The sequence below is a fragment of the Hydrogenophaga sp. PBL-H3 genome, from assembly GCF_010104355.1.
Taxonomy (GTDB): Bacteria; Pseudomonadota; Gammaproteobacteria; order Burkholderiales; family Burkholderiaceae_C; genus Hydrogenophaga.
This window is the reverse complement of record NZ_CP044972.1, coordinates 4020001-4075400: the sequence shown is the minus strand read 5'-3', so window position 1 is coordinate 4075400 and position 55400 is coordinate 4020001. Positions and strand designations below refer to the sequence as shown.

Sequence of the window (55400 nt, the reverse complement as noted above, 5' to 3'; positions counted from 1 at the left end):
GCAACCTGGCGGGTGGTCTGATCATCGCGGTGCCCGAGATCGGCGCCCACCACGTGGGCTTCAGCTGTGTGGCGCTGGCCCTGATCGGCCGCATCACCGCGCAGGCGGTGCCCGCCACGCCGGCCACAGACCCTGGCCTCACCATCAACTGGAACCCGTTCACCGAGACCTGGCGCAACCTCCAGCTGGCGCGCGGCAACACGGTGGTGTTCCGCTCGGTGCTGGGCATCAGCTGGATGTGGTTCTTCGGCGCGGTGTTCCTCAGCCAGTTCCCCAGCTTTGCCAAGGAGGTGCTGCACGGCAACGAGCAGGTGGCTTCACTCCTGCTGATCGTATTCTCCATTGGTATCGGCACCGGTTCGCTGTTGTGCGAGGTGCTCTCGCGGCGGCATGTGGAGATCGGCCTGGTGCCGCTGGGCGCGATCGGCATGAGCGTGTTCTCGATCGATCTTTACCTCGCCTCCAGGGGCCTGCCGCCGGCCAGCTCGCTGGGGCTGGCCGAATTCATCGCCCAGCCGGCCCACTGGCGCGTGCTGGCCGATCTCACCTTGCTCAGCCTGTTTGCGGGCCTCTACAGCGTGCCCATGTACGCGCTGATCCAGATGCGCAGCCAGCCCACGCACCGCGCCCGCATCATCGCGGCCAACAACATCCTCAACGCGCTGTTCATGATCGCCAGCGCCGTCATCGCGGGAGCCTTGCTCTCGGTGGGCTTCACCATCCCGCAGATGTTCCTGCTGGTGGGCCTGGCCAACGCGGTGGTGGCGTTCTACATCTTCATGCTGGTGCCTGAATACCTGATCCGTTTCGTGGCCTGGGTGGCATCGCGGCTGGTGTACCGCTTCAAGGTGCGGGGTGACGAACACATTCCCACGCAGGGCGCGGCGGTGCTGGTGTGCAACCACGTGAGCTTTGTCGACGCGGTGCTGCTCATGGCCGCCAGCCCGCGCCCGATCCGGTTTCTGATGGACCACCGCATCTTCAAGGTGCCGCTGCTGGGCTGGCTGTTCAAGCTGGCCAAGGCGATTCCGATCGCGCCGCAAAAGGAGGACGCGCAGGCTTACGATGCCGCGTTCGAGGCGGCTGTGGCGGTGTTGCGCGACGGCGAGCTGCTCGCGATCTTTCCCGAAGGTGGCATCACGCGCGACGGGCAGCTGCAAGCTTTCAAAGGTGGCGTGATGAAGATTCTGGAGCTGGCCGCAAGCGAGGGCATGCAGCCCAGCGTGATCCCCCTGGGCCTGAGCAACCTGTGGGGCTCGTACTTCAGCCGGGTGGAGGTGCGCAACGGTGAAGCGGTGGCGATGGTTCGACCGTTTCGTCGCGGGTTCTTCAGCCGTGTGGGGCTTCGGGTGGGCGAGCCGCTGGCGGCCTCGACTGTCGCACCGGAAGGCTTGCGCAATCGGGTCGCCGCCCTGATCGACTGAGGGCCTGGAGCGCCATCCCTCACGTCTCCAGGATGGAGCGCAGGGCGAGTGCGTCGATGGGTTTGTGCAGGATGGGGAAGCCGAGTTCGGAGGCTTCCTGGATGCGCTGAGGGGAGGTATCGCCGGTGAGGATGTAGGTGGGGATGGAGCGTGGGAGGCATGCGTGCACGGCGCGGATGGCATCGACGGCGGTGACGTTGCCGCCCAGGCGGTAGTCGGAGATGAGGAGATCGATGTCGGGGGCGTGGGAGATGGCCATGACGACGGCCTCGTCGGGGGAGGTGGCGCAGAAGACGCGGTGGCCCCAGACGCCGAGCACGCTGCGCATGGCGGCGAGGACCTGCTCGTCATCGTCGATGACGAGCACGCCCAGGCGGTCTCCGGAGGGCTGGAAGGAGGGCTCTGATGTGGGCAGGTCGGTGTGCTCGGGAGGCTCGCAGCGAGGCACGCGGATGCTGAACATGGAGCCGCGCCCGGGGGTGGAGCGCAGGTCCAGGGGGGGCGTGCAGCAGGAGGGCGGAGCGCTTGACGATGGACAGGCCCAGGCCCAGGCCGTGTGCTTCGTGGCGCGCGGCGGGGGTCTGGCCGATCTGGAAGAACTCCTCGAAGATGGCCTCGCGCTGTTCCTGGGGGATGCCGATGCCGCTGTCCCAGACCTGGAACTCGACCTCGGGGCCGCGCAGGCGGCAGCCGATGAGCACGCGCCCGCGGGAGGTGTAGCGCACGGCGTTGGAGACCAGGTTGACGAGGATGCGGCGCAGCACGGTGGGGTCGGTGTCGACCCACAGGCGCGAGCTGCAGACGTGCAGCTGCAGGCCTTTCTCGGTGGCGAGCTGGTGGAAGTCCTGATCGAGGTCTTCGAGCAGGCGCTGAGCGCTGGTGGGTGCGCGCTCGACCTGCACGGCGTTGGCGTCCAGGCGGGAGACGTCCAGGAGCATGTTGAGGAGTTGGCCCAGGCCGTCCAGGGAGGCCTGCATGCGCCGGCAGATCTCGGCGAGGTCGGAGGTGCGCACGCTCCTGGCCTGGGACATGGAGCGCAGGGCGGTGAGGAAGAGGCTGAGGGCGTGGATGGGCTGGCGCAGGTCGTGGCTGGCGGCGGCCAGGAAGACGGATTTGGCGCGGTCGGCGGCCTCGGCCTTGTCTTTCTCCGAGCGCAGGCCTTCGATGAGTTCGTGGATGCGTGCCTGGGCCTCGCGGCGGTCGCGGATGTCGCGCACGACGGCCATGCGCAGGCGTTCGCCGTTGCGCATCATGGAGCGCCCGATGATCTCCACCGGGATGCGCTCGCCGTGCACGTTGAAGACTTCGCTCTCGTAGGAGGCGTCCGCGCCGGAGGCAATGACCGAGGCCGCCCGCGCACGGTACTCGGGGGGTATCAGCTCCAGCACCGAACGGCCCAGCAGCATGTGCAATGGCGTTTCAAACAGCCGGCTGGCAGCCGGGTTCGCATCGGTGATCAATCCATCGCGGTGGAAGACCACGCCCTCTTCGCTGGCGTTCATGAAACGGGACAGACGGTCCTCGGATTCGCGCAGGGCGAACTCCGCCCTGTACCGCTCCGTGATGTCGGTGATCAGGTAAAAGAAACCTTTGTCCGTGCCCGCGTCATTCACACCCCTTGCCGATGTGACCGTCACCTCAAGCCGCAGGGCGTCACCTGCCACTGAGGTGAGTTCACAGGGGAATGTGACTGGCACGTGTTCCTCGCGCGCACGGCGCAGGAAGGGCACCACCGCCGCTCGCAGGTCCGCGCCAATCAGGTCAAGAGCCGGCGTCCCGATGATCGTCTGCTCGTCGAACCCGAACAACTCTGCAAACCGCTGATTGGCAAACTCGCAGCGGTTCTGAGGAGGCGGGCCGAAGTGAGCGACCATCACGGGCAGGTGTTTGAAGATCAGCCGGATGCGCTCGGCCAGCGTCTGCGCCTCGACGCGAGCCAGCTCGATGGCCGTGGTGTCCGCGAAGTAGCAGGCGTGATGACCGGACTCCGGCATCCAGTAGCCCTTGCAAGTCAACCATGTGGGTCGGAACGACGCGCCTGCGCTGGATCGTTCACTCAAATGGAGCGTGGCTTCAAAGTCTTCCTGACGATTCAGGCGGGCGAGCAGCTCAAGGCGAGACGGGTCCGACAACAGCTCCGTCCATTTTTCGGGGCACTCTGCGGACTGATGCAGCTCCCTGAATGCCAGCGGCGCGTGCAGCAACGCGGCTCCAGGCCCCAAGGCCGCTCCGAGACCGGGGAGCAGTTCCCATGGAATCAAGGAGGGATTTCGCATGGGCGTCGGGCTGTCCTGGGGTGGCTGGGCAAGGGTGGCTCATCGTAGCCTTTGGATTGAAATAAATCCATCGGGCGGGTGTGCGCTTTGCCCCGGATGTTGTGTTCGTGAAGTCCGAAACAACCGCGCCGGGAAAATACTGCCCGTGCATTATTGAGGCCCGAATTGCCTGCCCAGAGACTCGAAGCTCACTCCACCCATTCCGGAAGACGCGAGCATGACAGAGAGCTTTGCAATGACCTTGCAGCCCGGCGCCCAAGCCGGCCAGCGTGACCATCAGGCTCACGCGATGTCGCCCCAGACGGCTGATTCGCAGAACACCGTTGCCCGGGGTGGTGGCGGGCAAATCCACAAACCTTTGCCACTGGCAGCGGTGCTGCGCCATGTCTCGCTCATGGAAGAACCTGGTCGCGTCGCGTCGCGTGAGCCTGTCTCCGCCAGCGCGCCGGCTTTGAGCCGCGTCAACCACCTTCTCCACACGGTGCTTGAGACCTGCCTGCAACTCGATGCCGCGCGTCAGCAGCTCCAGAGCGCCATTTCCACCCAGCGCGAGTTGGAAGTCGTGCTGGAGATGCTGGCGGCCCGGGTTGAATTGGGACATGCCAGTCAGATGGATCACCGCAAGGTCACGAGCCGCCTGACCGCTGCACGCGAAACAGTGATCCGGATCGTGGGCGAATGGAACCGGATCGGCCGGCGTTTCACCCACCTCACCCGGTTGCTTCCCGTCCAGCTGGAGACTGGCTTCGAGACCCTTGGGCCTGTCCTCGCCGATGAAATGGATCGCCTTGCGCGCGCATGTTTGTCCACGCATGCCGATGTGCACTTCAGCCTGAGCCAGCGAGCTCAGGCATGGACCGCGCGGCGATCTGATCCCGCGTGTGAAGGGAGCTTTGGGCCGGAGGACTTTGGTGTCTGGCTGTCGAATCTGGAGAGCGCCAGAGCGCAGGCGGTGGCCGATTTCGCGAGTGCGCGGGAAGCGTATCTGCAAGCGGTCTTGAATTTCGACCGTGAGCATGCCTGTCTGGTCAGGGCGCGCTCACTGCGGCGCACCGCCGAAACAGGCTTTCGCTTGAACACCCGCAGCGCGCCCGATTTCGCAGATGCCATTCTGGAGGAGAGTGGGCGCAACCTTGCGGTGCTTGTGTGCCAGTCGCAGCGGCAGGCAGCCGGATACCACCTGTACGCGCTCGCGGGTCTGTTGCCCAGGCAGTTCGGATTGATCGAGCCAGCGGCGGGGTTCTGAGACCTCGTTGATCCCATCAAGACAAAGGGCCTTGCTGCGCAGCAGCAAGGCCCTTGATGCGCACGGATGGCGCAATACGCTCAATGCACCGTGACCAGCGGCGTGTTCACATCGGCAGGTGATCTGAACCACAGACCGGCAAAGGCGCTGTAACGCACCATCGAACTCTGACGCACGCGCCGGTCGATCTTCTTTTCGATCACGGGCATCTTGGCGAGCATGTCCACCACGCTGGCGTCCCAGCGAACCACCTTGACGAATGCCGCATAGACCTCCAGGCCAGCGGGGTTCAGACCGACCGATCGCACCATGATGCGGATCTGGTCGGGGCCGAGTCCCAACATCTGAAAGCAGTCCTTGATCATGTCCTGGTAATCATCCGAGATTGAGGAGGGTGTGACTTCGGAGTCGATCTCGTCGGTCGCTGGCAGCTTGACCTCGGTCTTCAAGCCCAGGTGTTTGATGACCTCTTGCGTCAGTGCATGAATCCCCATGATGTGCCTCGCGTGTCTGGTGTTGGTTTGGTGTCCGAAGATGCGTTCACCATGGGATGAAGTATCTGCTTCGGATACCCCTACCCCCAATAATGCATGAGCACTATTTTGCGAATAATGGGTCGATTTCCCCTTGGTATGCAAGACTTCCGGCTTCCTCCGGAAGCGCGGGGGTACGGGGGGATGTACCTGGGGGTTCAGAGGTTGTTGTCGAGGTCGGGCGCTTCTGCCAGTCCCGATTGCATGGCGTAGGCCGCAATCTCCGCGCCGTTGTGCAGGCCCAGCTTGAGCATCACGTTCTGACGGTGCTTGCGCGCGGTGAGCACACTGATGTGCAAGGCATCGGCAATCTCCTGATTGCTGCCGCCCTTGGCGATCATGCGAACGATCTGTTGTTCGCGCTGCGTCAAGGATTGCGAGAGTCCAAATCCGCCGGGGCGCGCGTTGGTGGTGCTGTCCAGGCCCTTCGACACCTGCTGGCTCACGTATTGACGACCTGAGAGCACCGCCTGAATGGCGTCAAGCAGTTCAGACCCCTGCTCGTGCTTGAGAACAAAGCCATCCGCCCCCGCGGCAAACGCATTGGCCACCGAGCCAGGGTAGACGTTGCCGGTGACGATCAACACCTTGGTCTTGGGCGCAACCTTCTTCACCTTGCGAGCCACTTCGATGCCCGAACTGTCACTCAAGGCAAGATCCAGCAGGAGCAGATCGGGCTTGTGAAAGGCCACAAGCATCTCGACTTCGCTGCCCAGCGCGGTCTCGGCCACGAGATCAAATCCGCCTGTGGCCGACAACAACATGTTGATGCCTTGGCGGACCAGCGCATGATCTTCTGCAACGACAACTTTGACCATAGTGGGCATCAGTTAGAGGAAGAAACACCACGCCGTGTGTTCACGGCGCGGGCCTGGGCTGCTTCAGAAGGGAATGTCGTCGTCCATGTCGTCGAAACCGCTGGACTGGCGCGCTGGCGCTGCGGCAGGTGCCTGGCGCGCGGCCGGTGCCGGCGCGCGGGGCGCGGCGGGCGGGCGGGAGTAGCCGCCACCGCTGCCACTGTCCTCGGCTCCACCCATGCCTTCACGGCCGCCGAGCAGCTGCAGTTCGGTGGCGACAATGTCGACGGTGTTTTTCTCGACGCCCGCCTGGTCGGTGTACTTGCCGTACTTGAGGCGGCCTTCCACGTAGATCGGGCGTCCTTTCTTGACGTATTCACCAGCGATCTCGGCCAGCCGGTCGTAGAAGGTGACGCGGTGCCATTGGGTGTCTTCGATCATCTCGCCGCTGTTCTTGTCCTTGCGGCGGCTGGAGGTGGCCACGCTCACGTTGGCCACGGCCTGGCCCGAGGGGAGGTAGCGGATCTCGGGGTCGCGGCCGCAGTTGCCGACGAGGATGACTTTGTTGACGGATGCCATGGTTGATGTCCTGTAGAGAGTGGGGCGGTCCGCGCGGGCCGGCCCGAAAAACGGTCAGTCATTGTGCCGCAACTGACCGCCAGCGTTCGGGGCAAAGCGAAGCGATACCCCCCCAGGGCCTACACTCGCGCCCCATGAAAGGCGAACCGGATTTCCTGCAGAACCTGCGCGACGAAATGGGTGGCGGCAGGCAGTGGCTGGACCGGGCCGTGGTAATTGCCTACGCCGTGCTGGCCGGCCTGGCGGTGGTGGGATTCACGCTGCTGGCAGACGCTGCCATTGATTTGTACGGTCGCATGCGAAGTGCTTGGTGGTGGGCGCCACTGGTCTGGACGCCGGCCCTGACCGCGTTGATCGTCTGGACCATCCGGCGCTGGGCACCCGGCTCGGTGGGATCGGGTGTGCCCCAGGTGCTCACGGCGCTGGCGCCCGAAACCCCGCTGAGTGAGCGCTCGCGCTTCGTCTCGCTCAAGCTGAGTGTGGTCAAGGTGTTCGGGGTGTCGGGGGGACTTCTGGCCGGCCTGTCGGTTGGTCGGCAAGGGCCTTCGGTGCAGGTGGCCGCGGGTGTCATGCTGCACGCCCGGCGATGGCTGTCGCCCGCCTCGGGCATCAGCGACCGGGAATTGCTGGTGGCCGGAGGTGCCGCCGGCATTGCTGCGGCCTTCAACACACCGCTGGGCGGGATCGTGTTTGCCATCGAAGAACTCTCGCGCCGCCTGCAGGACCGCAGCAGCGGCCTGATGCTGGCGGCCATCGTGGTGGCCGGCCTGGTGGCGGTCTCGGCCTTTGGCAACCTGTCCTATTTCGGACGCGTGCGGGCGGACGCCGTCTCGTGGTGGGGTTTGCTGGCGCCGGGTGCGCTGGTGGCATTGGCCTGTGGTTTGCTGGGTGGTCTGCTCTCGCGCTTGATGCTGGCCTCGTTCACGGGGCTGCCCGATCGGTTCTGCGCCTACCGGCGCAAGCGTCCGGTCGCATTTGCCGCGGCCTGCGGTCTGGTGGTGGCGGTGATTGCGGTGGTCAGCGATGGGGCGGCCGTGGGCGTGGGCCACGCGCACACGAAGGCGCTTCTGGACCAGGTTGCAGACCCCGGCGCCGCGCATCAGCCGCTGGTGTTCACGGGCTTGAAGTTCGTGGCGTCTTGGCTGTCGGCCTGGGCCGGTGTGCCGGGCGGCGTTTTCGGGCCGAGCCTGTCGCTGGGCGCCGGCGTGGGGGCCGACGTGGCCTGGCTGCTCAACTCACCCCACGGCGCTGCACTGATCGCGCTGGGCATGTGCGGGTTTCTGGCCGCCGTGACGCAGACGCCCATCACGGCGATGATCATTGTGATGGAGATGACCGACGGCCACAGCATGGTGCTCAGCCTCATGGCCTGCGCGCTGCTGGCCAGCATGGTGTCGCGCATGATCAGCCGCCCGCTCTACAGCACCATGTCGTTGCTGATGATGAGGTCGTTGCGCGATCGCACCGACCCGGGTCCAAAACCCGAACCGCTGGGGCGTTAGGAACGCCGGGCTGGCCGCATCGGCCAGGCCAGCGCCATCCACAGCAACATCAGGCTGGCGCTCACCAAAAAGATTCCGGTGCTGCCCCAGGCCCTGATGACCAGACCGCCGAGGCTGCCGCCAGCAAAGATGCCCAGCGACATCAGCGTGTTGTAGACGCCCAGCGCCGCCCCGCGCTGGCGTGGCTCGGCCAGGCGCGACACCAGGCTGGGCTGGCTGGCCTCTTGCGTGTTGAAGCCCACGAAATACACACACAGCAGCGCGCCCACCGCCCACAACGAGGGTGACTGCAGGTTGAGCCAGAACCCGATCTGGGCCAGCACGATCAGCGCGATGGAACCCAGGTAGACCTGACGGAAGTAGCCCATGCGCTCCAGCCGGAACAGCAATCCACCCATGACCAGCAAGGACGCCAGCACCGCAGGCAGGTACACCTTCCACTGCTCGGCGCTGGCCAGACCCGCCTCCAGCAGCAAGGCCGGCACCGACATCCACATGGCGATCTGCACCGCGTGCAGCACGAACACGCCCAGGTCCACGCGCAGCAGCTCTTTGTCGCCCAGCACCTCGCGCAGGCCGCCCCGGTTCTGCGCGTGTTGCACCGGTGGCTCGGGGGGGACCACCCAGGCCACCACCGCCATGCCAATGGCGGCCAGCAGCGCTGTGAGCGCAAACAGGCCCGCCAGGCCAATGAGGGGCACCAGCAGCGGCGCCAGCACCAGCGACAGCGCGAACATGAGCGCGATGCTGATGCCGACCAGGGCCATGGATTTGGTGCGCACCTCGTCGCGCGTGAGGTCGGCCAGCAAGGCGGTGACGGCGGCCGAGATGGCGCCGGAGCCCTGCAGCGCACGGCCGATCACCAGCCAGACCATGCTGGGCGCCCAGGCGGCGATCAGGCTGCCGACCACGAACAGCGCCAAACCGGCCTGGATCACCGGTTTGCGGCCCAGCCGGTCGGAGGCGATGCCAAACGGCACCTGCAGCAGGGCCTGGGTGAGGCCGTAAATTCCCATGGCCAGGCCGACCAGCGCAGGATCGTCGCCACCGGGATAGGTGTGGGCCTGCAGCACGAACACCGGCAGCACGAGGAACAGGCCCAGCATGCGCAGGGCATAGATCGACGCCAGAGCACCGCTGGTGCGCCGCTCGGTCGGCGTCATGCGCGCGGCCGCCTGTGAAGCGGGGGTATCGGAAGGGGCTGTGCTGAGGGAGGACAAGGCGGCGCCGGGCAAAGCTCATATTGTGCTTGATGGGCCTGCGCGCGCCGGGCAACCCGGCGCGAAAACCCGGGGCGGCTTATCATGCCGGGTTGCCCTGAACACACCCACCGCGCCTTGAACCAGAACCTGCCCCCGGCCCTGAACCTGCCGAGTTTGCCCGGCGCCCATATTCCGGAGACTGTGCCGGTGGAGCCCGACGAACAAGCGCTGTTGAACCGCATCAGTGGTGCGCATCTGCGCCACGCCAGCCCGTTTTTGTCGGTGCGCGGCGCCCGCACGCACAACCTCAAGAACATCGACCTCGACATCCCCAAGCACTCGCTGGTGGTCATCACCGGGTTGTCGGGTTCGGGAAAATCGAGCCTGGCGTTTGACACCTTGTACGCCGAAGGCCAGCGCCGCTACGTGGAAAGCCTCTCGGCCTATGCGCGGCAGTTCCTGCAGCTCATGGACAAGCCCGACGTGGACCTGATCGAAGGCCTGTCGCCGGCGATCGCCATCGAGCAAAAGGCGACGTCCCACAACCCGCGCTCCACCGTGGGCACGGTGACCGAGATCCACGATTACCTGCGCCTGCTGTTCGCCCGGGCCGGCACACCGCACTGCCCCGACCACGACCTGCCGCTGGCCGCGCAAAGCGTGGCGCAGATGGTGGACGCGGTGCTGTCCCTGCCCGAGGGCACGCGCCTGATGATCCTGGCCCCCGTGGCGCGAGAGAAGAAGGGCGAGTTCACCGAGCTGTTTGCCGACATGCAGACACAGGGCTATGTGCGCTTTCGCATCAACCAGACCGTGCTGGACTTCGACGCCCTGCCGGCACTGAAGAAAACCGAGAAGCACAACATCGACGTCGTGATCGACCGCATCAAGGTGCGAACCGATGGTGAAGAAGAAGGCGTGAACCCGCTTCGGCAGCGGCTGGCGGAGAGTTTTGAGGCCGCTTTGCGACTGGCCGACGGCCGGGCGCTGGCGGTGGACATGGACAACGGCGCGGAAACTGCCTTCTCGGCCAAGTTCGCCTGCCCGCTGTGCAGCTACACGGTGGGTGAACTGGAGCCGCGCCTGTTCTCGTTCAACTCGCCCATGGGCGCCTGCCCCACCTGCGACGGCCTGGGCCACACCGAGTTCTTCGACCCGGCGCGTGTTGTCGCGTTTCCCACGCTGAGCCTGGCCAGCGGCGCCATCAAGGGCTGGGACCGGCGCAACGGCTACTACTTCGCCATGATCGAGAGCCTGGCCGCGCACTACAAGTTCGACGCCGAAGGCGCGTGGGACGCGATCAGCGCGCAGGTACAGCAGGCCCTGCTCTACGGCTCGGGCGAAGAAGACATCAAGTTCAGCTACGCGCTCGAATCGGGCGAACGCGCGGGCAAGAAGATCAGCAAGAAGCACCCCTTCGAGGGCATCATCCGCAACTTCGAACGCCGCTACCGCGAGACCGACAGCGCGGCCGTGCGCGAAGAGCTGGCCCGATACCGCGCGGTGCAGCCTTGCCCTGACTGTGGCGGTGCGCGCCTGCGCCGCGAAGCGCGCCATGTGTTCGTGGGCGAAGGCGAGCACAAACAGCCCATCTACAAGATCAGCCACGTCACGCTCGGCGATGCGCTGGCTTATTTCCAGAAGCTGGAGTTGCGCGGCACCAAGGGTGACATCGCCGCGCGCGTGATCAATGAAATCCGCCAGCGCCTGAAGTTCCTGAACGACGTGGGTCTGAACTACCTGAGCCTGGACCGCAGCGCCGACACGCTCTCCGGTGGGGAGGCCCAGCGCATCCGCCTGGCCAGCCAGATCGGCAGTGGCCTGACCGGCGTGATGTACGTGCTCGACGAGCCCAGCATCGGCCTGCACCAGCGCGACAACGACCGCCTGATCGCCACGCTGCAGCACCTGCGCGATCTGGGCAACACCGTGCTGGTGGTCGAGCACGACGAAGACATGATCCGCACCGCCGACCACGTGATCGACATGGGCCCAGGTGCTGGCGTGCACGGGGGAAGTGTGATGGCGCAGGGCACCTGCGCGGCCGTCATGGCCACGCCGGGTTCGCTCACCGGCCAGTACCTCAGCGGTGCGCGCAGCATTGCGGTGCCGGCGCGGCGCACGCCGTGGTTGCCGGTGGTCAAGAGCGCTGCTGCGGCCAAGACAGCCGCCTTCAAGCCGCGCTTCGCCCCCAGCCCCGCCGCCGAACGCCGCGCCGCGCGCGAGGCTGCGCACCAGGCCACGCTGGGCGAACTGCAGGAGATCCGCGTGGTCAACGCCACCGGCCACAACCTCAAGGGCGTGAGCGTGGCGTTTCCGGTGGGGCTGCTCACCTGCGTCACCGGTGTCTCCGGCTCCGGCAAATCCACCCTGGTCAACGACACGCTCTACGCCGCCGTGGCGCGCACGCTCTACCGCTCGCACGACGAACCCGCCGAGCACGAGGCCATTGAAGGCATCGAACATTTCGACAAGGTCATCAACGTCGACCAAAGCCCCATCGGCCGCACGCCGCGCAGCAACCCGGCCACCTACACCGGTCTCTTCACCGGCATCCGCGAACTCATGGCCGAGGTGCCCACTGCGCGTGAGCGCGGCTACGGCCCGGGCCGCTTCAGCTTCAACGTGGCCGGCGGCCGCTGCGAAGCCTGCCAGGGCGACGGCGTGGTGAAGGTCGAGATGCACTTCTTGCCTGATGTGTACGTGCCCTGCGAAGTCTGCAGCGGTCAGCGCTACAACCGCGAAACGCTGGACGTGCAATACAAGGGACGGAACATCGCGCAGATCCTGGACATGACCGTGGAGCAGGCGCACACCTTCTTCACCGCCGTGCCCACGCTGCACCGCAAGCTGCAGACGCTGATGGACGTGGGCCTGACCTACATCCAGCTCGGCCAGAGCGCGACCACGCTCTCGGGCGGCGAGGCGCAACGCGTCAAGCTCGCGCTGGAGCTCAGCAAGCGCGACACCGGCCGCACGCTCTACATCCTGGACGAACCCACCACCGGCCTGCACTTCGCCGACATCGAACTGCTGCTTCAGGTGCTGCACCAGCTGCGCGACGCGGGCAACACCATCGTCGTGATCGAGCACAACCTCGACGTCATCAAGACCGCCGACTGGGTGATCGACATGGGGCCGGAAGGTGGTTCAGGTGGCGGCACGGTGGTGGCGCAAGGCACGCCCGAGACCATTGCGGCGCACGCGGGCAGCCACACCGGGCACTACCTCCAGCGCCTGCTGACGCTGCCTCAAGCCGCGTGAAGCGTCAGTCGTTGCGGTAGGCCAGGCCCACCGAGGCACCCAGGGTGGTGGTGCGGGTGGCGAGCGGGCTGCGCGCCACGGCACCTTGCAGCTGTGACACGTTCAAGCCGCCATAGGCCACCCAGCGCTTGTTGAGCGCGGAGGTGATGCGCCAACCCAGCGAGACGGTGTCAAAGCCCGCGCCCAGGTCGTGGGCCTGCAGGCCCGTGGCCGCAGCTGCGGCGGGCGCGATGCCGTAGTGCGTTTGCCGGAAGGTGCGGTTGGCCCAGCCTGTGCCGATGGAGAGGTCCCAGTGCGTCTGTGGCGAGATGGGGTGGCGGTAATTCAAGCCCGAATCCAGGCGCAGGCCGCCGCCGCGGCCGAGCAGGTCTTGCGATGCGCGCAGCGATGCGCTCCAGCGCGGGCTGAGCGTGACGCCAGCGGTGAAGCGCCCGCGCAGCGTGTCACGGACCCGGGGCAGACCGTCGTACACCGGGTCACCGCGCCAGGAGCGGCCCTCGTCAATGGCCAACGACGTGCTCAGGGAAACCAGGTCGCTGCGCGTGAGCACGGTGCTCACGCCGCTGTCCACCGACTCGCGGCCTTGCGCCAGCAAGGCGCTGGCGCCCGAGGTGGCGAAGCGGAAGCGCCCGAGCTGGAAAGCCCAGATCGGGCGCAGGCTCAGGCGTTGGTCGCTGGTGCCGAAGGGGTCGCGCCCGCTGGAGAGCGAGGCACCGAGCAGGTAGTCCCGGCTGGCTTCGAGGGCCACCGGCTCGGCAGCGCCCGCCGCACCCGACAGCGCCCAGGCCAGCGTGGCCACCGCCTGGATGCCGACCCGGGAGCCTCGCATGGGCGAATGCTCAGAAGCGGCTCAGGTCTTCGATGGCATCGACCACCATGCTGGTGCCCACGGCAATCAGCAGGATGTCGGCCGCCACGCGCACGTATTTGTAGCCCGACGGTGGCACGCCCAGGCGGATCGACACGTCGGCAGGCACCGGGTAATAGACCACGTCGGACGGCAGGCGGTAGCCCTTGCGCCACTTCTTGGCCTGTCCGGGCGGCAGGCAGCCGTTGTTTTTCTTGGCCAGGCCGGGCGGGCAGTTGCCGGCGCGGAATTGCGGCTCGTAGTAATCGCGGGCCGCCACGCGCTGGTTGTCCTGGAAGTAGCCACCGATGTTGATCTGCACGGCGACGTTGCTGGAGGAGCGGTCGCCCGATCCTTGCTGGGTGTAGCGCGGCTGGTCGTCGCGATCGCGTTTACCGCCGCCCTTGCCGCCCTGTTTCTCCCATTTGTCGTGTTTGCCGCCGCCGGCGTGGTCGGGCTTTTCGGCCAGCGCGGGGGAGGCGGCAATGGCCATCACCAGGCTCAGGCCAGCGAAGGCCCATACGGATCTGGACGGATTTTTCATGGTGCAGGTCTCTTGTGTTGTGAGGTCTGGAACAGTCTACTTCGTTGCCTTGCCGCACGACCAGTTACATCTGCTCGGCCGTCGCGGCGCTGGCGCCGGTCATCGACCCGCCGACCGGGTGGCAGACTCGAACCCTCCGCCACTCGCTTTTTTTACCGGGTACTTCCTTGTCTCAAGAAACCGAACTCAAGCTCGACGTGCATCCGCACGACCTGCCCGGCCTGTTGGCGCACCCGCTGCTCAAGGCCGTGGTGCCCCGGCGCGAGCGCCTGTACAACACCTATTTCGACACCTCCACCCTCGCGTTGCGCGCGCAGCGCATGGCCGTGCGCGAGCGCCGTGTGGGCCGCCAGACGCTGCTGACGGTGAAGACCGCCGGGCAGTCGGTGGGGGGCTTGTCGCAGCGCGGTGAGTGGGAGGCGCCCAGCCGACCGGGCGCTTTCGATTTCGCCAGCCTCGTCGAGGACGCAGCCCTGGCCGAACAACTGGCCAGCGTGGCCTGGCAACTGGTGCCGGTGTTTCGCACCGACTTCACCCGGCGCAGCTGGGTGCTGCAGCACGGGCCCGCGCGGGTCGAGGTGGCGTTGGACCAGGGGTTCATCGCCACCGGCAATGCGCAAGGCAACCACCGCCAGCCCATCCTCGAGCTGGAGCTCGAACTGCTTGACGGCCCGGTGGACGCCCTGCTCGATCTTGCCCACACGCTGGCGCTGGGTCCCCGCGGGCAGGCATCGAGCGCATTGCGTTTGCTGCCAGCCAACCGCAGCAAGGCCGAGCGCGGCTACGCGTTGTTCATGGGGGAGCGGCTGCAGCCGGTGAGAGCGTCGGCGCTGCAGTTGCAGGCGGGCATGCACCCGGTGCAGGCTTTCCGCGCGGCGGCCTTGAGCTGTCTCACTCACTTGCAGGCCAACGAGGCCGGGGTGCTGCATCCCGGCCTGGAGGGCACGCTGCCCGATCCCGAATTCGTGCACCAGGCGCGGGTTGCGCTGCGGCGCCTGCGCACCGGCTTGCGCATCTTTCGCGCACACCTGCCCCGGCGTTTCGCCGCGCACTGGGCCGGTGAATGGAAGGCGCTGACCAACCAGCTGGGCGACGCGCGCAACTGGGACGTGTTCGCCACCGAGTGGTTGCCCGAACTGATGGCCAACGACCCAGGTTCGACCGGGATGGCCGACACCTCGGCGCAGGCGCTGCTGGACTGGGTGCAGGACCAACGGCGAGCGGCCTGGCGTCGCGCGGCCGATGCGCTGGGCAGCCGCGAACACGCGCTGCGCCTGTTGGCTTTCACCCGCGCGGTGCTGTGCCTGCAGCCGGCGGACCGGTCAGCGGGTGACGCCGACACTGGCCATGGGCTGGCGGATTGGGCGCAAGCCACCTTGCGCGAGCGCCATGCCACCTTGCGGGTGCAAGCTCGCGCGGCGCGGCGCATGGGCCCCGAGGGCCGGCACGCCTTGCGCATTGCCTTGAAGAAGTTGCGCTACGCACAGGAGTTTCTGGCCAGCGTGCTGCCCCCGAAGCGCGTGGCGCGCAGCACGGCGGTGCTGGCTGAAGCCCAGGCCTTGCTGGGCCAGCTCAACGACCTCGCCGTTGCACACACCCTGCTCGCCTCGGCGCCGCCGGGACCGGTGTCGGCGCGGGTGGTGGGTTGGCAGCAGGCCCTGCAAGCCCGGCTGGAGGCCGGTCTGAGCGGGTTGCCCGCCATGGAGCGCTCGCTGGAAGAGACCCCCACGCCCTGGGGCTGAGGGGCCGGGCTCTCAGGCGCCGGCGCTGGGCCGAGCGGCCACCTTGTCGCGCCAGGCCTGCAACGCATGCAGGCCCGCATCGGCGGGCTTGAAGCGCATCAGCTTGCCGAATTCCACCGTGCAGAACGCGGTGATGTCGGCGATGGTGAAGCGGTCACCGGCCACCCAGGGCTGGCGCTGCAGCTCGCCGTCGAGCCAGACCGCCGTGTCTGTGGCCTTGGCCAGTTGCGATTGACCGAAGTCGGGAAACTGAGGCTGCTCCAGCGGGGCCAAGCCCGGGTGCGTGTGGCGGATGGCGTTGGCCAGCGGCAGCATCAGGTACCACTCCATGCGCCGGTCGGCCATCTCGATGAAGGCGCGCTCCTGCGCGTCGCGCCCCATCAGGTTGGGCTCGGGGTGCATGCCCTCCAGCCAGGTGCAGATGGCGCGGGTTTCGGTGAGCACGCGGCCGTCGTCGAGCTCCAGCGCGGGCACGCGGGCCAGCGGGCTCTTGGCGAGGTAGGCGGCCTGTTTGTGCTCTTGCGCATTCAGGTCGATGTTGACGAGCTCCAGGCCGGTGATGTTCTTCTCGACGAGGAACATCTGCACCCGCCGGGGATTGGGTGCGCGGGGCGCCACAAACAGCTTCATGGGGCATGGCCCTTCAGGCTCTGGCCCATTTCCACCATGCGGCGGGCTTCTTCGGCGAAGCGCTGGGCACCGGCGTCCCCGTCGCGCGTGAGGTCCACCTTGGACGCCGGGCGCTCGATGCCGCGCTGCACCGCCGGGCGTGCGCGGATCGCATCGCGCCATCGCACCAGGTGCGGCAGGTCGTCCACATCCACGCCCGACCACCGGTGCGTGCGCACCCAGGCCCAGTTGGCGATGTCCGCGATGGAGTAGTCGCCGGCCAGGAATTCATGGTCTTTCAGGCGCTCGTCGAGCACGCGGAACAGGCGCTTGCTCTCGCCCTGGTAGCGGTCAATCACCGACGGGATCTTCTCGGGGAAGTAGCGAAAGAACACGTTGGCCTGGCCCATCATCGGCCCGATGCCACCCATCTGGAACATCAGCCACTGCATCACCAGCGAGCGGCCGCGCACATCGGTGGGCATCAACTGGCCGGTCTTCTCGGCCAGGTAGACCAGGCAGGCGCCGGACTCGAACACCGCAAAGCCGTCGAGTTCGTGGTCGACGATGGCCGGTATGCGACCGTTGGGGTTGATCGTCAGGAAGGCCGGTGTCTTCTGCTCGTTCTTCGAGAGGTCGAGCACCTTCAACGTGTAGGGCAGCCCGAGTTCTTCGAGCGCGATGGACACCTTGTGTCCGTTGGGCGTGGCCGCCGTGTACAGGTCGATCATGCGGACCTCGGTGAGCTGGCAGCCGCCTGCAGTTCGTCGCGGGTCTGGAGCGCCACGCGCCTGGCCGCTGCGGCGAAGTCGTCACCGGCAGAGGCATACAGGATGGCGCGCGACGAGTTCACGATGATCGGCCCGGTGGTCGTGTCGCCCTGCACCCGCAGACCCGCGCGCACGGTGGCCACGGCGTCACCGCCCTGTGCGCCCACGCCGGGAATCAGCAGCGGCAGGGTGGGTGCAATGGACCGCACGCGCTCGATTTCGGTCGGGTAGGTGGCGCCTACCACCAGGCCCAGCTGGCCGTTGAGGTTCCAGGGGCCCTGGGCCAGCCGCGCGACGTGTTCGTAGAGCAGGGGCTCACCGTCGATGGACGCCAGGCGCTGGTTCTGCAGGTCGTCGCCGCCCGGGTTGGAGGTGCGGCACAGCAAAAACGCACCCTTGCCGTGGTACTGCAGGTAGGGCTGCACCGAGTCGAAGCCCATGAAGGGCGAGAGCGTCACAGCGTCGGCGCCGTAGCGCTCGAAGGCCTCGATGGCGTACTGCTGCGCCGTGCTGCCGATGTCACCGCGCTTGGCGTCCAGGATCGTCGGAACGTGCGGCGCGGTGCGGCGCATGTGCTCCATGAGGCGCTCGAGCTGGTCTTCGGCACGGTGGGCGGCGAAGTAGGCGATCTGGGGCTTGAAGGCGATGGCCGTGTCGGCCGTGGCGTCGACGATGGCCGCGCAGAAATCAAAGATGCGGCTGGCGTCGCCCTGGAGCTTCGAGGGGAAGCGCGCGGGGTCCGGGTCGAGGCCCACGCAGAGCAGGGAGCGGTTCTGGCGCTCGGCGCCGCGCAGCATGTCGAGAAAAGTCATGAGGGGATTTTAGGTGCGCGCCTGGTGTGCTGGCCGCATGGCGTACCGGGGAGGGTTCCCACTAAGATCGCCACCCATGCAAGCCCTCTCGCGCCAACAACTCGTCCTACTGGTTCTTTTGACCCTGGTGTGGGGCATCAACTGGCCCATCATGAAACTCGGCGTGACCGGTTTTCCGGCGCTCACCTTCCGCACCATCAGCATGTGGATCGGCTTGCCGGTGCTGGGCCTGGTGCTGGTGTGGCGGCGCGTGCCGTTTCGCATCGGGCGCGAACACTGGCGCGAACTGGCCGTGCTCACGGTCTTCAACATGCTGGTCTGGCACACGCTGGCGGTGCTGGCCATCCAGACCTTGTCCAGCGGCCGTGCAGCCATTCTGGGCTACACCATGCCGGTGTTTTCGGCCATCGTCGGAGCCTGGTGGTTCGGGCAGCGGCTGGGTGCGCGTGCCTGGGGCGGCGTGTGTGCCGCGGCGCTGGGCGTGATGCTGTTGCTGTGGCACGAACTCACCCAGCTCACCGGCAAACCGCTGGGCGTGGCCATGATGCTCATCGCCGCGGCCGCCTGGGCACTGGGCACGCAGATGCTGCGCCGGACCACCTTGCCCCAGCCCACACTGGCCATCTCGTTCTGGATGACGCTCGTCACCACGCTGTGGATGACGGCCGCCGCCGTGTTGTTCGAGAGAGCGGCCTGGGTGGCGCCCACGCCTGCGATCTGGGGCGCGATCGTCTACAACGCGCTGGGTGTGTTCGCCTTTGCGCAGGTGGCCTGGCTCATGATGGCGCGCGACCTGCCGCCAGTGGCGTCCACGCTGTCGGTGATGTTCATTCCGGTGCTGGGCGTGTTCAGCGGCGCCTGGTGGCTGAACGAGGTGTTGCACTGGCAGGACTGGGCTGCCGTGGCATTGATCATGTTGGCCATTGCAAGTGTGCTGTTGCCCCCACGCGCCGCCGCTGCGCGGGTCGCTGCCCCCCGAGGGGGCTGATCCGGCTTGGGGCGGCCCTGCGCCGGACCCGTTGCCCCCACGCGCCACCGCTGCGCGGGTCGCTGCCCCTCGAGGGGGCTGATCCGGCTTGGGGCGGCCCCGATCAGCCTGGCAACTGCGCCATCGCCAGACACAGGTCGGCCCAGGCCTTGCCCTTGTCGGTGGGCGTGCGCAGCAAATAGGCCGGGTGGTAGGTCACGATCACGGGCACGCCTTCGTAGTGGTGCATCTGCCCGCGAAGGCGGCCGATGGGCTCGTTTGTCTTGAGCAGGGCCTGCACGGCGAAGCGGCCCATGGCCACGATCACCTTGGGTTTCACCAGCGCCACCTGGCGCGCCAGGTACGGCTCGCACCGGGCGACTTCGTCGGGCTGCGGGTTGCGGTTGGCGGGCGGGCGGCACTTGAGCACGTTGGCAATGAAGGCGCCCTGTGCGCCAGTGCCGGTGCGGCTGCGGCCCACGGCCTTGAGCATGTTGTCGAGCAACTGGCCGGCGGCACCCACGAAGGGTTCGCCCCGCAGGTCTTCGTTCTCGCCCGGGGCTTCGCCCACCACCATCCAGTCGGCGTGTTCGTCGCCCACGCCAAACACGGTGTTGGTGCGGCCCTGGCACAAACCGCAGGCCTGGCACCCGGCCACGGCTTCGCGCAGGGCGGGCCAGTCCAGCGTGGCCACAGGGCTGACCGGTCTTGCAGCTTCTGGCGGGGTTGTTCGTGCGACGGCGGGTTGGGCGACGGGCGCAGGCGCGGCCGGTGGAGTGGCCAACGCCGCGATGGATGGAGCGGCCGGGGTTGCCGTGCTCTGCAGGGTCACCGCTTGCGTTTTGGGCGCCCACACCCGCACGCCCATTTCGGCCAGCATGGCGCGCTGGCGCGCATCGAGTTCGGGCACGAACGAGGTGTCGGGCGCTTCGCTCACCGGAGGGCCTCCACCGCAGCCGACGCGACCAGATTGAGGCTCATCACCACCGCGTCTTCGCGCTGGAAGTGACCCGCCGGGTAATAGCCCTTGCGCAAGCCCACCTGCGCAAAGCCGTAGCGTTCGTACAGTGCGCGCGCGGGTGCATTGCTCTTGCGCACTTCCAGCCACAGCCATTGCGCGCCTTGCCCGCGCGAACACAGGACCAGCGCGTCGAGCATGAAGCGCGCCCAGCCCTGACGCTGGTGTGTGGTTGCCACGGTGATGTTGAGCAGGTGCACTTCATCCACACCGGGCATGGCCACCATATAGCCCAGCAAGACACGGCCATCGGCGCGCGGTGGACTCACCATGTCGCCCGGCAGGGGCTGGGACAGCAGCAGGATGGCCGGGTAGCCTGCCTTGAGCGAGTCGTGAAAGTGCCGGCGCGACCAGGGGTGGGCGTAGGCCTGCGATTCCACGGCGTGCACCGCGTCCAGGTCGGATTCGAGCATCGGTTCGAACGCGATCTGCCGCTCGGGGCAGGATGCCGTGCGAGATCTCACCAGTGGCTGGGTGGGGGCGGGCCAGAGACCGCTGGCCCAGGCGGGCAGCACGGCTTTCACCGCCGCGTCGGCATGGGTCGGTGAGGTCATGCGCGGGCCTCCGTGGCCAGGCGGATGCGTTCGCGCTCCGCCGTGGTCTGGGCCACCTTGTCCCGCACATACAGGGGCAATGCGTCTTGCGCAGCAACGGTGTGGCCTGCGGCGATCAGACCTGGCGCCAGGCGCAGCAGCGCAGTGGCCGAGGGCAGGGCTGGCAGGCGCTGGCCCGCCAGTGTGGCCAGCGCGGCCGAGTCGAACACGTTGCCGGTGAGCAGCCGCTCGCCCGGGGCCAGGTCTTGCAGGTAGGCCTGCAGGTCGGCCGGGGTGCACAGGCGGGGTGGTGCCAGCGGCACCAGGCCTGCAGGGCCGGCGGCGTGGCAGGCGTACGGCGCCACGTAGATCTCGCCCATGCGGGCATCGAGCAGCGCCACGATCGCCCCCGGCACCGCCTTCCCCGAGTCCACCAGTGCTTGCCGGGCTTCCTCGGCCAGGGCCAGCAGCGTGTCCACCGGCAGCACTGGCAAGCCTGCCGTGCGGGTGAGGCCTTGCACGCCGTAGGCCAGGCCCTGAGCCACCGAGCAGGCGGTGCGCAAGCCGGTGAACGAGCCCGGTCCGCGCCCGAACACCACCGCTGTCAGCGTGTCCAGCGACCAGCCCGCATCGTTCAGCACGCTGCGCACCATGGGCAGCAGCGAGCCCGAGGCCTGGGCGCCGCCGGGGCCGCTGCGCTGCCACAGCGGCGCACCGGGCTCACCCGAACCCAGAGCCACAGAGAGCGCGTCGGTGCTGGTTTCAATGGCCAACAGGCGCAGGGAGGGCGGGGGTGCAATGGGCATCGCAGGATTATCGGCCAGGGTGCCGACCGTCTGGCCGGTGGTCCCCCGGCCCACAGGCGCTCGCCGGGGCCGGGGGTCGCGTTTCATAATGAAATGCATGTCTCTATCCCGCTCCCTGTTCGCCCTGTTGATCCCGGCCCTGCTGACGCTGCCGGCCTGCGCCCAGTTGCCGGGCGACTACGGTGCCCTGCCGCCCACCGTGGTGGCCGCCCTCAAGCGCGCGCAGGTGCCGCCCGGTGCGCTGTCGGCGCTGGTGGTGTCGGTCGACAGCAAGGCCGAAGAGCGCTTGCGTTTTCGCGCCAGCGTGCCGGTGAACCCGGCCTCGGTGATGAAGCTGGTGACCACCTACGCCGCCATCGACCTGCTGGGCGCCGACTACACCTGGAACACCCGCTTCTACACCGACGGCACGATTGACCAGGGTGTGCTGCGCGGCAACCTGTATGTGCGTGGTGACGGCGATCCGAAGTTCGTGCTCGAACGCATCCAGGGCGCTTTCTTTGCGCTGCAGGACAAGGGTGTGCGCGTGGTGCTGGGCGACATCGTGCTCGACCACAGCGCGTTCGAGATCGCCGCTGCCGATCCGGGTGCCTTCGACGGCGAATCCCTGCGTCCGTACAACGCCACGCCCGATGCGCTGCTGGTCAATTTCAAGTCGGTCGTGCTGACCTTCCAGCCTGACGGCGCCAACGGCGTGGCGCGCGTGATCAGCGAGCCGCCCATGGCGGGGCTTGCGATCGACGCCACGGTGCCGCTGGCGCGCGTGGGCACCGGTTGCGGTGACTGGCGCGGCGGACTGCAGGCGCGTTTTGACGACGCCAACAGCATCCGCTTCGAGGGCCGCTACCCGCAGAGTTGTGGTGAGCTCAAATGGCCCGTGGCGTACCAGGACCCGACCAGCTACGCGGCGCGTGCCATGGAGGGTCTGTGGCGCGCCAGCGGCGGCGCCATCACCGGCCATGCCCGAACGGGTGTCACCCCCCTGGGCGCGGCGCTGTTGCACGAAGCCCCGTCGTTGCCGCTCTCGGACATCATCACCGACGTGAACCAGTGGAGCAACAACGTGATGGCCCAGCAGGTGTTCCTCACGCTCGGTCGACTCACACCCACGCCGGCGCCTCAGCCGGTGATGTCCCAGGGCTCCGTGACCGACCGACTCGTGCCCATGCGCCCGGCGCGTTTCGAGCGTTCGCGCGAGGTGCTCGAAAACTGGTGGAGGCGCACCTTCGGCATCCGCAGCGCGGTGCCGGTGATGGACAACGGCTCGGGGCTGTCGCGCGAAGAACGCATCACGCCCGAGGCCCTGGCCAACCTGCTGCGCCACGCCAGCCGCCACCCGCAGGGCGAGCGCTTCGCCAGTTCCCTGTCGATCGCCGGCGTGAACGGCACCGCCGCCCGCATGGCCCGCGCGCCTGGCAGTGCTGCACGCGGTAACGCGCTGCTCAAAACCGGCACGCTCAGGGACGTGACGGGCATTGCCGGCTATGTGAACGCGGTCAATGGCGCGCGTTACGTGGTGGTGGGCTTCGTGAACCACCCCAACGCGCCCGCCGCCCGGCCGGCGCTGGAGGCACTGGTGGAGTGGACCGCGTCACTCCCCGACTGAATGCCGCGTCACCGAAGCTGCATGCCGGCCCGGTCCGTATCATTGAGCCCATGCAACTCGGCGAATTCATCGGCTTTTGCGCCGCTTTCCTCACCACGGCCAGCTTCATCCCGCAAGCCTGGCTCACCTTCAAGTCCCGCGACGTGAGCGGCATTTCCCTGGGCATGTACAGCGCTTTCACGCTCGGCGTGGCGCTCTGGCTGGTCTACGGCCTGACCCTGGGGGCATGGCCGGTGGTGGTGGCCAACACGATCACGCTGGCGCTGGCCCTGTCGATCCTGGTGATGAAGTTGCGCTACGGGCGCAAACGGCGCCACTGAGGTTTCCCGTCCTCAGGCGGCGGCACGCGTCAGGCGGTCGCGCACGCCGTCCCAGGCCGCGTCGGCGGGTGGCGTTTCCACCCAAATCAGGCGCGCACCCGTGGCATCCAGCTCGCGCAGCACGGCAAACAGTTCCTGAGCGCTGCGAGCGGCATCCAGGGGCATGCGGCGCACGGTCACGCCACGCGCGGCCTTGACCGGTGTGCGGGCGTACACCGCGATGTGCCTCGCATCCGATCCCAGCAAGTCCAGCGCGGTCTGCAAGGGTTGGGCGTCCATCAGCCGCACCTTGGCGCGCGGTGCGTAGTGCGATTCGAGCGTGCCCGAGGCGCGCGGCGCGGTCTCGTCGCGCTCGCGCAGCGGTTGCTGGCACACCGCCTCGATCTGCGCGGTGGTGACCATGCCGGGGCGCAGCAGCACCGGGTGCGCGCGCGTGGCGTCGACGATGGTGGACTCGATACCCACCGGGCAGGCACCCCCGTCGAGGATGAGCAGATCGTCATCCGCCAGCGCGGTGAATTCTTCAAAAACGTGGGCGGCGGTGGTCGGGCTCACGCGGCCGAATCGGTTGGCGCTGGGCGCGGCCACGCCGCTCACGCCGCGCGCGGCGGCGGCCGTGAGCAGCGCTTGTGCCACCGGGTGGGCCGGGCAGCGCAGGCCCACCGAGTCCTGACCGCCCGCCGCCACGGCGGCCACACCTTGTCGGCGCGGCAGGATGAGCGTGAGCGGGCCAGGCCAGAAGGCGTTCATGAGCGCAACCGCAAAGGCGGGCACGTCGCGCGCATAGTGGTCAACCCCGGTGCGCCAGCCTTGTGCGCCGGTGCCGGGGGCCAGATGCACGATCAGCGGATGGTCGGCCGGGCGGCCTTTGGCCTCGAAGATGCGGTGCACCGCGGTGGCGTTGTCGGCGTCTGCCGCCAGGCCATACACGGTCTCGGTCGGCATGCCCACCAGCGAGCCCGCAGCCAGGCGCTCTGCCGCGTGTTCCACGGCAGATGCGTCGTCGGCACTCAGCAGCAAGGGCATGGGTGGGTCAGGCGTCCAGCGGCGGCAAGCCCAGCAGGCGCAAGACTTCGGCCGCGGTCTCGCGCACCTGCGCGACGGTGGGCGCGGTGATGTTGAGGTGACCCATCTTGCGGCCGGGGCGGGCGCTGAGCTTGCCGTAGAGATGCAGGTGGGTGCCGGGCAGGGCCAGCACCTGCGCCCAGGGTGGCGACGCACCGCGTTCACTGACGGTGGCGCGCAGGGCGTTGGGCGCAAACCAGAGGTCGCCCAGCAGGTTGACCATGATGGCCGGGCTGTGCTGGCGCGGCGTGGGCAGCGGCAGGCCGGCCAGCGTGCGCACCTGCGCTTCAAACTGAGAAATGTCGCAGGCGTTCTGCGTGTAGTGGCCGCTGTTGTGCGGGCGCGGCGCCATTTCGTTGACGATCAGGTCCACGCCACCGTCGGCCGTGTCGACCAGGAAGTACTCCACGCACAGCACGCCCACGTAGTTGAGGTGCTGGGCCAGTGCTGTCGTGCTGGCTTGCGCGCGTGCGGCCAGGGTGGCGTCCAGAGCGCCCTCGTACACCTCGGTGATGGCCAGGATGCCGTCGTGGTGCGTGTTCTTCTGCACCGGAAAGCTCACGGTGTGGCCGTCGGCACCGCGCGCCACGATCACCGAGCATTCGCCGCGCAGCGGCATGCGCTTTTCCAGCACGCACGGCACTTTTTTCAGGCTGTCCCAGGCCGCGGCGAGTTCTTCGCGGGTGCTCACGCGCACCTGCCCCTTGCCGTCGTAGCCCAGGCGCGAAGTCTTCAATATCCCTGGCAGAAGATCCGCCGGCACGGCGGCCAGGAGTTCGTCGGTGGTGATGGCGGCGTAGGGCGCGGGGAACACGCCACTGACCGGCGCGCACTGCACAAAGTGCGCCTTCTCCTTGATGCGGTCTTGCGCCACCGCCACGCAGGCGGCCGAGGGCGCCACCGGGCGGTGCGCGCCGAGCGTGACCAGCGCGGGTGCCGGCACGTTTTCAAACTCGGTGGTGATGGCCTCGCATCGCTGCATCAGCTGAGCCAGGCCCTGCTCGTCGTCATAGGGCGTCTGGATGTGGAAATGGCTGATGAGGCCGGCCGGGCTGGCGGGATCCGGGTCGAGCACGGCGGTGAAGTAGCCCATGGCCTGGGCGGCCTGCACGAACATGCGCCCGAGCTGGCCGCCGCCCATGACGCCGAGCGTGATCTGCTGGCCGGTGGGCGAGGTGCTGCCGGGAAGAATGGTCTTGAGGCTCATGGGGGTGGTGTCACAGAGGAAGGGTCATGCCGCGAGCGGCGGCGGTCTGCTGGGCGCGAAAGGCTTCGAGCTTCTCGCGCAGCGCAGGGTCTTCGTTGGCGAGCATGGCCACGGCAAACAGCGCTGCGTTGGCCGCGCCCGCCGCGCCGATGGCGAAGGTGGCCACCGGCACGCCCTTGGGCATCTGCACGATGCTGTGCAGCGAGTCCACACCGCTGAGGTGTTTGCTGGCCACCGGAACGCCGAGCACGGGCACCACTGTCTTGGCGGCCAGCATGCCCGGCAGGTGCGCCGCGCCGCCGGCGCCGGCAATGATGCATTTCATGCCTCGGCCGGCCGCGCTCTCGGCGTAGGTGAACATGTCATCGGGCATGCGGTGTGCCGAGACCACGCGGGCGTCGAAGGAAATGCCGAAATCCTGCAGGATCTGCACGGCGTGCTGCATGGTGTCCCAGTCGCTGCTGGAGCCCATGACCACGCCCACCTGGATGGGGTTCATGTTGTGCCTTTGGCCGATGCGCCCTGAAGGGGCGGTGCCCGGTGGCGCGCATGAACAGGCATGGCGCTCTCCGGTAAAGTGTCGATTTTACGGTTCACCCTCATGGCGCCAGCCGCCTCGCACCGCTTCCCCTTCAGACCCTCCCCATGATCAACGTCACCATCGCCAATTTTGAAGCCGAGGTCATCGAAGCTTCGCACCACACGCCCGTGCTGGTCGACTTCTGGGCCCCCTGGTGCGGCCCGTGCAAGGTGATCGGCCCGCTGCTGGAGAAAGTCGAGGCCGCCTACGCCGGGCGCTTCAAGCTGGTCAAGATCGACTCCGACCAGGAGCAGCAACTCGCCGCCGCCTTCGGTATCCGCAGCATCCCCACCTGCGTGTTGCTCATGAACGGCCAGCCGGTCGACGGTTTCATGGGCGCACTGCCCGAAGGCCAGATCAAGGAATTCCTCGACAAGCACCTGCCCGCCGCCAACGAGCTGGAAGCGGTGGCTGATGAAGAGGCGGCGCAGGACGCCATCGCCGAAGGCGACCTGGAAGGTGCGCTGGAGAAGCTGCAGGAGGCCGTGAAAACCGACCCGAACAACGACGATGCGCGCTTCGATCTGATCAAGCTCCTGCTGGAGCTGGGCCTGGACGACGACGCCAAGGTGGCGTTTGCGCCCGTGATCGCCAAGGCCGCTGGCGTGCGCCGGCTCGATTCGCTGCAGCGCTGGATGGCCGCGCGCGACGCGCAGGCCGAGGTGGCCGACCCGCAGGCCCGCGCTGCCGAGTTGCAGGCCGCCATTGCCACCAACAAACGCGACTTTGCATCGCGCTTTGCACTCGCCCAGTTGCTCATGGCGCACAGCCAGTGGGTGCCCGCCATGGACGAACTGCTGGAGATTTTGATGCGCGACAAGGCCTGGAGCGAAGACCTGGCACGCAAGACCTTCATTGCGATCCTCGACATCATCGAGCCACCCAAAGCGAAGGTGGCCGAAGGCCAAGTCCCGCCGCAAGACCCGACGGTGGCGACGTACCGGCGCCGCCTTTCTTCAGTTGTCTTGAGCTGAGGCAACCCCGTTCGTCCCAGGCTCCCCTCTCTCCGTTCGCCCTGAGCCTGTCGAAGGGCTCACCCGCGCACGGTGGCGTGGAAGGGCTTCGACAAGCTCAGCCCGAATAGGGGTTAGCCCAGCCCGAATGGGCGCGGGTTCAGCCCATCAAGCGGGTCAAGGCTTCCTGGTATTTCGCGGCCGTCTTCTCGATCACCTCTTTGGGCAGGCGCGGCGCTGGCGGTGTCTTGTCCCAGGGCTTGCCGCCCACCTGCGCGGTTTCCAGCCAGTCGCGCAGGAACTGCTTGTCGTAGCTCGGCGGGTTCTGGCCCACCACATAACTCTCGGCCGGCCAGTAGCGCGAGCTGTCGGGTGTGAGCACCTCGTCCATGAGCACCAGTTTCCCGGCCTTGTCCAGGCCGAACTCGAACTTGGTGTCGGCAATGATGATGCCCTTCTGGAGCGCCATCTCGGCCGCGGCTTTGTAGAGCGCGATCGACACGTCGCGGATCTGCGCGGCGAGTTCGGGGCCGATCATGGCCACGGTTTGTTCAAACGTGATGTTCTCGTCGTGCTCGCCCATCTCGGCCTTGGCCGCAGGCGTGTAGATCGGCTCGGGCAGTTTTGAGGCGTTTTGCAAACCGGCGGGCAGTTTCACGCCACACACCGCCTGGTTGTCCTGGTATTCCTTCCAGCCGCTGCCGGCGAGGTACCCGCGCACCACGGCTTCGACCGGGATGGGTTTGAGGCGCTGCACCAGCATCGACCGGCCGATGACCTGCGGCGCCTCGGCTGCAGACACCACGCTCTCGGGCGCGTCACCCGTGAGGTGGATCGGGCAGATGTTCAGGCCCTTGGGGCCGAGCTTGTCGAACCAGAACAGCGAGAGCTTGGTGAGCAGCTCGCCCTTGCCGGGAATCGGCTCGCCCATGATCACGTCGAAGGCGCTGATGCGGTCGCTGGCCACCATCAGGATGCGGTCGTCGCCCACGGCGTAGTTGTCGCGCACCTTGCCGCGCGCCAGCAGGGGCAGGGAGGTGAGGGCCGAGGTGTGCAGGGCAGAGGTCATGATCGGATCGGGGGAAAAGCAGGACAAGAAAAAAGCCCGTTGAACAGCCAACGGGCTTTGAACCATTCCGGGGGATTATCGCAAGTTGAGAACCCCGTGGGTGGCGCCTTATTTCGCGGCCAGTCCCAGGCGCTCGATCAGCGTCTTGTCCTTGGCGTAGGTCGTGGCTGCCCATTGCCGGTACTCGTCACCGTTGCGGTACCACATGGCCTGGTTGAGCTGGGCCAGCACCTCCTGGTGCTTGGGTTCGTCCATGGCCTTCTTGAATGCGTCGTGCAGCGTCTTCATGATGGCCGGGTCCATGCCCTTGGGGCCCACCAGGCCGTAGGGCGAGGTCGACACCACGTTGTAACCCAGGTCCTGCGCGGTGGGCACGTCGGGCCAGCGTTTGGTGCGCTGTTCGCCAAAGGTCACCAGCAAGCGCATCTCGCCGCTGTCGACGAACTTGTCCCAGCCGGTGGCGTCGCTCTGGGCCATCACGTGGCCACCCAACAGGGCGGACTGCAGGTCGGCGTTGCCCTTGAACGGCACGTGGATGAACTGCACCTTGGCGTTGTCAGCAACCTCTTCCATGAGCAGGTGCGGGCTGCTGCCGGTGCCGGTGGAGCCGTAGTTGATCGTGCCGGGCTGCTTGCGCGCGGCCTCCACATAGTCCTTGAAGGTCTTGTAGGGCGAGTCGGCCTTCACCGTGAGGCCGAAGGTGTAACCCGAGACGCCGATGATGTAGCTGAAGTCGGTCAGCGGGTTCCAGTTGGTCTTCTGCATGTGCGGCATGCGCAGCATGCCCAGCGGGAACTGGGCGATGGTGTAACCGTCGGGCTTGGCGGTTTGCGCCATGGTGCTCGGGCCAAGAGTGCCGCCGGCACCAGGCTTGTTCTCGATCACGATGGGTTGCCCCAGGTGCTTGGAGGCGAGTTCGGCCAGGGTGCGCAGGTGGCGGTCGGTGGAGCCACCGGCTGGCCACGGGATGATGAGCGTGACCGGGCGGCTGGGGTAGGCCTGGGCTTGTGCGTTGGCCACGCTCCAGGGCGCGACGCCGGCCGCGGCTGTGGCGGTGACCGCGGCGAGCAGCAGCGCGCGGCGGCTGGACAGGGGTGTGGACGGTGTGTTGTTCATGCTTGTCTCCTTCGGGGAAATGCCTGTTGGGCGGTGGTTGCGGCGCATTGCGCCGCGCGGGTGCTCAAGGGGGAGGGGGGGTGGCGTCGCGTGCGGCCTGCTGTTCCTGCAGTTCGCGCCACATCACCTTGCCGCTGCCCGAGCGGGGCAGCGCCTCCACGAATTCCACGACGCGCGGGCTTTTGTAGGCGGCCATGTGGCCGTGCGCCCAGTCGATCACGTCCTGCTCGCTCACCTGTCCGCGGTGTTCGGGTCGCAGCACCACGAGGGCCTTGACGCTCTCGCCGCGGCGCGCATCGCGCACGCCGATCACGCAGGCCTCCTGGATGGCGGGGTGGTGGTACATGAGCGCTTCCACCTCGGCGGGCCAGACCTTGTAGCCGCTCGCGTTGATCATGCGTTTCAAGCGGTCGGTCATGAAGAAGTAGCCGTCTTCGTCCACGTGGCCGAGGTCGCCGGTGCGCAGGAAGCGTTGACCGTCGATGGTGACGAACACGTCTTGCGTGGCCTGCGGGTTGCGCCAGTAGCCCTGCATGATTTGCGGGCCGTGCACCACGATCTCACCGGTTTCGCCAACGGGCAGCCTGGCCAGGGTGTCGGGGTCGACCACGCGCGCGTCCACGTCGAACACCGGCAGGCCCAGGCACTGGCGCTTGGGTCGGTGGGTGGGGTTGATGTGGGTGGCGGCCATGGTTTCTGACATGCCGTAACCCTCGATGTAATCCTGGCCGGTGAGGGCTTTGAGACGCGCGGCCAGCGCCTCGGGCATGGCCGCACCGCCGCCGCGCACGCAGCACAGGCTGGACAGGTCGAAACGCTCCAACTGCGGGTGCGCAAGGAAGTCGATCACCATGGTGGAGATCGCCTGCCACATGGTGACGCGGTAGCGCTGCATGCAGATGGCGGCGGTTTCGCGGTCCCAGCGCGCGAGCACCACGATGGTCGCGCCCACGTACAGCGGTCCGTTCAAGCTGCCCGTGAGGCCGGTGACATGAAAGAACGGCAGCACCGAGAGGCAGACCGCGTCGGTCGAGGTGCCGAACCAGCGCACGCCGCCCACCAGCGTGCTCATCACGCTGCGGTGGGTGTGCATGCAGCCCTTGGGCAGGCCGGTGGTGCCCGAGGTGTAGGGCATGGCGCAGAGGTCGTCGGGGCCGGTGGTGAGCGGCCCGGGGTTCCGTTCAGCTGTGATCGCGTCGGACCAGGCCACCAGACCGGGTTCGGTCAACGGCTGGCGCGGCGCAGCCACGAAGTCGGGCACCGGCAGGTCGGTGGGCGTGCGCAGGTGGTCGCTGTAGGTGGCCACGATCCCGTGGCGCAGCCCCTCACCTTCGGGTGTCAGCAAGGGGAGCACCTGCGGCAGCAGGTCTTGCGCCACGAAGGCCACCTGCGCGCCGCTGTCGCTGACGCAGTGGCGAAGCTCCTCCGTGCGGTTCATCGGGTTCACCGGCACCACCACCGCACCCGCTCGCAGGATGGCGTAAAACGCCAGCGCCCACTGAGGGCTGTTCTGCATGCACAGCAGCACGCGGTCGCCCGGCTGCACGCCGCAGACCTGCTGCAGGTGGCCGGCGATGTGCTCGGTCTCGCGCAGGAAGGCAGCAAAGGTCAGCACCGAGTCGTAGAACACGATGAAGGGTTTGTCGGGGTAGCGTCGGGCCGACACCTCCAGGTTGTAGAAGACGTGCGTCTGCGGCAGCGTGAGGTGCTGCGGCAGGCCTGGTGGCCAGTGGGCCGGGTGGGGGGACGTCATGCGGGCGGTGTGTTGCGGGCTTCATCATTCCGCCAAGCGGAAAACAGATGACGCGCCAGCAATATACGGCTGTGGTCATGGCTGTGTAAATGCCGATCAGGGAAAGCGAGCATGGGAGATCTTCCAAAATCGCTCCAAAATTCCGACCTGCGGAATATCGGTTGCAGTAAGCGCGCTGCATATTCCGGTCTGCAGAAAAAGGAGCGCAACCATGGGGCGCCATCGCCACACGCCATCCACCCCGCTCACCGAAGCGGACCCGGCCGACGACCGCCGTTTCGTCACCGCGCTGGCACGCGGCCTGACCGTGCTGCGCTGCTTCAGCCCGGCCGACCGCTGGCTGGCGCACCAGGAACTGGCGCGGCGCACCGGCCTGCCGCAGGCCACCGTCTCGCGCCTGACCTTCACGCTCACCAGCCTGGGTTACCTGCGCCACCGCGCGGCCACCGGGGAGTACGCGCTGAGCCCGGCGGTGCTGTCGCTGGGCTTCAGTGTGTTGTCCAACTTCGAGGTCGGGCGCATCGCGCGGCCGTTCATGGAAACGCTGGCCGAGCACACCCAGGCCGCCATTTCGCTGGGGGTGCGGCACGACACCTCGGTGGTCTATGTGGCGCACTGCCGCAGCACGGCGCGCCTCATCCTCGGGCTGGACGTGGGCACGCGCCTGCCGTTTGCCGAGACCGCCATGGGCCGCGCGATCTGGTGTGCGGCCTCGCCGGGCATGCAGGCGGTGGTGGCGCGGCGCCTGCAGGCGCAAGACCCCGAGCGCTGGCCCGAGCGCGAGGCCGGGCTCAAGCGCGCTGAAATCGATTGGGCCGAACGCGGCTACGCGGTGTCCGAGTCGGAGTGGGAGAGCGAGATCGCGGCCATCGGCGTGGGCCTGGACCTGGGCGATGGCCGCGAGCCGCTGGCGCTCACCGTGGGCGGCCCGGCCTCGCGGCTGCAAGGGGCTTTGCTGCACGACGACTTTGGCTCCGCGCTGGTGAAAACGGGGCGCGAGATCGTGGCCGCGATCCAGGCGGCGGGTTGGGAGGATTGAATGAAAAACGCCACCGCGAGGGTGGCGTTTTGAAGGCGGGTCGAGCCGAGACCTGTCAGTGCACGACCTGGGCGAGTTCGCCCTTGGCGTATTTGGCGGCCACCACCTGCAGGCTCTCGCCCTTGATCTTGCCGGCCTGGCCTTCGCAGCCGAACTCGATATAGCGCTGCTTGCAGATCGCCTTGGCGGCTTCGCGCGCGGGCTTGAGCCATTCGCGGGCGTCGAACTTCTCGGGGTTCTCCGCCAGGAACTTGCGCACCGCGGCCGTCATGGCCAGGCGGATGTCGGTGTCGATGTTGATCTTGCGCACGCCGAATTTGATCGCTTTCTGGATCTCTTCGACCGGCACGCCGTAGGTTTCCTTGATCTTGCCGCCGTACTGGTTGATCACCGCCAGCAGGTCTTGCGGCACGGAGCTGGAGCCGTGCATCACCAGGTGGGTGTTGGGCAGGCGGCGGTTGATTTCCTGGATGCGGTCGATCGCCAGGATGTCGCCGGTGGGCTTGCGGGTGAACTTGTAGGCGCCGTGGCTGGTGCCGATGGCAATCGCCAGGGCGTCGAGCTGGGTGCGCTTCACAAAGTCGGCCGCCTGCTCGGGGTCGGTCAGCAGCTGCTCGCGCGTCATCACCGCGTCGGTGCCGTGGCCGTCTTCCTTGTCACCCTGCATGGTCTCCAGGCTGCCCAGGCAACCCAGTTCACCTTCAACAGTGACGCCCAGCTTGTGGGCCATGTCGACCACCTTGCGGGTCACGTCCACGTTGTACTCGTAGCTGGCAATCGTCTTGCCGTCGCCTTCCAGGCTGCCGTCCATCATCACCGAGCTGAAACCCAGGTCGATCGCGCCGCGGCACACGTCCGGGTTCTGGCCGTGGTCCTGGTGCATCACCAGCGGGATGTGGGGGTAGGACTCCACGGCCGCCTGGATCAGGTGCTTGATGAAGGGCTCGCCCGCGTATTTGCGTGCACCGGCGCTGGCCTGCAGGATCACCGGTGCGCCGGCTTCGTGCGCCGCAGCCATGACGGCCTGCACCTGTTCGAGGTTGTTGACGTTGAACGCTGGAATGCCGTAGCCGTGAATGGCGGCGTGGTCGAGCAGTTCGCGCATGGAAACGAGCGCCATGAGAATCCCTTAAATCAGTTGGTAACCGGTCGGTAACTGTGGATTTTAGTCCGCACACCCGGGTCGGTGCCTTCATGTGGGCGTAATGAAGGCGCACCACAGTGCAGGGCAGAAAGGGTGTGCCCATGACCTCCATCGACAACGCGTTGTTCCTCTGGATCAACGCAACCCCTGCCACGCCGCCCGGCCTGATTGCCCTGGCCCGCTGGTGTTCCGAGGTCTTGCCCACCGTGGCCTTGCTGGCGCTGGCGCCCCTCGCGCTGGCGGGGCAGCAGGCGCGCAGACAGGTGATGGGCGCCGCGCTGGCCATGGCGCTGGCCTGGCTGGCGGTGCGTGGTCTCAAAGGGGTGTTCGACATGCCGCGCCCGTTCACCCTGGGGCTGGGTCACCAGTGGATACCGCACGCCGTCACGCCTGCGTTTCCCAGTTATCACGCCACCGTGTCGGCGGCCTGGTCGGCCGGCCTGCTGTTCCATGCCCGCCGCCATCTCCGGGTCTGGATCCTGTTGGCGGGGTGCGTGACCCTGGCCATCGCCTGGAGCCGCGTCTTCCTGGGCGTTCACTTCGTCTCCGACGTGGCCATGGGCCTGGCGCTCGGTGTGTCTTGCGCGCTGGTCGCCCGGCAATGCATGGCGGGCGCTGCGGGCTGGCTCGGCGCCTTCAGGTCGCGCCAGGTCGGTTCAGGAATCCGCTGAAGCGTTCCAGCACGGGCGCCAGACCGCGCAGCGGCGGGGCCATCGCGCCGATCAGCGTGACGTGGTTGACGCGGTCGAACAGCTCCAGTTCCACCGGGGTTCCGCGCTGCTGCAGCGCCTGCGCCATGGCCAGTGTGTTGCGCTGCGGGTTGACCAGCGAGTCGCTTTTGGCGGCCAGGAGCAGCACGCGGTGCTTCAGGCCTGTGCCCGCCGGTGCATGGAAGAGCGGCTGCGAGTTGGCGGGCGTGTCGGGCCAGTTGAAGGCGCGCTGCACCTCGGGAATGCCGATCGGCAGGAAGTCGTAGGGGCCGGCCAACCCGGCCCAGCCGGCGAGCTCGGCCGGCTGCATGGCCACCTCGGCCAGCCAGCGCGCGTCGAGCGCGAGCATGGCCGCGTTGTAAGCGCCCGCGCTGTGGCCGCTCACGAACAGGCGCGAGCGCGAGGCACCCAGGCGCTGCGCGTTGTCGCGCGCCCAGCGCACCGCCTGCGCGCAGTCCTGCAGGAACACCGGGTAGCGCACCTCGGGGCTCAGGCGGTAGTCGGCGATCACGGTGACGATGCCGCGCGAAGCCAACGCCTCGCCCACGAATTTGTAGTCGGCGCGCTCGCCGCTGCTCCAGCTGCCGCCGTAGAAAAACACGGCCATCGGCGCGTCGGGCGTTTTGTCCACCGGCAGGTACACGTCCATGCGCTGGCGCTCGGCATTGCCGTAGGCCTCGTCGCGCAACACCGTGTGGGTGTCTGAAGGCACCGTGGCGTTGATCAGCCGCAGCGGCGAACAGGCCTGCAGCAAAGGCGCCAGGCCCAGCAGGGTGAGCCAGCGGCGGCGGGCTGGTGGCGATGGAGGAACGGGTTGCGGAAAAGTCATCCCAAGGGTACGCAGCCGTTGCGCTCGCAGATTCAACTGGCGCGGCAGATTTTCAGGGTGTTCGTGCCGCCGGGCTGGCCCATGGGCTCGCCCACGGTGATGGCGTACACGTCGCCGCTGTGCACGATGCCGCGCTTCTTGAGGTGGGCCTCGGCGTCGGCCAGCGCGGTGTCGCGGTCGGCGCTGGTGTCCATCAGCAGCGGGCGCACGTTGCGGTAGAGCGTCATGCGGCGCTGGGTCGAGAGGTTGGAGGTGACGGCGTAGATCGGCATGCGCACGTTGTGGCGGCTCATCCACAGGGCGGTCGAGCCGGAGTCGGTCAGCGCCACGATGGCCTTGGCGCCGAGGTGGTGCGCGGTGAACAGCGCGCCCATGGCGATCGACTGGTCGATGCGCTTGAAGGTCTTGCCCTGGAAGTCGGCGCCGAGCTCGCTGTACTCGGCCTTTTCGGCTTCCTGGCAGATGTTGGCCATTTCCTTCACCGTCTCCAGCGGGTACTTGCCAGCGGCCGTCTCGGCGCTCAGCATCACGGCGTCGGTGCCGTCGAGCACCGCGTTGGCCACGTCGCTCACCTCGGCGCGCGTGGGCACCGGGTTGACGATCATCGACTCCATCATCTGGGTGGCGGTGATCACCACCTTGTCCATCTCGCGCGCCATTTTGATCATGTGTTTCTGCAGGCCGGGCACCGCTGCGTTGCCCACCTCCACCGCCAGGTCACCGCGCGCCACCATGATGCCGTCGGACACCTTCAGGATGTTGGCCAGCTCGGGGATGGCCTCGGCGCGCTCGATCTTGGCGATCAGCGCGGGCTTGTGGCCAGTGGCCGCACCGGCCACGTTGCACAGCTGGCGGGCCAGCTCCATGTCGGTCGCATTCTTCGGAAAACTCACCGCCACGTAGTCGGCCATCAGACCCATGGCGGTCTTGATGTCGTCCATGTCCTTGGCGGTCAGCGCCGGCGCGGTGAGGCCGCCGCCCTGCTTGTTGATGCCCTTGTTGTTGGAGAGCTCGCCGCCCAGCTTCACCGTGGTGTGCACGGCCGGGCCCACCACCTTGTCGATGGTCAGCACGATCAGGCCGTCGTTGAGCAGCAGGGTGTCGCCGGCCTTCACGTCGCGCGGCAGTTCCTTGTAGTCCAGGCCCACGCCTTCCAGGTTGCCCAGCTCGGTGCGCGAGGCGTCGAGCACGAATTTTTCACCGGGAACCAGTTCCACCTTGCCCTCGACGAACTTGCCCACGCGGATCTTGGGACCCTGCAGGTCGGCCATGATGCCGACCTCGCGCCCGGCGCGCTGGGCGGCGGCGCGCACCAGCGTGGCGCGGTCGATGTGGTCCTGCGCGGTGCCGTGGGAGAAGTTGAGACGGACCACGTTCACGCCCGCACGGATCATGGCTTCGAGCAAAGCCGGGTCGCTGGAAGCAGGGCCGAGGGTGGCAACGATCTTGGTGGCGCGCACGGGCATGGGATGTGTCTCCTGTCGGTGAATGGCCGGGCTTGAAGGTGCCCGGGTGTAATTTGGTTTCAATTATCTGTGAAACCGGTTACATGCCCGCGACATCCGCGCGTGCTCACAGCCGGCCGGTACCGGGCGGCACCTGGCCGCTGTAGTCCAGGCGCACGAACGTTTCATCAACCACCTGCAAATGCACGCTCGTGCGCCGGAACGACCACTGGCGGTCGATGGTCAGCGACGAGGTGGCGCCACGGCTTTTGGTGCTCATCTCCAGCCCGTAGCGCGAGCGCAGCGAGGTGGTGAGGCGCTGGCCCAACGCGCGTGCCCCGTCCGCCGAACCCGCGTCGGCCAGCAGCGTGATGCGCTGCAGCTGGCCTGCCTTGAACACGAACGACACCTTGAAGCGTGCTCCGGTGAGCTCAAAGGCCGGGATTTCCAGCAGCGCGCCGTCGCGTTGTGACAGCGGATCGATGGGCGTGACCTGCGCCTCAGGCACCAGCGCCCGCACCTCGGCCGGCGTGGCGCCCACGGGCACGCCCTGCCAGAGCGCTTGCGCCGATGCGCCGGCGGACAACAGCAGCCAGAGGGCGCCCATCAGGATGTTTTTCATAGGCCGGTGAGATTCATGGCGGGCGGCAAAGTTGTCTGCCGAGTAGACCAAAGACGGGATCGGTTTGCAGGATTGAATGGGTATCGAAAAATAGTACCTGAAAGAAGATTCTTGTGAACCAGATCAGAATCCCGCGCCCTGTTGGCAGCGAGCGCCCCCACCATCGCGCCACCTCCAACAACCGCAAAGGTTTTTCATGGCCTCGAACCGATTCCCCCTCATCGTGATGCGCGACACCCGCGCCTGGCAACTCCAGGTCTGGGCCTCGTTTGGTGTTGCGGTGTTTCTTTGCGCGACCGGGCTGGCGTATCTGCCGGGTCAGGCGCTGGACCGGGCGTTCATGGTGATGGGTTATGTGTTCTGCCTGTCCACCGTGTTCGTGCTCTCCAAGGCCGTGCGCGACAGCCACCAGGCCGCGCTGTCGGGCGAGGCCGAGACGCCGATGTGGCGCCTGGTGGTGTGGGGCGGCTTTGCCGTGGCCATGGGCCTGACCGGTTGGGGCCTGTTGCGCATGGAGATCAACGACACCTACCGCGCCTACCTGGGTGTGAGCTGGTTGTACCTCGTGACCTCGGCCTTCACGCTGGCCAAGACCCTGCGCGACCGCTTTGAAGCCGACCTGACCGAGGCCCGCGTGCGCGGCGAGATGGCGGGCCGCCAGCAGGCGCTGGGCGAGCGTGCCGCCGCTGTCGAATGAAGCATTTCCTCATCACTTTTTCAAGGAGCTTGAACATGAAATCGGTCCAATTTTCCTGGCGCTCGATCACCGCGGTGGCTGCGCTGTCGCTCGCCCTGTCGGCCAGTCCGGCCCGCGCGCAGAGCGAGGTGTCGGTGGCGCTGTCGGCCTTGCCGGTGGCCTCGGTGGTGGGGGCTGCGTCGGTTGGCGCTGCGGCGGTGAGCGTGGTGCCGGTGGCGTTGTCCGTGGCCGGCGCCACGCTGGTGGTCAGGGCGGTGGAGATCACGGCCAGCGGCACGGTCTATGTGGTGGAGCGGGTGTCGGACGGCGCGCGTGCCAGCGTGCAGGTCTCGGGCCGTGCGGCTTCAGCGGTCTCCATGGGGGTGGGCACGGTGGTGGTGGTCAGCGTGATCGGCACCGGTGTGCTGCTCTCGGCCGCTGGCGAGGTGCTGGCCTTCATCCCCAACGAGCTGGGCCGTGCGCTGTTGCACAACGAACGCATCACGTACTGAGGAGCCGAGCATGACACACCCTTTTCTGAGACTCTGGCTGGCGGTGCTCGCCGCCGTCTGGGCGCTGCTGGTGCCACCCGCCGCACACGCCGGCCGCTCCTGCGAAGCCACACCCCTGACGGCGCGCGCCATCGAGCAGGGCATGAACCTGGCGCTGCGCACCTCGCAGGCGCTGGACGCCGAGCATGCCCGCAGCGGCGCTCGGGTGGTGGTGCTGGCCCGCGCCGGGCAAGACCTGAGCAAATACCAGCTGCGCTATTCGCACCTGGGCTGGGCCTACAAAACAGCCGAGGGTCCCTGGCGCGTGCTGCACAAACTCAACAGCTGCGGCTCCGCCGAGGGCGCGCTGTACCGCCAGGGACTGGGCGAGTTCTTTCTCGATGATCTCTGGCGCTTTGAAGCGGCCTGGATGGTGCCCACGCCCGCGCTGCAGGCGCCGCTGCATGCCCTGCTCACCGACCCGTCACGCAGCACCGCCCTGAACACCCGGGCCTACAACATGCTGAGCTACCCCTGGGCCACGCGCTACCAGCAGTCCAATCAGTGGGCACTGGAAACACTGGCCGCTGCCGCCGAGCCGGGTGTGGGCAGCCGCGAGCAGGCCCAGGCCTGGCTGCGCTTCAAGGGCTACCAGCCCACCACGCTGCAACTGGGCGCGCTCACCCGGCTGGGTGCACGTGTGAGCTCGGCCCACATCGCGTTTGACGACCACCCCAACGAAAAACGTTTTGCCGACCGCATCGAGACGGTGACGGTGGACTCGGTCTTCGTGTGGCTGGAGCGGGCCGGGCTGGGAGGGTCGATGCAGCGGCTGTCACCCTGACCCTGGACCCGATCGCTTCAGTCCGACACAAGACCGGGCACTCGCCAGCCCTTGCTGGCGCAGTCATTGATCATGAATCCTGCCGCGATCGGGCACAGCGACCGGGCCAGATTGGTGGCTGTGCGAACCACCTTGAGGGTTTCCTTGACCGGCGTTTCCGGCAGGAGCCGTTCGAACGACAGTGCGTAGTAGGTCGCGTTCGACAGGGCCTGGATCGATGGCAGCACCTTGAGTGCGAGCCAGTGGTCGGGGTCGGTGTCCGGCGGCGTGGCCAAGGACTCGAAGGTGCTGGCGGTCTGCCAGATGGCGATGCCCATCAGCATCGTGCCGCCGGCCACTGCCTCGAGCATTCCGAAGAAGGTCTTGAACTGTGCCCACAGCGGACTGCTGCTGCCCGCATAGTGGAAGTCCACTGCGTCCTTGCTGCGGTGCAAGATCAGCCCCAGAAACAGGAAGACCACCGCCAGGGTGTAGGGCTGTTTCTGGTCCGCAGGCGCTCTTCTGAGCATCTCGATGGCCCAACCGAAGCTGACCAGCCACGATGCGCAGTCCAGCGCCACCCGCACGCGGATGCGCGTCGCGCCTGCGGGCGGTCCCCAGTTCTCGTTTGCCCACAGCCCGAAATAGCCAAACTTCATCAACCCGGACAGCAGCGTGCTGTAGCCGTACACCAAGGTGTCGATCCGGGGCGCCGCTCCGAGCCCCTGTTCGTCCCCGTCGAGCAGGGTGGCCAGCGTGGTGGCGTTCAAGATCCGCTGCGATATTGCCTCGGGTATGAGGGGTGTGCCCGTGGTGAGTTCACTGCCGATGTGGCCGGCGATCGCGGCCACCAGCGTCATGGCGTCCAGCACGGTGAGGTCCTGGCCCGGGTTGATCCAGTCGCGGTAGAGGGCGCTGAGCACCGGGAGGTAGAGCGGCTGGTCTGCCTGGTTCATCAGCTCGTCCACTGCCGTGCCCATGCCAGGCACCACTTTCTCTGAAAAGGCCTCGGTTGTGTCCAGCAGGGCAGTGCCCAGCAGCGCCAGCACCTCCTTGCCAAGTTCGCCAGGACTGGCGTTGGAGAAGTCTCGCCCGATGGCCCAGGCGGCCAGTGAGTCAGCGTCCTGCTTCAGGCTTGTACCAGCGGCTTCCACCGCTTTCACGAGTGTGTCGAACAGGGGAAAGCTTCCGTCTGCCACCGACGCCGCGCCGCTGAACTGCAGCAGTTGGGTGTTGCCCCACAGCATGTCCGGCCCGTTCGCCGCTGGCTTGACCGGGGAGACGCCGTCGATGTCGCTGGCACCGGGACGGTCGATGCAGTGGCTGCTTTCAGGTGTCGTCGGCGCTGGCGTCTGCAGACATTGGCGGACATGCACAAACATGTCGCCCATGGCCAGCGGAGCCTCATTTCTGATCCAGTCAACAGCGGTCTTCCGGTGAAGACCGACGAGGTGTTTCAGCGTTTTTTGCGTGCGCAGGATGATGGGCCAGTCGAACACCTGACCCAGCCAATTCACCAGATCGTCCAGCGAGATGCCCAGCGATTTCTGCAGCGCCCAGTCGATCAGTTCGACAGCCTGCGAAGCAATGGACAACGTGGCTTTCCACACCAGGTCACCGATGGTCAGAACCAGGTTGGCCAGTCCGTTGGATAGCCACTCCAGTTCCGTGACCACCGTGCTCACCGTGTCGTTCACCAGTGTCCACAGGTAGCTCAGCATGTCGCCCACCGGCGGTAGCCAGCCGGCAGGCGCCAAGGCTTCAGGGGTAGAGAAATCGGCGTGCTCAACGGTGACGCGCCTTCCACACCACTTCAGCCGTGTGCGCGCGAGGATGGTCGCGCCGGCGGCGGGGGTGGTGGTGGCAGCGAGGGTGGCTTCATATGCGCGCAACAGCGGCGCCAGCGCTGTGCTGGCTTCATCACAATGCTCCAGCGGCAAATGGGCGAAGGGCTTGGTGCCGTCGGACGCGCGGGCATCGCGTATGTCCGCGCCGCCGGTGATGCGGGCCAGCCTGGCGGTGACCTTGGTCATGGGGTTGAGCGACTGGCTGGTATGTGCCTGCGTGTTGCTCCAGCGGTGGCTTGCCGCCCGGCTGAGCACGGAGCCGGGTGGGATGTCGGGCACCGGGCCGCTGTCGAGCAGGCTCACGTCGATCATGGCCGCACCCAGGGCGCTGAGCGGTTGCACCAGGTTCACCGCGCCCGCGCCATCGGCCGCGACCACATGGGCCAGCATGGGAGTCAGGTGGGTCGCCACGCCGTTGATCAGTGCGAAGCAGGGCGTCTTGGGACGCAGTGCAACGATTGAACCCACCGCAGGGGCACCGCGCTCATCACGCACCAGGATACGCGTGCTGTAGCTGCTGACCGCATGCCAGCCTTCCAGCAGGTTGTCGTCGGTCAGGGGGAAGCGCGTCCACTGTTCGGACAGGCTGTCCTGCGTGAACAACTCCAGTCCACCGCCTGCGTACGCCACCAACACGTGCAGCGACGTTGGTTCGTCTCGCCCCACGCCGCAGCGGCAGGCGCAGAAAGCGCCCACATCGTCGATCAGGGGGACGGATGCAGCCGCCGGGTCGCGCAGCGAGGTGCCGTTGGTCAGCACGAGTTGAGCCGGCTTGTCTCCGGGGCCATCGGGGCGCATCCGCTCCAGGCGCCCGATCTGGTTCCCTGCGGGGTCCAGCGGCACCACCCGGACAGCGCCACTGGCCGGGAGCAGACCCGCAACGCTGCAGGGCAGGCCGGTTGCCCGGCGGCCGTCCAGCACCTCGAACATGGTGATGGTGGCATTGCCGTAACCGTCACCTTCCTGGGTGAACAGGAATGACGCGCCTCCCAGATCGGTGTCGAGCACGGTCTGGATATGACACAGGCCAGGGGGCCAGGACAGGGTCGAATCGACGGCGCGCACCGGCCATGACAGGGGCCGCCCGTGGGGTGCGCTGTGCGGCAGCATCAAACTCACCGAGTACCAGCCTTGTGATTCCTGGAACGTGGCCATGATCGCGCCATCTTCCAGCGTTGGCGTTTCGATGCGTGTGCCCACCGCCGCAGCCAGAACGAAGCGGCTCGGTCCACCCAAGGGATTGCCGCCGGGCTGGGGAAGCGGATCAAGACCGGTGCAAACCTGTCCGCTGCTGTCGGTCGACACGCGAAACATTTCCCACGACAACGGTGTAGTGCAGGACCCGGTGATCAGTCGTCGCACCGCCAAAGGCATCACGCCCAGCCGCACCACTGCGAGTGGATGGCTGTGGGGAAAGTCCAGCGGCTTCGCCGAGGGGAACAACAACCGCCACGCCTCGGGGCTCGCTTCGGCGGAGATAGCGGGCCAGTAGAACAGCGCACGCACGCCGTCGGGCTGCTCAGTGACCAACGCGAGGTCGATCGTGCCGTCGTTGCGACCCTGTCCAACGTTGCCGATGACGTCGAAGTCGATCACGGTGGCGGGCTTGCTGCCGTCCAGCGACACGGTGATCGGCAGCCAGCGGACGAAACCCTCCTCGGTGGACAGCCAGACGGTCAGGTGCTGCTCCGCACCCAGGGTGAAGGCGATCACGCTGTGGTCGCTGGCGGCCACCATCTCGACGCGCGAACACGCCTCTCGCGAGGTGTGGCCGGGCAGGTACTGGGGCATGAGCTGGGTGTCGAGCTGAAGGTTCATTGGATTCCATGGTTCGCGACCACTCATCTGCGCGAGATAGGCCTGCTCCCTGTGGGCGGGACGGTAGGCACATGGAATGACGAACCCGTGACCCCTGCCAATGCATTAGGGGTGCATGTGGGGTCTTTCGATCAGGTGTTCATGGTGCCTGGCGAAGCTCTGCCCGCACCAGCGGCCACAGAGCCCACAGCCCCAGCGCCGGGCCGATCGCCAGCCAGGGCAGCAGTGCGCCCAGCGCGACCGTCTCGGCCAGTGACACAAACAGCAGGATGCTCACGATGGAGATCGCGAAGCCGATGCTGTTGGTCAGCGTGAGCACGCTGCCCACGGCCTGGGGTGGAGCGTTGCGCGCGGTGAGGGTGGAGAACTGCGGCGAGTCGCCCGAGACGGTGATGCCCCAGAGCACCAGCCACGCAAAGAACCCTGCGGTGGGTGCGTCGATCATCCATGGCGCGGCCAGGCAACACAGACCGCTGGTGGCCAGCTGAGAGCCGGCCACGCGCGCGCTGCCCCAGCGCTGCGCCACCCAGCCCCCGCCAGCGCAGCCGATCACGCCGGCCCCGAGCACAAAAAAGGCCGCCCACGACAGCGCGGCGCCCTGCAGCCGCGTGGCCAGCACCAGCGGCACCATCACCCACATGGTGTAGAGCTCCCACATGTGGCCGAAGTAGCCGAGCACCGAGCTGCGCACGCGCGCATCGGTCCACAGCGTGGCCAGTGCGCGCCACTGCAACACCGTCACGCGGGCCTGCGCGCCCGGTGGGTCGGTTGTGCCGAAAAACAGCAGCAGGCCGCCGGCCGCGGCCAGCGCGGCCACGCCGAGCATGAGCGTGGGCCAGGGCAGGGTGCCGCTGAGTGCGCGCAGCGCATGCGCGCTGGCCGAGCCCAGCACCAGCGCGCCGATCAGCAAGCCGAGCGCGCCGCCCAGGCCGCGCGTGTACCACTGCGCCGCGATCTTCATGCCCACCGGGTAGATGCCCGCGAGGAAGAAACCGGTGGCAAAGCGCCAGGCCAGCAGTGCCGTGTGGTCGCGCACCATCCACCAGGCGCCCACGGTGCAGGCCGCGCCCGCCAGCGCGCACACCAGGAACACGCGGCGTGGCGCAAAACGGTCGGCAATGGCCAGCAGTGCAAACACCAGCGTGCCGGCGATGAAGCCGAACTGCAGCGCCGAGGTGAGCGTGCCCACCGCGCTGGTGGGCCAGCCCAGTTCGCGCTGCAGATCGGGCATGACCGCGTTGACCGCGAACCACAGCGAGGTGCCCATGAACTGGGCGAGCACCAGGATGGGCAGGATGTGGCGCGGAACGGGGTGCTGGGACATGGCACCACTCTAGGGGCAAAGGTGCGGGCGTGCTGTCACGGTGCAGACGCCAGCTGCGCCGGCCGGTCGCGCCGAATCGGCGGCAGTGCTCAGTGCCCGGCGAGCACGCCAGCCAGTGTGGCGGTGTCCACATTGCCGCCGCACAAGGTGGTGCCCACCACTTGTCCACGAAGCGAAGCACGCTCCTGCCACGCGGCGGCAAAGCTGGCCGCCCCCGCGCCTTCGGCCACGTTGTGCGTGTCGGCGAACAGCGCCCTCATGGCCTCGGCCACGGCGGTGTCGGTGACCTGCACGATGTGGTCGAGGTGCGGCGCGAGCACATCGAGCGCGGCCTGGTCGGCCACGCGGCAGGCCATGCCGTCGGCGAGCATGGTCGTCACGGGGGCAGCCACCACGCGGCCGGCGGCCAGCGAGTCGGCGTAGGTGGTGGCGTGCGCGCTGACCACACCCACAACGCGCACCTTGTGACCCAGCGCGAGCTTGGCCGCGATGGCAGAACACGCGCCCGAGCCCTGACCCACCGGCACATACACCACGTCCAGTTGGGGCACGGCGCGAAAGAACTCCCACCAGGCGGTGCTCACGCCACGCAGCAGGTCGGCGTGAAAACTCGGCACCATGTGCGCGCCGCGCTCGGCGGCCAGGGCCATGGCGTGTTCGCGGCTTTCCTGGAAGTCGTCGCCGTGTTCGATCAGGCTCGCACCCAGGGCGCGCATGGCGGCGTTTTTCTCCACCGAATTGCCACGCGGCACGACGATGGTGCAGGCCACACCGTGCATGCGCGCCGCCCAGCCGATGCTCTGGCCGTGGTTGCCGCGCGTGGCGCTCATCACCTCGCGGGGCAGTTCGCCACGCTGCTGGAGCTGGTCGAAGTAGGTGAGGCCGCCGCGGATCTTGAACGCGCCCACCGGCGTGTGGTTCTCGTGTTTCACCCAGCAGTCGGTGCCCAGGCGCGCGCTCAGCGTGGCCCAGCGGTACTGAGGTGTGGCCTGGAACGAGCGGTACACCACTTCGGCGGCGGCTTCGATGTCGGCAAGGCAGGGCAGGGAGGTGTTCATGGGGGTGACATCAGGGTGAGGCGGCCGCGGGCCGGGGTGTCGAGTTCGGCAGTGAGGCCGGCGGGGCCTTCGTGGCCGTCCATCACGCTCATGTCGTCCAGGCCCAGCGCCTGCAGCGCCGCGCGCAGGCCGGCCGCCCCGGCGTGCCGCAGACGCAACTGGCGCAGGGCGATGCCGCTTGCCGGCATGTGTTGCGTCGGGTGCGCCGAGCCCCACTGGATGAGGGTGGGCAGCACACCGTTGAACAGCCGCTGGCCATCGTCGCGCACGCTGATGCGCCACTGCAGCAGGCCGTGCGGTGTTTCGCGCGAGGCGCTCACTACAGGCCCGCGCTGGATGCCGATGGCCTGCAGGGCGAGCAACGCGGCGTCGATGTCGGGCACGCTGGCGACCCAGTGCACGAGCTGAGGCCCGTCCTGCGCCAGCCGGGCTTGCAGGGCAGGGCTGTCGAGGTCGAACCAGCGCTTGAGCCCGGCCGCCCGCGCGGGGGTGGCCTTCGGGTCGATGGCGATGATCTCCAGGTACGGCGCCTGGTGGCTGCCGTCGTCGAGCTTGAGCAATCGGTTGTGCGTGCCGAACAAGGGGTGCTCGCCGCCCGGGCCGGGCGCGGTGCCCAACGTGGCTTCGCACCAGGCCACGCCTTCTTCGAGTGTGCGAGCGGCCACCACAAGGTGGTCGATGCGCGGCGTCACACCGTGACCCGACCGCTGATGCAGGTGACCGACGCGCCGCCGACCCAGATCGTGCCGTCGGCGTCGCGCTCGATGTGCACCCGCCCGGCGCGCCCCATGGCCGTGCCTTGCGCGGCCACGTAGCGCTCGGGTGCCAGGCCCGCGCCGATCAGCCACTGCGCCACCGCCGCGTTCAGGCTGCCGGTCACCGGGTCTTCGCTCACGGTGTCCTGGGTGTGGAAGAAGGCGCGCACTTCAAACGCGGTGTCCGCGCCGGCGGGCTGCGGCGCGACCACGCCGATATCCAGGCCGGCGAGCACAGTGGCGTTCGGCTTCAGGGCCAGCACCTGGGCTGCGGTGCGCAGCATCACACCGCGCCAGGGTGGGCCGTTTTCACACCAGGCGTGCGCCACGATGTCGCTGCGCGGGATGCCCAGGCCGCGCGCGATCAGCGTCACGTCGGCCTCTTCGAGCGGACCGCTGCGGCGCAAGGGTGGTGCCGCGAAAGCGAGCCGGGCACCGTCGCGCTTGATCGGCACCAGACCCACACCACATTCCTGCACCACGTGTTCACCGCGCGGCTGCCCCCCGGCTTGCAACCACGCGTGGCAGGTGCCCAGCGTGGGGTGGCCGGCAAACGGCAGCTCGCGCCCCGGGCAGAAGATGCGCACGCGGTAATCGGCTTCTGCGTTCGTGGGGGGCAGCACAAAGGTGCACTCCGAGAGGTTGGTCCAGTCGGTGAACCGCTGCATGGCCTCGGTGGACAGGCCGTTGCCATCGAGCACCACCGCCAGCGGATTGCCGAGGTAGGGCGTGTCGGTGAACACGTCAACTTGTTGAAACGGGCGTTGGGTCATGGGGCGTCTTCAGATTCAGGACAAGGGCAGGTCGAGCACGCCACGGCTGGCGGGCAATGCCAGCCAGCCGGCGTACCAGCGCTCCAGGTGTGGCCAGGCCGGGCGCGGCTGCGGCAGACCCCACCAGCGGTGCACCTCACAGGCGATCGGGATGTCGGCCATGCCGAGCGCGTCGCCGGCCATGAAGGCGTGGCGCGACAGGTGCTCGTCGAGCAGCGCAAACAGCGGTTCGGTGGCGGCCACCGATTGCGCGATCACGCTGGCGTTGCGCTGGTCGGGCGCCACGCGTATCCACTGCTTGAAGCCGGGGCTGCCCGCCGGGTTGAGCGTGGTCTGCTGCCAGTCCATCCAGCGTTCGGCGTTGAAGCGTTGCTGCAGGTCCGAGGGGTAGAGCTTGTTTGCGCGTGCACACAAGTAACGCACGATCGCGTTCGATTCCCAGAGCGTGAAGTCGCCGTCCTGCAGCAGCGGCACCAGGCCGTTGGGGTTGAGCGCGCGGTAGCCGGGCGTGTCCACCACGCCATAGGCCAGGCCCGCGTCGCTGCGTGGCAGTTCTATGTCGAGCACCTGCGCGCACAGCACCACCTTGCGCACGTTGATCGAGCTCAGGCGGCCCCACAGCTGCAGCATGGGGTCAGGCCTGCTGCTGTACGCGGATGGCCTGGGCCAGCGCGGCGATGCCGATGCGGATCTGCTCCACGCTGGCGGTGACAAAACTCAGGCGCAGCGTGCGGGCGTCGGGAACGCTGGCGTAGAAGGCGGCGCCGGGCACGAAGGCCACGCCCTTGTCCACCGCGCGCGGCAGCAGGTCGATCGCGCTCATGCCCTCGGGCAGGCGCACCCAGAGAAACATGCCGCCGTCGGGCGAATTCCACTGCACGTCCAGCCCGGCCATCTCGGCCGTGAGGCTCTCCAGCATCGCGCCGCACTGGCTCTTGTAGAGCGCGCGGATGGTGGGCACGTGGCGGTCCAGGAAACCGTCCTTGATCACCTCGGACACCATGCGCTGGTTGAAGCCGGGGCTGTGCAGGTCGGCCGCCTGCTTGGCCTGCAGCAGCTTGGGGTACACGGCCTTGGGCGCGACGATGAACCCCAGCCGCAGGCCTGGTGCGAGCACCTTGGAGAACGAGCCGAGGTAGATGCAGCCTTCGGGGTTGCGCGCGGTGAGTGGCAGCGGGGGCGGCGCGTCGAACCAGAGGTCGCCATACGGGTTGTCTTCCACGATCGGCAGGCCGAGCGCGGCGGCGCGTTCCACCAGCGCGGCGCGGCGCGCCTCGCTCATGCTGCGCCCGGTGGGGTTCTGGAAATTGGGCAACACGTAGAGGAAACGCGCGCGGTCCGCGCCGCTGCCTGTGCGGCGCTCAAAGTCGTCCACATCGATGCCTTCGGCGTCGCTGGCCACGGCTTCGATCCGCGGCTCCATCGGCGTGAAGGCCTGCAGCGCGCCGAGGTAGGTGGGCGTTTCCACCAGCACGCGGCTGTCGGTGTCGATCAGCACCTTGGCCACCAGGTCCAGACCCTGCTGGCTGCCGGTGGTGATGAGCACCTGCGCCGGGTCCACCGCCCAGGGCAGTTGCGCGGCCACCGCCTCGCGCAGCGGCGCATAGCCTTCGCTGGCGGCGTACTGCAGCGCGGCCTGGCCGTCTTCGCGCAGCACCTTGGCGCAGGCCTCGGCAAAGGCGCTCACCGGGAAGGTCTTGGGCGAGGGCAGGCCACCGGCGAAACTGATGATGCCGGGCTTCTCGGTGACCTTGAGGATCTCGCGGATCACCGAGGGGTTCATGCGCTCGGCGCGGCGCGCGAGCGTCCAGGCATTCGGGGTGGACGATGGCATGGGAAGGTCGTTGGGCTTCATGGGGTTCTCCGTTCAAATCCGTTCGGGTGGTGGCGGCGCGATGGCGTGTACCGGCATTCTCTTGCCGATGAAGACGGTGGCGATCACGGCCGCTGCAAAACCCAGCGTGACCGCGTCGAGCTGTTCACCGAGCAGCGGCACGGCAAACAGCATGCCGAGGAAAGGCTGCACCAGCTGCACTTGGCTCACGCGCACCGTGCCACCCAGCGCCAGGCCGCGGTACCACGCAAAGAAGCCCAGCCACATCGAGAACACGGCTGTGTAGGCAAAGCCCCACCAGGCCGAGTCCTGCAGCGCCGCCTGCGGGCGGGTCACCACGGCGGCGGGCAGGGTGAGCGGCAGTGCGATCACCAGGGCCCAGCAGATCACGTGTTCGGCGCGCATGCGCTGCGACAGGCGCGCACCGTAGCCGTAGCCCACGGCGGCGCACAGCATGGCCGCGAGCAGCAGCGCGTCGGCCGGGTGGATGCTCAGGCCGGCGCTGCCCGAGCGCAGCACCGCAAAACCCACCACCAGCGCGCTGCCCAGCGCCGCGCACAGCCAGAAACCGGTGGACGGGCGCTGGCGGTGCAGCAGCGCGCCCACCGCCGCGGTGGCCAGCGGCAGCACGCCCACGATCACGCTCGCGTGCACCGCTTCCACGTAGCGCATGGCCACCGAGGTGAACAACGGGAAGCCGAACACCACGCCGGCAGCGGTGATGGCCAGCGGCAGCAGGTCGGTGCGCCGGGGCAGTGGCGCGCGTGTGGCCAGCAGGAACGCGATCGACAGCAGCGCCGCCACCACGGCCCGGCCGAGCGCGACGAACACGCCCGACATCTGGGGTGTGTCCACCGTGCCCACGGCCAGCCGGGTCATGGGCAGCGTGAGCGCAAAGATCGTCACGCCCAGCAGGCCGAGCAGCAGGCCTTTGTTGGCGGGCAGTTCGATCCAGCGCGGGGTGGCGAGGGCTTGCGTGGTCATACCGTGAGCATCCAGAGGGCCGTGGCCACCAGCACGGTGGCCAGCAAGCGGTTGAACCAGACCAGCCGCCGCCCTTGCGTGAGCCACTCGCGCAGCAGCGAGCCGGCCACCGCGTAGGTGAAGTTGCTGGTGAAGGCGAAGATCACCATCACCCCACAGATGATGGCCAGCCGCTCGCCGGGGTTGGTGGCGGGTTGCCCGCTGGCGTTCACGACCCAGCCCGCGGTCAGCGTGAGCGCCAGCATCCAGGCCTTGATGTTGAGGAACTGCAGGCCCACGCCTTGCGCGAACGTGACGTTGAGCCGCGAAGTATCGACATCAGACAGCTTCGCGGCGCCGGCCAGCTTCCACGCCAACCACAGCATGTAGACCACGCCCAGCAGCTTCACGCCCCAGCGCAGCGCCGGCACACCCAGCACCAGCGCACCCAGGCCGAGCCCGCAGGCCAGCATGAGCAGTGTCCAGCCGGTGGGCACGGCGAAGCAGAAGCGCAGCGCGCGCCGCAGGCCCAGGTTGGCCGCCAGCGCCGTGGACAGCGTGGTGTTCGGCCCCGGCGAAAAACTCATCGCGGTGCAGAACAGCAGCAGGGCGGTCAACTCGGTGGCACTCATGGGCTATTGCGGTGTGGGCTTGTCAATGCGGGAGGTTCAATGTAATCTTTCGCGCCAATACACGATCAGTACAGTTGGCCAGCGCAGTTGTGAAGCTGTATTGGTCGCCGCAACAGTACAGACCCGCCCGGAAGGATGCGCCCGCCATGCTGATGAAGACCTCCGCACAATCCCTGACTGAGCAACTCGCGGTTCGCTTCGCCGACCGCATCCGCAGCCGCTTGCTGGCGCCTGGTGCACGCCTGCCCTCGGTGCGCCAGTGCGCCGAGCAGCACGGCGTGAGCCCGTCCACCGTGGTGGCGGCCTACGACCAGTTGCTGGCGCAAGGCCTGGTGCAGGCGCGCAAGAACCGCGGGTTTTTCGTGCGCGAGATGCCCACGCCGCGCGGCGACGGCGCGGCAGCCGAAGCGAAGTCCGCCACGCGCGCCGGCGCAGGCGCATCGCCCATCAACGCCACAGCGCTGATCCGCGGCATGTTCCACAAGGTCAGCAACAAGCCGCACCCCGGCATGGGCGTGTTCCCGCCCGACTGGCTGGAATCCACCTTCATGCCGGCCGCGGTGCGCAAGGTCACCAGCACGCGCGCGCTGCAAGATTTTTCGCTCCAGTACGGCGAGCCGCTGGGCGACAGCAGCCTGCGCCGCGTGCTGTCGCAGAAGCTCGCCACGCTCAACATCCACGCCAATGCCGACCACATCATCACCACCGTGGGCGCCACGCACGCGCTGGACATCGTGAGCCGCACCCTGCTGCGCGCGGGCGACCCGGTGATGGTGGAGGAGCCCGGCTGGGCGGTGGAGTTCGCGCGCCTGGCCGCGCTGGGCATGCGCATCCTGCCGGTGCCGCGCCGGGCCGACGGACCCGACCTGGACGTGATGGCGAAGTACTGCGAAGTGCACAAACCCAAGCTCTATGTGAGCGTGAGCGTATTCCACAATCCCACGGGTTATTGCCTCTCGCCTGGCAGTGCGCACCGCCTGCTCCAGCTGGCCAACCAGCACAACTTTCACATCGTCGAGGACGACACCTACAGCCACATCGCACCCGAGCACGCCACCCGGCTGAGCGCGATCGATGGCCTGCAGCGCACCATTTACGTGAGCGGGTTCGCCAAAATCCTGGCGCCCAACTGGCGCATCGGCTACCTCGCCGCGCCGACCGATCTGGTGGAGCCGCTTCTCGACACCAAGCTGCTCAGCACGCTCACCACGCCCGCGCTGCTGGAGAAAGCCTTGGCGCTGTGCATCGAGCAGGGCCAGCTGCGCCGCCACGCCGAGCGCATCCGCACCCGGCTGGATGCCGCGCGCGCGCGCAGCGTGAAGCTGGCACTGGCCGCGGGCTGCACGTTTGCTGCCGAGCCGGTGGGCCTGTTCGGCTGGGTCGACACCGGTGTGGACACCGACGCACTGGCGCAGCGCATGCTCGACGAGGGTTACCTGATCGCGCCAGGCGCCCTGTTCCACGCGGCCCGCGCGCCCAGCACACTGATGCGCATCAATTTCGCCACCACGCAGGACGCCGCTTTCTGGCGCGTGTTCACGCGCCTGACCCGAGACGCCAACTAGCCAGCCGCCGGGCCGCGGACCACGCGCAGCGGGGGAGCGTGGGGGCCGTAAGACCTCAGTACACCGTGGCTGGAGGCTCGGTGCTGCCGAACAGGTCGCTGCCCCCTGCATGGAGCAGCCGGGCGAGGATGCGGTCGATCTGGCGCGCTTCGGTCCGCATCAACGGCAATGCCCGGCCAAACAGGCTCCAGTCACCCGCCCGTGCCGCCAGCTCCAGCCCTTTGGCCAGCCGTGCGCCGCGCTCGGCCGTCATGCTGCCCAATGAACCCTTGAGCCCGTGGGCGTGCGCCACCGCGGCGGCGGCGTCCTGGGCCTCCAGGGCGCGCTGCATGTCGGCCAGCCTGGAGACGAGGTCGCTGCGCATGGCCAGCGCCAGCTGCCGCAGGGTTTCTTCATCGCCGTCCAGGCGCCTGCGCAGCTTGTCCACGTCCAGGGCTTCGGGCGAGGCCGCGGGGCGTTTGACGGCCGCAGCCACAGGTGGCGACTCGCTGGTTGCCACAGCGGCACCATGCCCGGACTCCAGCAACGCCAGCACCCGGTCCATTTCCTGCATCAAGGCCTGTGGGCTCACCGGTTTGGGTGTGTAGCCGTCCATGCCGGCGGCCAGGCAGGCCTGGCGGTCGCCCGGCATGGCGTTGGCCGTCACGGCCACGATCGGGGTGCGCTTGAGGCGCCGCTTGACCTCGGTCTCACGGATCATCTGCGTGGCCTGCAGGCCGCTCATGCCCGGCATCTGCACGTCCATCAACACGATGTCGATGCCGCCTTGTTCCCACTGCGCCACGGCCTGTGCGCCACCGCGCGCCACGCGCACGATGCAGCCCAGGCGCAGCAGCAGCTGGCGCAGCATCAGTTCATTGACCGGGTTGTCTTCGGCCAGCAGCACCACCATGCCGGCATAGCGCTGGCCGGCATCGACGATCTGCAGCAGTTCCCTGGACGCGCCCATGGGTCCTTCGCCCGTCGCCGATGCTGTCTGCAGCGGCAACGTGAGCGTGAAGGTGCTGCCCTGCCCGAGTTCGCTTTGCAGCTCGATCTCGCCGCCCATCAGACGGGCCAACTGGGCGCAAATGGCCAAGCCCAGACCACTGCCGCCGTGGCGACGTGCGGTGGACGCATCGGCCTGGGTAAAGGCGTCGAAGATCGATTCCTGTTGCTTGCGGGCGATGCCCACTCCGCTGTCCTGGACCCTCAGCTGCAGCAGGCCTGTCGCTTGCCCCGCGGCTCTGGTCGAAGATGCGGAAACATCGATGCGCCCATTGCGGGGCGTGAACTTGATCGCGTTGGAGAGCAGGTTGCCGATCACCTGCCCCAGTCGGCCCGGGTCTCCCATCACCCACTGCGGCAGATCTGGGTGCAGCACGAGCTGGAAGGCCAGGGGTTTGGCCCGGGCCTGCTCGGCGTGAGGGCCTGCCGCTTCCCGCAGCGCGCGGTGCAGGTCGAAGCGCGTGTGTTCGATCTCAAGCTTGCCCGCCTCGATGCGGGAGAGATCCAGGATATCGTTGAGCAGCGCCAGCAGAGCCTGAGCCGAACTGTCCATGAGCGAGAGCCAGTTCGCCTGCTCTGCATTCAGGGGTGAGTCCATGAGCATTCGCGTGAGGCCCATCAGCGCGTTGAGCGGCGTGCGCACCTCGTGGCTGATGTTGGCCAGAAACTCGCTCTTCGCCCGACTGCCCTGCTCGGCCAGTTCGCGCGCCCGAGCGCTGTCCTGTTCGATGCGTTTGCGCTCACCAATGTCGGCCAGCGTGCCCATCAGCCGCAACGGCTTGCCCTTCGCGTCGTGCTCGGCCACCATGCCGTGGGTCTCCACCCATGTCCAGCCGGAGGCAGAGCGCACCCGGTGCTGCACCACGGCGCGCTGGTCGCGGCCTTCGAGCAGTCCGGTGAAGGCCGCTTGCAGCGAGGCCGCGTCTTCCGGGTGCATGCGCGACTGCAGATCGGGCACCGCCCAGTAGGCGTCCATGGCGATGTCGCCGATCAACTCACCCCAACGCGCCGTGAGAAACACCTTCTGGGCCGGCAACTGCCAGTCCCACAAGGCCAGGCCAGCGGCTTCCACCGCCATCTGCAAGCGGTCGCGGGTTTCGTCCAGCGCCTCTTCGGCGAGCAGGCGGCTGTTGGATTCGCGATGCACCGAGCTGCGCAACCGGTCGAGCTCCCGGTTCTGACGTTCCACTTCGCCCAGCAGCTGCAGGGTGCGCGCCTTCTCCTGCCCAAGCTCGTTGAGCGTGCGCTGCAGATCCAGAGCCAGGCGGTCAGGTGTCATGAGTCATTGTGGGTTTTATGCTGCTTACGCTCACACCAGCATGTGCATCAGCTTCCGCCCAGCACCTCCCAGCGCTCCATTGCACGAAGCCATTCGGCCTCGATATCGGCATGCCGTGCGCCAAGTTGAGCTGCCCGGGCAGGATCGGTATTGAACAGTTGGCCGCCGCCCAGCTCGCTGTCGACGCTTGCTTGCTCGGCTTCCAGCGCAGCGATGCGCGCCGGCAAGGCGTCGAACTCGCGTTGCTCCTTGTAGCTGAGCTTCTTCTTGTTGGCGGTGGCCGCAGGAGCGATTGCCGGCGCCGCTGCAGCCGCGGGCTTCACTGGTGGCGGTGCAGATTGCGCGTCGCGCTCGCGTTGCAGGGCCTCCGAGCGGGCCGACTGCGTGAGCCAGTCCTGCACGTCGCCCACGTACTCACGCCAGCGGCCATCACCCTCAAAGACCAGCGTGCTTGTGACCACGTTGTCCAGGAAGCGCCGGTCGTGGCTCACCAGGAACACCGTGCCTTCGTATTGCTGCAGCAAATCCTCCAGCAACTCCAGCGTGTCGATGTCCAGATCGTTGGTGGGCTCGTCCAGCACCAGCACGTTGGCCGGGCGCGCAAAGAGGCGGGCCAGCAACAGGCGGTTGCGTTCGCCCCCCGAAAGCGTGCGCACTGGCGCATTGGCCCGAGCCGGAGAAAACAGGAAGTCGCTCAGATAGCTCTTCACATGCGTGCGCTTGTTGCCGATCTCGATCCACTCGCTACCCGGACTGATGAAATCCTCCAGCGTGGCGTCCAGGTCCAGCTGGTCGCGCATCTGGTCGAAGTACGCCACGCTGATCTTGCTGCCCTGGCGCACCGAGCCACTGGTGGGCACGAGTTCACCCAGGATGATCTTGAGCAGGGTGGTCTTGCCCGCGCCGTTGGGGCCGATCAGGCCGATCTTGTCGCCGCGCAGGATGGTGGCCGAGAAATCACGGATGACCGTGCGCAAGCCGCCGTCGACCGCCTTGAACGATTGCGTCACTTTCTCCAGTTCGGCCACGATCTTGCCGCTGGCGCTGCCGCTGGCCACCTCCAGCTTCACGCTGCCCAAGGCATCACGGCGTTGCGCACGCTGCTCACGCAGGCGCTCCAGCCGGGTGATGCGCCCCTGCGCGCGCGTGCGTCGCGCCTCCACGCCCTTGCGGATCCAAACCTCTTCCTGGGCCAGCAGCTTGTCGGCGCGTGCGCTGATCACCGCCTCCTGCGCCATCTGCTCTTCCTTCAGGATCTGGTACTGCGCAAAGTTGCCGGGGTAGCTCAGCAGCCGGCCGCGGTCCAGCTCCACCATGCGCGTGGCCACCCGGTCCAGAAAAGCGCGGTCGTGGCTGATCGTCACCAGACTGCCCTTGTATTCCAGCATCAGGTCTTCCAGCCACGTGATGCTGTCCAGATCCAGGTGGTTGGTTGGCTCATCGAGCAGCAGCACGTCGGGGCGGCTCACCAGCGCTTGCGCCAGCGCAACACGCTTCTTGTTCCCTCCCGACAATTCCCCCACCTTCACCGCACCGTCCAGATGCAGGCGGTGCAGCGTCTCCTCGACCCGCTGCTCCCAGTTCCAGGCGTCCAGCGCCTCGATGCGGTTCTGCAGCGCATCAAGATCAAGACCGTCAGCGCCGCT

Annotated in this window: 50 protein-coding genes (2 of these 50 only partly in view); 15 read left to right on the top strand and 35 right to left on the bottom strand. The window is 67.6% G+C overall.

The window, feature by feature from the left end:
* Positions 1–1424, top strand: the 3' portion of a protein-coding gene (locus F9Z44_RS19050) for an MFS transporter (RefSeq protein ID WP_159608266.1). 502 nt of this gene lie to the left of the window's left edge; the window shows 1424 of its 1926 coding nt (coding positions 503–1926); its start codon lies beyond the left edge, outside the window; it ends in the stop codon at positions 1422–1424.
* Between the two features lie 19 nt (positions 1425–1443).
* On the opposite strand, the gene F9Z44_RS19045 is transcribed toward F9Z44_RS19050, so the two are convergent.
* Positions 1444–1791: a response regulator gene (locus tag F9Z44_RS19045; protein WP_159608265.1), complete on the bottom strand. Its 348-nt coding sequence runs from the start codon at positions 1789–1791 to the stop codon at positions 1444–1446.
* On the bottom strand, positions 1772–3418 hold the full coding sequence (locus F9Z44_RS19040) for a sensor histidine kinase (protein WP_162147758.1): 1647 nt from the start codon (positions 3416–3418) through the stop codon (positions 1772–1774). Before F9Z44_RS19040 ends, F9Z44_RS19045 begins: the two co-directional genes overlap by 20 nt.
* A 517-nt stretch (positions 3419–3935) precedes the next feature.
* Between F9Z44_RS19040 and F9Z44_RS19035 the strand changes: the two genes are divergently transcribed.
* Positions 3936–4946: a hypothetical protein gene (locus F9Z44_RS19035; protein WP_159608263.1), complete on the top strand. Its 1011-nt coding sequence runs from the start codon at positions 3936–3938 to the stop codon at positions 4944–4946.
* Positions 4947–5026: 80 nt separating this feature from the next.
* On the opposite strand, the gene F9Z44_RS19030 is transcribed toward F9Z44_RS19035, so the two are convergent.
* The 3 genes from F9Z44_RS19030 to ssb all read right to left on the bottom strand — a co-directional run bounded on the left by F9Z44_RS19030 (position 5027) and on the right by ssb (position 6855).
* A complete protein-coding gene (locus F9Z44_RS19030; protein WP_159608262.1) occupies positions 5027–5440 on the bottom strand; it encodes a hypothetical protein in 414 nt (137 codons plus the stop codon).
* Positions 5441–5637: 197 nt separating this feature from the next.
* Positions 5638–6297: a response regulator gene (locus F9Z44_RS19025; RefSeq protein ID WP_159608261.1), complete on the bottom strand. Its 660-nt coding sequence runs from the start codon at positions 6295–6297 to the stop codon at positions 5638–5640.
* Positions 6298–6360: 63 nt separating this feature from the next.
* A complete protein-coding gene (ssb, locus tag F9Z44_RS19020; protein ID WP_159608260.1) occupies positions 6361–6855 on the bottom strand; it encodes a single-stranded DNA-binding protein in 495 nt (164 codons plus the stop codon).
* A 134-nt stretch (positions 6856–6989) separates the two neighbouring features.
* Here ssb and F9Z44_RS19015 point away from each other — a divergent pair, with 134 nt between their 5' ends.
* Positions 6990–8357: a chloride channel protein gene (locus F9Z44_RS19015; protein ID WP_159608259.1), complete on the top strand. Its 1368-nt coding sequence runs from the start codon at positions 6990–6992 to the stop codon at positions 8355–8357.
* Here F9Z44_RS19015 and F9Z44_RS19010 read toward each other — a convergent pair.
* A complete protein-coding gene (locus F9Z44_RS19010) occupies positions 8354–9520 on the bottom strand; it encodes an MFS transporter (protein ID WP_159608258.1) in 1167 nt (388 codons plus the stop codon). The genes F9Z44_RS19015 and F9Z44_RS19010 overlap by 4 nt on opposite strands.
* A 294-nt stretch (positions 9521–9814) precedes the next feature.
* Here F9Z44_RS19010 and uvrA point away from each other — a divergent pair, with 294 nt between their 5' ends.
* A complete protein-coding gene (gene uvrA / locus F9Z44_RS19005) occupies positions 9815–12823 on the top strand; it encodes an excinuclease ABC subunit UvrA (protein ID WP_442907298.1) in 3009 nt (1002 codons plus the stop codon).
* A gap of 4 nt (positions 12824–12827) precedes the next feature.
* Here the strand turns inward: uvrA and F9Z44_RS19000 are convergent, their stop codons facing one another.
* Positions 12828–13652, bottom strand: coding sequence for a MipA/OmpV family protein (locus tag F9Z44_RS19000; RefSeq protein WP_159608256.1), 825 nt, complete (start codon positions 13650–13652; stop codon positions 12828–12830).
* A 10-nt stretch (positions 13653–13662) separates the two neighbouring features.
* Positions 13663–14214, bottom strand: coding sequence for a hypothetical protein (locus F9Z44_RS18995; RefSeq protein ID WP_159608255.1), 552 nt, complete (start codon positions 14212–14214; stop codon positions 13663–13665).
* A 167-nt stretch (positions 14215–14381) separates the two neighbouring features.
* Between F9Z44_RS18995 and F9Z44_RS18990 the strand changes: the two genes are divergently transcribed.
* Entirely contained in the window at positions 14382–15956 is a 1575-nt protein-coding gene (locus tag F9Z44_RS18990; protein ID WP_159608254.1) for a CYTH and CHAD domain-containing protein, read from the top strand.
* A 12-nt stretch (positions 15957–15968) separates the two neighbouring features.
* On the opposite strand, the gene F9Z44_RS18985 is transcribed toward F9Z44_RS18990, so the two are convergent.
* Genes F9Z44_RS18985 through pyrF form a run of 3 tightly spaced genes read right to left on the bottom strand, consistent with a single transcriptional unit; the run spans position 15969 to position 18147 of the window.
* Positions 15969–16586 carry a glutathione S-transferase family protein gene (locus F9Z44_RS18985; RefSeq protein WP_159608253.1) on the bottom strand — a complete coding sequence of 206 codons (618 nt, stop codon included), beginning with the start codon at positions 16584–16586 and terminating at the stop codon, positions 15969–15971.
* Positions 16583–17296, bottom strand: coding sequence for a glutathione S-transferase family protein (locus F9Z44_RS18980; protein ID WP_159608252.1), 714 nt, complete (start codon positions 17294–17296; stop codon positions 16583–16585). Before F9Z44_RS18980 ends, F9Z44_RS18985 begins: the two co-directional genes overlap by 4 nt.
* Positions 17293–18147 (bottom strand): orotidine-5'-phosphate decarboxylase, encoded by an 855-nt coding sequence (gene pyrF, locus F9Z44_RS18975; RefSeq protein WP_159608251.1) that lies wholly within the window; start codon positions 18145–18147, stop codon positions 17293–17295. The genes F9Z44_RS18980 and pyrF overlap by 4 nt, the downstream gene beginning before the upstream one ends.
* Before the next feature lie 76 nt (positions 18148–18223).
* Here pyrF and F9Z44_RS18970 point away from each other — a divergent pair, with 76 nt between their 5' ends.
* Complete coding sequence (locus F9Z44_RS18970) at positions 18224–19135, top strand: DMT family transporter (protein ID WP_159608250.1); 912 nt, start codon at positions 18224–18226, stop codon at positions 19133–19135.
* 103 nt (positions 19136–19238) lie between these two features.
* Here the strand turns inward: F9Z44_RS18970 and F9Z44_RS18965 are convergent, their stop codons facing one another.
* The 3 genes from F9Z44_RS18965 to tsaB all read right to left on the bottom strand — a co-directional run bounded on the left by F9Z44_RS18965 (position 19239) and on the right by tsaB (position 21447).
* On the bottom strand, positions 19239–19982 hold the full coding sequence (locus F9Z44_RS18965; RefSeq protein ID WP_442907297.1) for a uracil-DNA glycosylase: 744 nt from the start codon (positions 19980–19982) through the stop codon (positions 19239–19241).
* 65 nt (positions 19983–20047) lie between these two features.
* Positions 20048–20545 carry a ribosomal protein S18-alanine N-acetyltransferase gene (gene rimI / locus F9Z44_RS18960; RefSeq protein ID WP_236574397.1) on the bottom strand — a complete coding sequence of 166 codons (498 nt, stop codon included), beginning with the start codon at positions 20543–20545 and terminating at the stop codon, positions 20048–20050.
* Between the two features lie 137 nt (positions 20546–20682).
* Positions 20683–21447 (bottom strand): tRNA (adenosine(37)-N6)-threonylcarbamoyltransferase complex dimerization subunit type 1 TsaB, encoded by a 765-nt coding sequence (gene tsaB / locus F9Z44_RS18955; RefSeq protein WP_159608810.1) that lies wholly within the window; start codon positions 21445–21447, stop codon positions 20683–20685.
* A 121-nt stretch (positions 21448–21568) separates the two neighbouring features.
* Between tsaB and dacB the strand changes: the two genes are divergently transcribed.
* Positions 21569–23077, top strand: coding sequence for a D-alanyl-D-alanine carboxypeptidase/D-alanyl-D-alanine endopeptidase (dacB, locus tag F9Z44_RS18950; RefSeq protein WP_236574189.1), 1509 nt, complete (start codon positions 21569–21571; stop codon positions 23075–23077).
* 50 nt (positions 23078–23127) lie between these two features.
* On the top strand, positions 23128–23397 hold the full coding sequence (locus F9Z44_RS18945; protein WP_159608247.1) for a SemiSWEET transporter: 270 nt from the start codon (positions 23128–23130) through the stop codon (positions 23395–23397).
* 12 nt (positions 23398–23409) lie between these two features.
* Here the strand turns inward: F9Z44_RS18945 and F9Z44_RS18940 are convergent, their stop codons facing one another.
* The 3 genes from F9Z44_RS18940 to purE are packed head-to-tail and all read right to left on the bottom strand — an operon-like array spanning position 23410 to position 26168.
* A complete protein-coding gene (locus tag F9Z44_RS18940; RefSeq protein WP_442907296.1) occupies positions 23410–24417 on the bottom strand; it encodes an L-threonylcarbamoyladenylate synthase in 1008 nt (335 codons plus the stop codon).
* 13 nt (positions 24418–24430) lie between these two features.
* The gene (locus tag F9Z44_RS18935; protein ID WP_159608245.1) at positions 24431–25669 is read right to left on the bottom strand and encodes a 5-(carboxyamino)imidazole ribonucleotide synthase; all 1239 of its coding nucleotides are present in this window, start codon (positions 25667–25669) and stop codon (positions 24431–24433) included.
* Positions 25670–25679: 10 nt separating this feature from the next.
* The gene (gene purE, locus F9Z44_RS18930; RefSeq protein ID WP_159608244.1) at positions 25680–26168 is read right to left on the bottom strand and encodes a 5-(carboxyamino)imidazole ribonucleotide mutase; all 489 of its coding nucleotides are present in this window, start codon (positions 26166–26168) and stop codon (positions 25680–25682) included.
* 146 nt (positions 26169–26314) lie between these two features.
* On the opposite strand from purE, the gene trxA reads away from it, so the two are divergent.
* Positions 26315–27223 carry a thioredoxin gene (gene trxA, locus F9Z44_RS18925; RefSeq protein WP_159608243.1) on the top strand — a complete coding sequence of 303 codons (909 nt, stop codon included), beginning with the start codon at positions 26315–26317 and terminating at the stop codon, positions 27221–27223.
* A gap of 139 nt (positions 27224–27362) precedes the next feature.
* On the opposite strand, the gene F9Z44_RS18920 is transcribed toward trxA, so the two are convergent.
* From F9Z44_RS18920 to F9Z44_RS18910, 3 genes are all read right to left on the bottom strand, one after another.
* Positions 27363–28271, bottom strand: coding sequence for a phosphoribosylaminoimidazolesuccinocarboxamide synthase (locus tag F9Z44_RS18920; protein ID WP_159608242.1), 909 nt, complete (start codon positions 28269–28271; stop codon positions 27363–27365).
* A 108-nt stretch (positions 28272–28379) separates the two neighbouring features.
* Positions 28380–29387 (bottom strand): tripartite tricarboxylate transporter substrate binding protein, encoded by a 1008-nt coding sequence (locus F9Z44_RS18915; protein ID WP_159608241.1) that lies wholly within the window; start codon positions 29385–29387, stop codon positions 28380–28382.
* A 64-nt stretch (positions 29388–29451) separates the two neighbouring features.
* A complete protein-coding gene (locus tag F9Z44_RS18910; protein ID WP_159608240.1) occupies positions 29452–31140 on the bottom strand; it encodes a long-chain fatty acid--CoA ligase in 1689 nt (562 codons plus the stop codon).
* Positions 31141–31351: 211 nt separating this feature from the next.
* Between F9Z44_RS18910 and F9Z44_RS18905 the strand changes: the two genes are divergently transcribed.
* Positions 31352–32179, top strand: a complete 828-nt coding sequence (locus tag F9Z44_RS18905; protein WP_159608239.1) for an IclR family transcriptional regulator — start codon at positions 31352–31354, stop codon at positions 32177–32179.
* A 55-nt stretch (positions 32180–32234) separates the two neighbouring features.
* Here the strand turns inward: F9Z44_RS18905 and fba are convergent, their stop codons facing one another.
* A complete protein-coding gene (gene fba, locus F9Z44_RS18900) occupies positions 32235–33299 on the bottom strand; it encodes a class II fructose-bisphosphate aldolase (RefSeq protein ID WP_159608238.1) in 1065 nt (354 codons plus the stop codon).
* 125 nt (positions 33300–33424) lie between these two features.
* On the opposite strand from fba, the gene F9Z44_RS18895 reads away from it, so the two are divergent.
* Positions 33425–33994, top strand: coding sequence for a phosphatase PAP2 family protein (locus F9Z44_RS18895; protein WP_159608237.1), 570 nt, complete (start codon positions 33425–33427; stop codon positions 33992–33994).
* Here F9Z44_RS18895 and F9Z44_RS18890 read toward each other — a convergent pair.
* The 3 genes from F9Z44_RS18890 to F9Z44_RS18880 form a co-directional block, all read right to left on the bottom strand.
* Entirely contained in the window at positions 33960–34862 is a 903-nt protein-coding gene (locus tag F9Z44_RS18890) for an alpha/beta hydrolase (protein ID WP_159608236.1), read from the bottom strand. The two genes, F9Z44_RS18895 and F9Z44_RS18890, sit on opposite strands and share 35 nt — an antisense overlap.
* Before the next feature lie 32 nt (positions 34863–34894).
* Positions 34895–36328, bottom strand: a complete 1434-nt coding sequence (gene pyk, locus F9Z44_RS18885; protein WP_159608235.1) for a pyruvate kinase — start codon at positions 36326–36328, stop codon at positions 34895–34897.
* A 106-nt stretch (positions 36329–36434) separates the two neighbouring features.
* Positions 36435–36929: a hypothetical protein gene (locus F9Z44_RS18880; RefSeq protein ID WP_159608234.1), complete on the bottom strand. Its 495-nt coding sequence runs from the start codon at positions 36927–36929 to the stop codon at positions 36435–36437.
* 196 nt (positions 36930–37125) lie between these two features.
* Here F9Z44_RS18880 and F9Z44_RS18875 point away from each other — a divergent pair, with 196 nt between their 5' ends.
* From F9Z44_RS18875 to F9Z44_RS18865, 3 genes are read left to right on the top strand one after another with little or no spacing between them, the layout of a single operon-like run.
* A complete protein-coding gene (locus F9Z44_RS18875; protein ID WP_159608233.1) occupies positions 37126–37626 on the top strand; it encodes a YiaA/YiaB family inner membrane protein in 501 nt (166 codons plus the stop codon).
* Positions 37627–37661: 35 nt separating this feature from the next.
* Entirely contained in the window at positions 37662–38117 is a 456-nt protein-coding gene (locus F9Z44_RS18870; RefSeq protein ID WP_159608232.1) for a hypothetical protein, read from the top strand.
* A gap of 10 nt (positions 38118–38127) precedes the next feature.
* Positions 38128–38940, top strand: coding sequence for a DUF2145 domain-containing protein (locus tag F9Z44_RS18865; RefSeq protein ID WP_159608231.1), 813 nt, complete (start codon positions 38128–38130; stop codon positions 38938–38940).
* Between the two features lie 17 nt (positions 38941–38957).
* Here F9Z44_RS18865 and F9Z44_RS18860 read toward each other — a convergent pair whose 3' ends face one another.
* The 9 genes from F9Z44_RS18860 to F9Z44_RS18820 all read right to left on the bottom strand — a co-directional run bounded on the left by F9Z44_RS18860 (position 38958) and on the right by F9Z44_RS18820 (position 49923).
* Positions 38958–42584, bottom strand: a complete 3627-nt coding sequence (locus tag F9Z44_RS18860) for a hypothetical protein (RefSeq protein WP_159608230.1) — start codon at positions 42582–42584, stop codon at positions 38958–38960.
* Positions 42585–42723: 139 nt separating this feature from the next.
* The gene (locus tag F9Z44_RS18855) at positions 42724–43908 is read right to left on the bottom strand and encodes an MFS transporter (RefSeq protein ID WP_159608229.1); all 1185 of its coding nucleotides are present in this window, start codon (positions 43906–43908) and stop codon (positions 42724–42726) included.
* Positions 43909–43997: 89 nt separating this feature from the next.
* On the bottom strand, positions 43998–44966 hold the full coding sequence (locus F9Z44_RS18850; RefSeq protein ID WP_159608228.1) for a threonine dehydratase: 969 nt from the start codon (positions 44964–44966) through the stop codon (positions 43998–44000).
* A complete protein-coding gene (locus tag F9Z44_RS18845) occupies positions 44963–45658 on the bottom strand; it encodes a VOC family protein (protein WP_159608227.1) in 696 nt (231 codons plus the stop codon). Before F9Z44_RS18845 ends, F9Z44_RS18850 begins: the two co-directional genes overlap by 4 nt.
* Entirely contained in the window at positions 45655–46494 is an 840-nt protein-coding gene (locus F9Z44_RS18840; protein WP_159608226.1) for a PhzF family phenazine biosynthesis protein, read from the bottom strand. The genes F9Z44_RS18845 and F9Z44_RS18840 overlap by 4 nt, the downstream gene beginning before the upstream one ends.
* Before the next feature lie 15 nt (positions 46495–46509).
* Complete coding sequence (locus F9Z44_RS18835) at positions 46510–47124, bottom strand: glutathione S-transferase family protein (RefSeq protein WP_159608225.1); 615 nt, start codon at positions 47122–47124, stop codon at positions 46510–46512.
* A gap of 4 nt (positions 47125–47128) precedes the next feature.
* On the bottom strand, positions 47129–48349 hold the full coding sequence (locus F9Z44_RS18830) for an aminotransferase-like domain-containing protein (RefSeq protein WP_159608224.1): 1221 nt from the start codon (positions 48347–48349) through the stop codon (positions 47129–47131).
* Between the two features lie 12 nt (positions 48350–48361).
* Positions 48362–49312: a DMT family transporter gene (locus F9Z44_RS18825; RefSeq protein WP_159608223.1), complete on the bottom strand. Its 951-nt coding sequence runs from the start codon at positions 49310–49312 to the stop codon at positions 48362–48364.
* A complete protein-coding gene (locus tag F9Z44_RS18820; RefSeq protein ID WP_159608222.1) occupies positions 49309–49923 on the bottom strand; it encodes a LysE family translocator in 615 nt (204 codons plus the stop codon). Before F9Z44_RS18820 ends, F9Z44_RS18825 begins: the two co-directional genes overlap by 4 nt.
* Positions 49924–50069: 146 nt before the next feature.
* Here F9Z44_RS18820 and F9Z44_RS18815 point away from each other — a divergent pair, with 146 nt between their 5' ends.
* A complete protein-coding gene (locus tag F9Z44_RS18815) occupies positions 50070–51488 on the top strand; it encodes an aminotransferase-like domain-containing protein (protein WP_159608221.1) in 1419 nt (472 codons plus the stop codon).
* A 55-nt stretch (positions 51489–51543) separates the two neighbouring features.
* On the opposite strand, the gene F9Z44_RS18810 is transcribed toward F9Z44_RS18815, so the two are convergent.
* Entirely contained in the window at positions 51544–53754 is a 2211-nt protein-coding gene (locus F9Z44_RS18810) for an ATP-binding protein (protein ID WP_159608220.1), read from the bottom strand.
* A 47-nt stretch (positions 53755–53801) separates the two neighbouring features.
* Positions 53802–55400 carry the 3' portion of an ATP-binding cassette domain-containing protein gene (locus tag F9Z44_RS18805; protein ID WP_159608219.1) on the bottom strand. It continues 306 nt past the right edge of the window, so only the last 1599 of its 1905 coding nucleotides appear in the window; the start codon falls outside the window, past its right edge — the gene reads right to left on this strand; its stop codon occupies positions 53802–53804.

What these genes read in the sequence shown, in the direction of transcription:
- F9Z44_RS18865 (WP_159608231.1), top strand. Translation starts at nt 38,128, where the DNA reads ATGACACACCCTTTTCTGAGACTCTGGCTGGCGGTGCTCGCCGCCGTC.
- dacB (WP_236574189.1), top strand. Translation starts at nt 21,569, where the DNA reads ATGTCTCTATCCCGCTCCCTGTTCGCCCTGTTGATCCCGGCCCTGCTG.
- pyk (WP_159608235.1), bottom strand. Translation starts at nt 36,328, where the DNA reads ATGCCCGTGCGCGCCACCAAGATCGTTGCCACCCTCGGCCCTGCTTCC.
- F9Z44_RS18870 (WP_159608232.1), top strand. Translation starts at nt 37,662, where the DNA reads ATGAAATCGGTCCAATTTTCCTGGCGCTCGATCACCGCGGTGGCTGCG.
- trxA (WP_159608243.1), top strand. Translation starts at nt 26,315, where the DNA reads ATGATCAACGTCACCATCGCCAATTTTGAAGCCGAGGTCATCGAAGCT.
- F9Z44_RS18920 (WP_159608242.1), bottom strand. Translation starts at nt 28,271, where the DNA reads ATGACCTCTGCCCTGCACACCTCGGCCCTCACCTCCCTGCCCCTGCTG.
- F9Z44_RS18860 (WP_159608230.1), bottom strand. Translation starts at nt 42,584, where the DNA reads ATGAACCTTCAGCTCGACACCCAGCTCATGCCCCAGTACCTGCCCGGC.
- F9Z44_RS19030 (WP_159608262.1), bottom strand. Translation starts at nt 5,440, where the DNA reads ATGGGGATTCATGCACTGACGCAAGAGGTCATCAAACACCTGGGCTTG.
- F9Z44_RS18895 (WP_159608237.1), top strand. Translation starts at nt 33,425, where the DNA reads ATGACCTCCATCGACAACGCGTTGTTCCTCTGGATCAACGCAACCCCT.
- F9Z44_RS18985 (WP_159608253.1), bottom strand. Translation starts at nt 16,586, where the DNA reads ATGAAGCTGTTTGTGGCGCCCCGCGCACCCAATCCCCGGCGGGTGCAG.
- F9Z44_RS18815 (WP_159608221.1), top strand. Translation starts at nt 50,070, where the DNA reads ATGCTGATGAAGACCTCCGCACAATCCCTGACTGAGCAACTCGCGGTT.
- F9Z44_RS18825 (WP_159608223.1), bottom strand. Translation starts at nt 49,312, where the DNA reads ATGACCACGCAAGCCCTCGCCACCCCGCGCTGGATCGAACTGCCCGCC.
- F9Z44_RS19010 (WP_159608258.1), bottom strand. Translation starts at nt 9,520, where the DNA reads ATGACGCCGACCGAGCGGCGCACCAGCGGTGCTCTGGCGTCGATCTAT.
- F9Z44_RS18855 (WP_159608229.1), bottom strand. Translation starts at nt 43,908, where the DNA reads ATGTCCCAGCACCCCGTTCCGCGCCACATCCTGCCCATCCTGGTGCTC.
- F9Z44_RS18980 (WP_159608252.1), bottom strand. Translation starts at nt 17,296, where the DNA reads ATGATCGACCTGTACACGGCGGCCACGCCCAACGGACACAAGGTGTCC.
- F9Z44_RS18810 (WP_159608220.1), bottom strand. Translation starts at nt 53,754, where the DNA reads ATGACACCTGACCGCCTGGCTCTGGATCTGCAGCGCACGCTCAACGAG.
- F9Z44_RS18965 (WP_442907297.1), bottom strand. Translation starts at nt 19,982, where the DNA reads ATGGGCGTGCGGGTGTGGGCGCCCAAAACGCAAGCGGTGACCCTGCAG.
- ssb (WP_159608260.1), bottom strand. Translation starts at nt 6,855, where the DNA reads ATGGCATCCGTCAACAAAGTCATCCTCGTCGGCAACTGCGGCCGCGAC.
- F9Z44_RS18890 (WP_159608236.1), bottom strand. Translation starts at nt 34,862, where the DNA reads ATGACTTTTCCGCAACCCGTTCCTCCATCGCCACCAGCCCGCCGCCGC.
- F9Z44_RS18910 (WP_159608240.1), bottom strand. Translation starts at nt 31,140, where the DNA reads ATGACGTCCCCCCACCCGGCCCACTGGCCACCAGGCCTGCCGCAGCAC.
- F9Z44_RS18915 (WP_159608241.1), bottom strand. Translation starts at nt 29,387, where the DNA reads ATGAACAACACACCGTCCACACCCCTGTCCAGCCGCCGCGCGCTGCTG.
- purE (WP_159608244.1), bottom strand. Translation starts at nt 26,168, where the DNA reads ATGAACCCCATCCAGGTGGGCGTGGTCATGGGCTCCAGCAGCGACTGG.
- F9Z44_RS18970 (WP_159608250.1), top strand. Translation starts at nt 18,224, where the DNA reads ATGCAAGCCCTCTCGCGCCAACAACTCGTCCTACTGGTTCTTTTGACC.
- F9Z44_RS18835 (WP_159608225.1), bottom strand. Translation starts at nt 47,124, where the DNA reads ATGCTGCAGCTGTGGGGCCGCCTGAGCTCGATCAACGTGCGCAAGGTG.
- fba (WP_159608238.1), bottom strand. Translation starts at nt 33,299, where the DNA reads ATGGCGCTCGTTTCCATGCGCGAACTGCTCGACCACGCCGCCATTCAC.
- F9Z44_RS19025 (WP_159608261.1), bottom strand. Translation starts at nt 6,297, where the DNA reads ATGGTCAAAGTTGTCGTTGCAGAAGATCATGCGCTGGTCCGCCAAGGC.
- F9Z44_RS18875 (WP_159608233.1), top strand. Translation starts at nt 37,126, where the DNA reads ATGGCCTCGAACCGATTCCCCCTCATCGTGATGCGCGACACCCGCGCC.
- F9Z44_RS19035 (WP_159608263.1), top strand. Translation starts at nt 3,936, where the DNA reads ATGACCTTGCAGCCCGGCGCCCAAGCCGGCCAGCGTGACCATCAGGCT.
- rimI (WP_236574397.1), bottom strand. Translation starts at nt 20,545, where the DNA reads ATGCTCGAATCCGACCTGGACGCGGTGCACGCCGTGGAATCGCAGGCC.
- F9Z44_RS18905 (WP_159608239.1), top strand. Translation starts at nt 31,352, where the DNA reads ATGGGGCGCCATCGCCACACGCCATCCACCCCGCTCACCGAAGCGGAC.
- F9Z44_RS18945 (WP_159608247.1), top strand. Translation starts at nt 23,128, where the DNA reads ATGCAACTCGGCGAATTCATCGGCTTTTGCGCCGCTTTCCTCACCACG.
- F9Z44_RS19015 (WP_159608259.1), top strand. Translation starts at nt 6,990, where the DNA reads ATGAAAGGCGAACCGGATTTCCTGCAGAACCTGCGCGACGAAATGGGT.
- F9Z44_RS18830 (WP_159608224.1), bottom strand. Translation starts at nt 48,349, where the DNA reads ATGAAGCCCAACGACCTTCCCATGCCATCGTCCACCCCGAATGCCTGG.
- F9Z44_RS18840 (WP_159608226.1), bottom strand. Translation starts at nt 46,494, where the DNA reads ATGACCCAACGCCCGTTTCAACAAGTTGACGTGTTCACCGACACGCCC.
- F9Z44_RS18880 (WP_159608234.1), bottom strand. Translation starts at nt 36,929, where the DNA reads ATGAAAAACATCCTGATGGGCGCCCTCTGGCTGCTGTTGTCCGCCGGC.
- F9Z44_RS18850 (WP_159608228.1), bottom strand. Translation starts at nt 44,966, where the DNA reads ATGAACACCTCCCTGCCCTGCCTTGCCGACATCGAAGCCGCCGCCGAA.
- F9Z44_RS18820 (WP_159608222.1), bottom strand. Translation starts at nt 49,923, where the DNA reads ATGAGTGCCACCGAGTTGACCGCCCTGCTGCTGTTCTGCACCGCGATG.
- F9Z44_RS19040 (WP_162147758.1), bottom strand. Translation starts at nt 3,418, where the DNA reads ATGCCGGAGTCCGGTCATCACGCCTGCTACTTCGCGGACACCACGGCC.
- F9Z44_RS19000 (WP_159608256.1), bottom strand. Translation starts at nt 13,652, where the DNA reads ATGCGAGGCTCCCGGGTCGGCATCCAGGCGGTGGCCACGCTGGCCTGG.
- F9Z44_RS18935 (WP_159608245.1), bottom strand. Translation starts at nt 25,669, where the DNA reads ATGAGCCTCAAGACCATTCTTCCCGGCAGCACCTCGCCCACCGGCCAG.
- pyrF (WP_159608251.1), bottom strand. Translation starts at nt 18,147, where the DNA reads ATGACTTTTCTCGACATGCTGCGCGGCGCCGAGCGCCAGAACCGCTCC.
- F9Z44_RS18995 (WP_159608255.1), bottom strand. Translation starts at nt 14,214, where the DNA reads ATGAAAAATCCGTCCAGATCCGTATGGGCCTTCGCTGGCCTGAGCCTG.